General features: G+C 57.9%; 52 protein-coding genes and 1 pseudogene (2 of these 53 cut by a window edge). 24 read left to right on the top strand and 29 right to left on the bottom strand.

Translation table 11 applies throughout. The features are described from left to right. On the top strand, positions 1-315 hold the 3' portion of the coding sequence (locus DMX11_RS07945; protein WP_110743988.1) for a winged helix DNA-binding protein. The gene continues 219 nt to the left of window position 1, outside the view; only the last 315 of its 534 coding nucleotides appear in the window; the start codon falls outside the window, past its left edge; its stop codon occupies positions 313-315. Positions 316-823: 508 nt separating this feature from the next. Beyond that, entirely contained in the window at positions 824-2,143 is a 1,320-nt protein-coding gene (locus DMX11_RS07940) for an MFS transporter (protein ID WP_110743987.1), read from the top strand. Positions 2,144-2,798: 655 nt separating this feature from the next. On the opposite strand, the gene DMX11_RS07935 is transcribed toward DMX11_RS07940, so the two are convergent. The 9 genes from DMX11_RS07935 to pxpB form a co-directional block, all read right to left on the bottom strand. After that, positions 2,799-3,584, bottom strand: a complete 786-nt coding sequence (locus tag DMX11_RS07935; RefSeq protein ID WP_110743986.1) for a putative hydro-lyase — start codon at positions 3,582-3,584, stop codon at positions 2,799-2,801. Between the two features lie 59 nt (positions 3,585-3,643). Continuing rightward, positions 3,644-4,960 carry an MFS transporter gene (locus DMX11_RS07930; protein WP_110743985.1) on the bottom strand — a complete coding sequence of 439 codons (1,317 nt, stop codon included), beginning with the start codon at positions 4,958-4,960 and terminating at the stop codon, positions 3,644-3,646. Between the two features lie 80 nt (positions 4,961-5,040). Beyond that, positions 5,041-6,270, bottom strand: a complete 1,230-nt coding sequence (locus tag DMX11_RS07925) for an OprD family porin (RefSeq protein WP_110744090.1) — start codon at positions 6,268-6,270, stop codon at positions 5,041-5,043. Positions 6,271-6,531: 261 nt separating this feature from the next. Continuing rightward, positions 6,532-7,314, bottom strand: coding sequence for a LamB/YcsF family protein (locus DMX11_RS07920; protein ID WP_110743984.1), 783 nt, complete (start codon positions 7,312-7,314; stop codon positions 6,532-6,534). Between the two features lie 69 nt (positions 7,315-7,383). Further along, on the bottom strand, positions 7,384-7,791 hold the full coding sequence (locus DMX11_RS07915; RefSeq protein WP_110743983.1) for a hypothetical protein: 408 nt from the start codon (positions 7,789-7,791) through the stop codon (positions 7,384-7,386). Position 7,792: 1 nt separating this feature from the next. Next, a complete protein-coding gene (gene accC, locus DMX11_RS07910; RefSeq protein WP_110743982.1) occupies positions 7,793-9,145 on the bottom strand; it encodes an acetyl-CoA carboxylase biotin carboxylase subunit in 1,353 nt (450 codons plus the stop codon). Then, entirely contained in the window at positions 9,138-9,575 is a 438-nt protein-coding gene (locus tag DMX11_RS26115; protein WP_218278947.1) for a biotin/lipoyl-containing protein, read from the bottom strand. The genes accC and DMX11_RS26115 overlap by 8 nt, the downstream gene beginning before the upstream one ends. A gap of 48 nt (positions 9,576-9,623) precedes the next feature. Then, positions 9,624-10,568 (bottom strand): biotin-dependent carboxyltransferase family protein, encoded by a 945-nt coding sequence (locus DMX11_RS07900; RefSeq protein ID WP_110743981.1) that lies wholly within the window; start codon positions 10,566-10,568, stop codon positions 9,624-9,626. Next, a complete protein-coding gene (gene pxpB / locus DMX11_RS07895) occupies positions 10,565-11,272 on the bottom strand; it encodes a 5-oxoprolinase subunit PxpB (RefSeq protein WP_110743980.1) in 708 nt (235 codons plus the stop codon). Before pxpB ends, DMX11_RS07900 begins: the two co-directional genes overlap by 4 nt. Positions 11,273-11,879: 607 nt before the next feature. Between pxpB and DMX11_RS26195 the strand changes: the two are divergent. The 10 genes and pseudogenes from DMX11_RS26195 to DMX11_RS07845 form a co-directional block, all read left to right on the top strand. Further along, positions 11,880-12,121, top strand: a pseudogene (locus tag DMX11_RS26195) (chemotaxis protein); the annotation flags it as partial. Positions 12,122-12,267: 146 nt separating this feature from the next. After that, positions 12,268-13,752: an aldehyde dehydrogenase gene (locus DMX11_RS07885; RefSeq protein ID WP_110743979.1), complete on the top strand. Its 1,485-nt coding sequence runs from the start codon at positions 12,268-12,270 to the stop codon at positions 13,750-13,752. Positions 13,753-13,764: 12 nt separating this feature from the next. Beyond that, entirely contained in the window at positions 13,765-14,988 is a 1,224-nt protein-coding gene (locus DMX11_RS07880) for an NAD(P)/FAD-dependent oxidoreductase (RefSeq protein ID WP_110743978.1), read from the top strand. A 30-nt stretch (positions 14,989-15,018) separates the two neighbouring features. Beyond that, positions 15,019-16,419 (top strand): aldehyde dehydrogenase family protein, encoded by a 1,401-nt coding sequence (locus DMX11_RS07875; protein WP_110743977.1) that lies wholly within the window; start codon positions 15,019-15,021, stop codon positions 16,417-16,419. A 5-nt stretch (positions 16,420-16,424) separates the two neighbouring features. Next, complete coding sequence (gene gabT, locus DMX11_RS07870) at positions 16,425-17,702, top strand: 4-aminobutyrate--2-oxoglutarate transaminase (protein ID WP_256590528.1); 1,278 nt, start codon at positions 16,425-16,427, stop codon at positions 17,700-17,702. Positions 17,703-17,728: 26 nt separating this feature from the next. Further along, entirely contained in the window at positions 17,729-18,049 is a 321-nt protein-coding gene (locus DMX11_RS07865) for a 2Fe-2S iron-sulfur cluster-binding protein (protein ID WP_110743976.1), read from the top strand. Between the two features lie 30 nt (positions 18,050-18,079). Next, on the top strand, positions 18,080-19,030 hold the full coding sequence (speB, locus tag DMX11_RS07860) for an agmatinase (RefSeq protein WP_110743975.1): 951 nt from the start codon (positions 18,080-18,082) through the stop codon (positions 19,028-19,030). Between the two features lie 28 nt (positions 19,031-19,058). Further along, on the top strand, positions 19,059-20,288 hold the full coding sequence (locus DMX11_RS07855; protein ID WP_110743974.1) for a cytochrome P450: 1,230 nt from the start codon (positions 19,059-19,061) through the stop codon (positions 20,286-20,288). Positions 20,289-20,299: 11 nt separating this feature from the next. Beyond that, positions 20,300-21,103 carry a coniferyl-alcohol dehydrogenase gene (locus DMX11_RS07850; RefSeq protein WP_110743973.1) on the top strand — a complete coding sequence of 268 codons (804 nt, stop codon included), beginning with the start codon at positions 20,300-20,302 and terminating at the stop codon, positions 21,101-21,103. 53 nt (positions 21,104-21,156) lie between these two features. Further along, positions 21,157-22,536, top strand: a complete 1,380-nt coding sequence (locus DMX11_RS07845) for an aspartate aminotransferase family protein (protein WP_110743972.1) — start codon at positions 21,157-21,159, stop codon at positions 22,534-22,536. 45 nt (positions 22,537-22,581) lie between these two features. On the opposite strand, the gene DMX11_RS07840 is transcribed toward DMX11_RS07845, so the two are convergent. The 4 genes from DMX11_RS07840 to DMX11_RS07825 form a co-directional block, all read right to left on the bottom strand. Then, the gene (locus DMX11_RS07840; RefSeq protein ID WP_110743971.1) at positions 22,582-23,169 is read right to left on the bottom strand and encodes a TetR/AcrR family transcriptional regulator; all 588 of its coding nucleotides are present in this window, start codon (positions 23,167-23,169) and stop codon (positions 22,582-22,584) included. A 105-nt stretch (positions 23,170-23,274) separates the two neighbouring features. Beyond that, positions 23,275-24,285, bottom strand: coding sequence for an AraC family transcriptional regulator (locus DMX11_RS07835; protein ID WP_110743970.1), 1,011 nt, complete (start codon positions 24,283-24,285; stop codon positions 23,275-23,277). 356 nt (positions 24,286-24,641) lie between these two features. Further along, the gene (locus DMX11_RS07830) at positions 24,642-25,373 is read right to left on the bottom strand and encodes a TorF family putative porin (protein ID WP_110743969.1); all 732 of its coding nucleotides are present in this window, start codon (positions 25,371-25,373) and stop codon (positions 24,642-24,644) included. Between the two features lie 390 nt (positions 25,374-25,763). Continuing rightward, on the bottom strand, positions 25,764-26,669 hold the full coding sequence (locus tag DMX11_RS07825; protein WP_110743968.1) for a LysR family transcriptional regulator: 906 nt from the start codon (positions 26,667-26,669) through the stop codon (positions 25,764-25,766). Positions 26,670-26,892: 223 nt separating this feature from the next. Between DMX11_RS07825 and DMX11_RS07820 the strand changes: the two genes are divergently transcribed. From DMX11_RS07820 to DMX11_RS07810, 3 genes are all read left to right on the top strand, one after another. Then, positions 26,893-28,098, top strand: a complete 1,206-nt coding sequence (locus tag DMX11_RS07820; protein WP_110743967.1) for a CaiB/BaiF CoA-transferase family protein — start codon at positions 26,893-26,895, stop codon at positions 28,096-28,098. Beyond that, positions 28,095-28,922, top strand: coding sequence for a CoA ester lyase (locus DMX11_RS07815; RefSeq protein WP_110743966.1), 828 nt, complete (start codon positions 28,095-28,097; stop codon positions 28,920-28,922). Before DMX11_RS07820 ends, DMX11_RS07815 begins: the two co-directional genes overlap by 4 nt. Positions 28,923-29,100: 178 nt before the next feature. After that, the gene (locus DMX11_RS07810) at positions 29,101-30,705 is read left to right on the top strand and encodes an IclR family transcriptional regulator C-terminal domain-containing protein (RefSeq protein ID WP_110743965.1); all 1,605 of its coding nucleotides are present in this window, start codon (positions 29,101-29,103) and stop codon (positions 30,703-30,705) included. Position 30,706: 1 nt separating this feature from the next. On the opposite strand, the gene DMX11_RS07805 is transcribed toward DMX11_RS07810, so the two are convergent. The 9 genes from DMX11_RS07805 to DMX11_RS07765 form a co-directional block, all read right to left on the bottom strand. After that, a complete protein-coding gene (locus DMX11_RS07805; protein WP_110743964.1) occupies positions 30,707-31,981 on the bottom strand; it encodes an OprD family porin in 1,275 nt (424 codons plus the stop codon). A 62-nt stretch (positions 31,982-32,043) separates the two neighbouring features. After that, positions 32,044-32,913 (bottom strand): aldose 1-epimerase, encoded by an 870-nt coding sequence (locus tag DMX11_RS07800; RefSeq protein ID WP_110743963.1) that lies wholly within the window; start codon positions 32,911-32,913, stop codon positions 32,044-32,046. Positions 32,914-33,004: 91 nt separating this feature from the next. Continuing rightward, positions 33,005-34,096 (bottom strand): mandelate racemase/muconate lactonizing enzyme family protein, encoded by a 1,092-nt coding sequence (locus DMX11_RS07795; RefSeq protein WP_110743962.1) that lies wholly within the window; start codon positions 34,094-34,096, stop codon positions 33,005-33,007. Next, the gene (locus DMX11_RS07790; protein ID WP_110743961.1) at positions 34,093-34,905 is read right to left on the bottom strand and encodes an NAD(P)-dependent oxidoreductase; all 813 of its coding nucleotides are present in this window, start codon (positions 34,903-34,905) and stop codon (positions 34,093-34,095) included. Before DMX11_RS07790 ends, DMX11_RS07795 begins: the two co-directional genes overlap by 4 nt. 60 nt (positions 34,906-34,965) lie before the next feature. After that, complete coding sequence (locus DMX11_RS07785; RefSeq protein WP_110743960.1) at positions 34,966-36,255, bottom strand: MFS transporter; 1,290 nt, start codon at positions 36,253-36,255, stop codon at positions 34,966-34,968. Positions 36,256-36,307: 52 nt separating this feature from the next. After that, a complete protein-coding gene (locus DMX11_RS07780) occupies positions 36,308-36,601 on the bottom strand; it encodes a Dabb family protein (RefSeq protein ID WP_110743959.1) in 294 nt (97 codons plus the stop codon). A 16-nt stretch (positions 36,602-36,617) separates the two neighbouring features. Then, entirely contained in the window at positions 36,618-38,015 is a 1,398-nt protein-coding gene (locus DMX11_RS07775; protein WP_110743958.1) for an aldehyde dehydrogenase (NADP(+)), read from the bottom strand. Positions 38,016-38,017: 2 nt separating this feature from the next. After that, positions 38,018-38,470: a nuclear transport factor 2 family protein gene (locus DMX11_RS07770; RefSeq protein WP_110743957.1), complete on the bottom strand. Its 453-nt coding sequence runs from the start codon at positions 38,468-38,470 to the stop codon at positions 38,018-38,020. A 4-nt stretch (positions 38,471-38,474) separates the two neighbouring features. Beyond that, positions 38,475-39,278: a ribonuclease activity regulator RraA gene (locus tag DMX11_RS07765; protein ID WP_110743956.1), complete on the bottom strand. Its 804-nt coding sequence runs from the start codon at positions 39,276-39,278 to the stop codon at positions 38,475-38,477. Positions 39,279-39,495: 217 nt separating this feature from the next. Here DMX11_RS07765 and DMX11_RS07760 point away from each other — a divergent pair, with 217 nt between their 5' ends. The 6 genes from DMX11_RS07760 (at position 39,496) to DMX11_RS07735 (ending at position 47,621) form a co-directional block, all read left to right on the top strand. After that, positions 39,496-40,416, top strand: a complete 921-nt coding sequence (locus DMX11_RS07760) for an alpha/beta hydrolase (protein WP_110743955.1) — start codon at positions 39,496-39,498, stop codon at positions 40,414-40,416. A gap of 134 nt (positions 40,417-40,550) precedes the next feature. Then, positions 40,551-41,576: an NAD(P)-dependent oxidoreductase gene (locus DMX11_RS07755; RefSeq protein WP_158286162.1), complete on the top strand. Its 1,026-nt coding sequence runs from the start codon at positions 40,551-40,553 to the stop codon at positions 41,574-41,576. 67 nt (positions 41,577-41,643) lie between these two features. After that, the gene (locus DMX11_RS07750; RefSeq protein WP_110743953.1) at positions 41,644-42,945 is read left to right on the top strand and encodes an MFS transporter; all 1,302 of its coding nucleotides are present in this window, start codon (positions 41,644-41,646) and stop codon (positions 42,943-42,945) included. Positions 42,946-43,608: 663 nt separating this feature from the next. Beyond that, on the top strand, positions 43,609-44,958 hold the full coding sequence (locus DMX11_RS07745; RefSeq protein WP_110743952.1) for an aromatic acid/H+ symport family MFS transporter: 1,350 nt from the start codon (positions 43,609-43,611) through the stop codon (positions 44,956-44,958). Between the two features lie 21 nt (positions 44,959-44,979). Continuing rightward, positions 44,980-46,242: a gallate dioxygenase gene (locus tag DMX11_RS07740; RefSeq protein ID WP_020189931.1), complete on the top strand. Its 1,263-nt coding sequence runs from the start codon at positions 44,980-44,982 to the stop codon at positions 46,240-46,242. 131 nt (positions 46,243-46,373) lie between these two features. Beyond that, positions 46,374-47,621: an OprD family porin gene (locus DMX11_RS07735; RefSeq protein ID WP_110743951.1), complete on the top strand. Its 1,248-nt coding sequence runs from the start codon at positions 46,374-46,376 to the stop codon at positions 47,619-47,621. 15 nt (positions 47,622-47,636) lie between these two features. Here DMX11_RS07735 and DMX11_RS07730 read toward each other — a convergent pair whose 3' ends face one another. After that, positions 47,637-48,830 (bottom strand): LysR family transcriptional regulator, encoded by a 1,194-nt coding sequence (locus tag DMX11_RS07730; protein WP_110743950.1) that lies wholly within the window; start codon positions 48,828-48,830, stop codon positions 47,637-47,639. 117 nt (positions 48,831-48,947) lie between these two features. Here DMX11_RS07730 and galB point away from each other — a divergent pair, with 117 nt between their 5' ends. The 3 genes from galB to DMX11_RS07715 are packed head-to-tail and all read left to right on the top strand — an operon-like array spanning position 48,948 to position 51,525. Then, positions 48,948-49,724: a 4-oxalmesaconate hydratase gene (gene galB / locus DMX11_RS07725; RefSeq protein ID WP_103518093.1), complete on the top strand. Its 777-nt coding sequence runs from the start codon at positions 48,948-48,950 to the stop codon at positions 49,722-49,724. Then, positions 49,721-50,437 (top strand): 4-carboxy-4-hydroxy-2-oxoadipate aldolase/oxaloacetate decarboxylase, encoded by a 717-nt coding sequence (locus DMX11_RS07720; protein ID WP_110743949.1) that lies wholly within the window; start codon positions 49,721-49,723, stop codon positions 50,435-50,437. The genes galB and DMX11_RS07720 overlap by 4 nt, the downstream gene beginning before the upstream one ends. Positions 50,438-50,439: 2 nt before the next feature. Then, on the top strand, positions 50,440-51,525 hold the full coding sequence (locus DMX11_RS07715) for a 4-oxalomesaconate tautomerase (RefSeq protein WP_110743948.1): 1,086 nt from the start codon (positions 50,440-50,442) through the stop codon (positions 51,523-51,525). 23 nt (positions 51,526-51,548) lie between these two features. On the opposite strand, the gene DMX11_RS07710 is transcribed toward DMX11_RS07715, so the two are convergent. The 6 genes from DMX11_RS07710 to DMX11_RS07680 all read right to left on the bottom strand — a co-directional run. Further along, positions 51,549-52,007: a DUF3429 domain-containing protein gene (locus DMX11_RS07710; protein WP_110743947.1), complete on the bottom strand. Its 459-nt coding sequence runs from the start codon at positions 52,005-52,007 to the stop codon at positions 51,549-51,551. A 35-nt stretch (positions 52,008-52,042) separates the two neighbouring features. Further along, on the bottom strand, positions 52,043-52,603 hold the full coding sequence (gene folE / locus DMX11_RS07705) for a GTP cyclohydrolase I FolE (RefSeq protein WP_110743946.1): 561 nt from the start codon (positions 52,601-52,603) through the stop codon (positions 52,043-52,045). Positions 52,604-53,144: 541 nt separating this feature from the next. Then, positions 53,145-53,861 carry a hypothetical protein gene (locus DMX11_RS07695; protein WP_110743944.1) on the bottom strand — a complete coding sequence of 239 codons (717 nt, stop codon included), beginning with the start codon at positions 53,859-53,861 and terminating at the stop codon, positions 53,145-53,147. Positions 53,862-54,237: 376 nt separating this feature from the next. Further along, a complete protein-coding gene (locus DMX11_RS07690) occupies positions 54,238-55,482 on the bottom strand; it encodes an OprD family porin (RefSeq protein WP_110743943.1) in 1,245 nt (414 codons plus the stop codon). A gap of 156 nt (positions 55,483-55,638) precedes the next feature. After that, entirely contained in the window at positions 55,639-57,171 is a 1,533-nt protein-coding gene (locus tag DMX11_RS07685; protein ID WP_110743942.1) for a UxaA family hydrolase, read from the bottom strand. A 64-nt stretch (positions 57,172-57,235) separates the two neighbouring features. Further along, positions 57,236-57,671 carry the 3' end of a mandelate racemase/muconate lactonizing enzyme family protein gene (locus tag DMX11_RS07680; protein ID WP_110743941.1) on the bottom strand. Its footprint extends 752 nt past the window's final position, so 436 of the gene's 1,188 nt are visible here — the last part of the coding sequence; the start codon falls outside the window, past its right edge; it ends in the stop codon at positions 57,236-57,238.

Raw genomic sequence — 57,671 nt, 5'->3', positions numbered from 1 at the left:
CGAGGCAAGCAAAAAAAACTGGCAGACATTTGCTTCACTCTGAATTTCGGCGACACCCATATCGTGTCTTACTCCCTCCGGAAGCTGTCTGGAAGCCAACTGATCACCTCGAAAAAAATCGGCAAGGAAGTTTTTTACAGTCCGACGAAAAAAGGGCTGGATTTAGTGGAGCGTTATGTTGTCGTACGCAACAAATGCCTAGTTCCCAGCATTGATCAGAACGTAGTGGAAAAGCTAAGCGCTACAGCTCGCACCCTGCGCGAGATGTCTGGTACATATGATCAAGCAGCCAGGGCGGCTTCTTCACTCGTGTAACCCTCACTGACGCCTCGACCGTGCGGCCTTTCTACCCGCACGGCGCACTACGAAAACGCAGTCATCCTCTCAAATGTTTCGTTATGAAGCAGCCTTGATGCAATATCTAGGATTTCAGTAGCCCACCATCCCGCACGTGGCTCACATCCATGGCAAAAGCCTGGTTCCTACAATCGTAAATTACTCACTAAATCATCACGTTAAGTCATGGGTGAGCTTTTAGAGAACTTTATGCATACGAAACACCGACGAATCGTAAACGTTGGCGTGTTCCGTGCATTGCTGGTTTGACCAAAGAGAAATAACAGAAAACGCTGACACCCAAAGCCCCTTCGACGCGGCTTTATGATCAAGGCCTTGACTAAGAGCCTGATATCAAGCGTTGCTTGGGCCATGAAGCAGTGCGCAGATCCAGGTCTCTTGGAACTGCTACGTTGATCGGTCCCCTCTCTCTTCTGCCCAGTGGTCATTAACCAAATCCTCCGTCACATCCGGTGAGGCAACAGCCATGACAAAAGAACCGTCGGCCTTACAACTCTTAATCGATGACCAGCCTGAGACTGGACAGTCACCTTGGAAAGTATCCATTGTTGCAGGCATGGGTTCAGCCGTAGAATATTATGATTTTGCAATATATGGCCTGCTGGCCAGCACGCTCGCTAAAGTTTTCTTTCCTGGACTAAGCCCTCTTGAGGCACTTCTTTCAACCTTGGCAGTGTTCGCCAGTGCTTTCGTAATGCGTCCATTGGGCGGTGTGTTTTTCGGACGTCTGGGTGATCGTCGAGGACGAACCGTCACCCTGATCGCAACTGTAGTGGGTATCGGGATTGTGAGTGGGATCGTGGGTATTCTTCCCACTCACGAACAGGCCGGGGTATTAGCACCTGTCATGCTAGTTGCCTGCCGCCTGGCGCAGGGTTTCTTCGCTGGCGGTGAAGTGAGTGGCGCAGCTACGTACATCTCTGAATGCACGCCCGCTGACAAACGAGGCTTCTTCGGAGCATTCAACCCCGCCGGTGTCGCCATCGGGTTAGCTTCTGCGGCTGCCATGGCGGGCACTCTCAGCCTCCTGTTGACACCGGAGGAAATGGTTGAGTGGGGATGGCGCATTCCATTTCTCTCCTGCATACCTTTCATCGTGCTGACATTATGGGCTCGAATGAAGTTGGAAGATTCCCCGAAGTTTAAAACACTGGTTGAATCGAACCATGTGGTGAAAGCCCCTGTTCGCGAGGTACTGCGCCATTACCGTAAACCTCTGATACTCGCTACTGCCATCGCTTTCGCTCAAAACAGCTGCGCCTACCTCGGTATCGTCTATTTGAATATCCATATGACGAGGACTCTGGGTTATGAGCCTGGGAAGGTTTTCTGGCTTATGGCGGCTTGCCAGCTTGCAGCAGGACTGGCTATGCCCTCCTTCGGGCAGCTGTCAGACCGAATCGGTCGTAAGCACCTGATGATCATAGGCTACGCGAGCTACATCGTGATCATTCCAACCTCCATGCATCTCATGGGCCTTGCAAGCTTCGCTCTCGCAAGCGTGGCCTGCATGCTTGCATTCGTTCCGTTCGCGATCACTCAAGCCCAAGGCTATACCGTATACAGCGAGCTGTTTCCCACTCGCGTTCGGTACACAGGTATTGCCCTGAGCTTCAACATGGGGGCAATATTAGGTGGCGCTACGACTCCTTATATCTGCACATGGCTAGTGAGTAATACTGGCTTGAATCTGTCTCCGGCGTTTTGGGTGGCATTTGCGGCAACGGTCTCGATCATCGCACTTTCCAAAATCAAAGATGTCGCCCGGCAAGAGCTCGTGAACTAGGCATTAGCGAGTAACAGACGATGAAAACGCAGCGTATGCGCCGGTAAACGCGCCTTTCAAGTGGTAGGTGAATACGCGATCAGGCCTTTTGGCATCAATCGAGCGGGGCGCTACGTTTAGAGTAAGCGTCCACTGTTCACACCCCAGGTCGCTCAGGAATGTCTGCTCCCCAATGCATCTATCGCGAGCGTTGCCCAGCGTCATGGCATCAACACCAAACGCGTTGTAATGACTGCCATCGCGCCCATCCATGCGGTAGCAACTACGAAGTTCAGGTAATTTGGCCGGCACCAACGAGACAGCATGTCATCTTATCGAGGTTACATCTGGGCTCACCTAGTCGTAGCTAAAAGCAAAATACCATGTGAGGGGTCGTCCGATCCCTGTTTTCGAGGAGAGCCCAACAGTCAGCCTCGCCGCGAAATATCGATAAGCCCAGGCGCCTGTTAGCCAGAGAGGATGTCCGAATAGTCGGGCACCCTCGCAGAGGGTCTACGTGAGTGGCTAGATGACATTGCCGGTATCAGCCGCTTACAGCGGCTGATACCGGCTACTGCACACCTGCAATTGGCTCACCCAGAGTGTTCCAGCGTGATTGCCAACTATTCCCTTGCAGCTAAATCTTTACCACGACACTTCATCCCTAGCGCCCAAATTACAGGGCGTGAACGTTGCTCTGCAGATCACTGAGGGTGATGTCAGTCACCAACATGTGGCCCGGAGCATGACCGATGTACAAGGGGATGCCGGATGCTTTCAGCGCCTCCTGTGGAGTCACGCCGCACGCCCAGAACAAGGGTATCTCGTTGTCAGCCACGCCGACACCTTTACCCCAATCAGGCTGCTCCACATCGTCGATACCTATCTCTAGAGGGTTGCCCATGTGGATGGGCGCACCGTGTACCTGAGGGAAATTACCAGTGATCTGGATCGCTGCGATGGCCTGTTTGGCCACAAAGGGCCTCATTGATACAACAAGATGCCCACCGAATGGCCCTACCGGAACGTTCCTGACGTTGGTCACGAACGCAGGGACTACATGCCCGCGCTCGATATGACGCAAGCGCATGCCCTCGGCGATGAGGAGATCTTCGAAGGAATGCGAGCAGCCGAGTGCAAACGCCACGTGATCGTCCTGCCAGTATTCCGTGAGGTCATCAACCTGCTCGGCCTGGACCCCTTCGCGATAGATGTTGTACTTAGGAACATCGGTCGCAACGTTCACATCGCGGCCTAGCCCTCGAAACACTGGATCACCCGGAGCGGTGACATCCAGCAGCGGGCAAGACTGCGAGTTCAACGCACAGAACTTCTTGAAATCGTCTGCGTAACGGCTGGGCATGATGATGACATTGACTTGGGTGTAACCGGGGCAGTGACCCGAGGTCGGACTACGAAACTTGTTCTTGCGGATTTGCTGTCGAAGCTCGAAGGGAGTCATGGCGTTCTCCTTAAGGTACTGCCCGTGCCTGCTAGCCCAGCAGGCACGGGCATAGAAAGTTAACGTGGGTTAGCAATGGCTTTTGGCAAGCTCAGCGCGATCATTGCGGCGAGGAGTAGCACGCCAGCGATTGCGAATACCGCAAGGTCGGTGTTGCCAGTGGTCTCTTTCACATACCCCATGAGGTAAGGCGAAACGAAGCCAGCCAGTGCACCGATTGCATTGATCATCGCGATACCGCCGGCAGAGACCCCACCCGTCAAGAATGCCGGGGGGAGCGTCCAAAACAGCGCTGAGGCCGAGAAAGATGCGGCAGCTGCTGCGCAAAGTGCGAGAAGAACCAGGTAGGGGGAGCCTGCCGAGAACACACTGGCGCAGAGCGCGACGGAGGCCAGAATGAAGGCAATGCTCAGGTGCCATCGACGCTCACGACGCTTGTCAGAGCTGCGGGTAGTCAGGATCATTGCCACCATGGCGCAGCCGTAGGGTATGGCGGTAACGGCCCCAATGGCACTCAAACTCGCAAAGCCAGCTCCCTTGATCAAGCTAGGGAGCCAGAAGGCCAAAGCGTACTGACCGAGCGCTTGAGAGAAGACAAGAAGAATGAGCAGCCACACGAACTTGTTGCTGAGCATCTGGCCAAGCGTGGAAGCGCTCGTGGATGCCTTGGCTTTCTCCTCTGCAGCGAGGTCATGTTGGATAATGCTGCGCTCTTCATCACTCAGCCACTGAGCGTCCTTCGGCTTATCGTCCAGGTAGAGGTAAGCAGCAATCCCCAACAGCAGGGCTGGAAGGGCCTCGATCAGGAACAGCCATTTCCAGCCAGCCAAACCCATCTTGAGGTGCATCCCATCCATGATCCAGCCCGACACTGGCGAGCCAATCAGACCAGCAACCGGGATGGCGCACATGAACAGGCCGATAGCGCGGGCGCGAACATGTGAAGGGAACCAGTAGGTGAGGTAGAGAATGACCCCAGGATAGAAGCCAGCTTCTGCAGCCCCTAGCAGGAAGCGCATTACGTAGAACTGTGTGGGCGTGTTGACGAAAGCGAATCCTCCAGAGATCAGCCCCCAGAGCACCATGATCCGGCACAGTGTGGCACGAACACCAACCCGATGGAGGTACAGGTTGCTTGGAACCTCAAACAGAAAGTAGCCGATGAAGAAAACACCGGCACCGAGGCCATACACAGCCTCACTAAACTGCAGATCGCTCAACATTTGCAGCTTCGCGAACCCGACATTCACTCGGTCTAAATAGGCCGCCACATAGCAAACCATCAGAAATGGAATGAAACGAATTGCAACTTTTCGATAAACGGCCCGATTCGAATCAACGGCCTCAACAACACCGCTTGTGATGATTTTATTCATTTATTGTGCCCTACATAGGTAGTCATGCATCCCGTGTTGCGACCGTACTTATCAGCCGACTGAACGGGGAGCCTGAATCATCAAAGAACAGAAAAGGCGTACTGAACAATCAGCCTATTTTCGTCCAAGTCATTTCCAAAACTTGAGCGAACTGTTGCATTCCTCCACCGAACAGACAAATTCTTCAAAACACCCGACTGGAACACATAGAAAATGTCCGTGTTTCGTTCCCACTCAGTCCCCGTACTGCCGGAGGACAGCTTCACATCTGAACCTTTAACATAACGGGCCATGAGCCCGAGACCGGGGATACCCAACCCTGCGAAATCGAGGTCGTAACGAACCTGCCATGAGCGTTCATTGATATTGGCAAAATCACTAATCTGAATAAAGTTAACCAGATAGGGGTCAGTACCGGCGACGTAGGGATACGGATCGTCCCCCATCATCTTCTGTAAACCAAGACCAAAGGAGTGAATACCCGACTTATAAGTACCCATGACCCCAACCGACGTGTTATCAAGCGCTCGGAAGTTACCATCCTCTTCGCTTTTCGCTAGCCGCACGTCCGTCTTGAAACTGTCGCTAGGCGAGAGATTGACCAAGCTGCTGGCGTTGGCAACATACTGGCGGAATACCCCGTCCAACGAGCCGTAATGCAGGCCGATAGAGGTGTCTGGAAGTACCTTGTAATCGCCACCATAGAACGTGTAATCGTCACCCTCCCCGCCAACACGGTTGCCCGTAAGCCTCGTCCAATGACCCGATTGGCTGGCCATCGTCTCCGTGATGCGTGCTGCCTGCAGAGAGAGATTTTCGATTTCTGAGACCTCAATCATACTGCCCTTGAACATCTGCGGAAGTAGTCGGCCATCCGGGGACAGCAGCATCTGGTTGCGGAACAGGAGGCTACCCACCTTCAAGGTACTGTTGGACACCTTGGCTTTAAGAGTGAGCCCGAGCTTTGAATATTCATCCTGCGATGCGCCGTCAGAACCGGTCGGAAACAGCGCAGTTCCCGAGCGATCCGGGCTTGAGTCGAGCTTGAACCCTGCCATTGCAATAGTATCGAGGCCGAACCCGACCACACCCTCTGTGTAGCCGGAGTTTGCACGAAGGATGAAGCCTTGGCCCCACTCCTCAGCCTTGCTTTGCCCACTCGCCAGGCTGCCACCTGGCTGGCGGAAGTCACGGCTAAAATAAAGATTACGCGCCTCAAGCGTAACCTTACTGTCGCTCACAAATTCTGCATGAGCGGAATTTCCAGCCACCGCCAAGCCAGCTGAAAAAAACATCAAAGTTCTGGTCATTAACCTCTGTTGTTGCATAGCAGCTTCACCCCTGAATTGTTGTGTTATAGGCAGTAAAGAATGTGACAACTAAAGAACCCACCAAAAGCCCGCACATCATCCGTGCCAGCAACTGAAGAATCGCTGGAGTGGGTAAGTCGCTCAGTAGAATTCCATTTACGCACAATGACGTATAAGCCATCGCAAGCTGCTGCGGCCGACAGACCTAAACCCTATTTATTATTTTCAACCCCACCCGCTCAGCGCTTCAGTTAAAATTGTTCAAACTGACGCCAGACATTGACTGTAAGGTGCGATCTGAATCCCTGAAGACTCGAGCGTCTTTCGCAGCGTGCGTGCCATTGCAACGGCTCCATGTGTATCTCCATGCACACAGATCGTGTCTATATCGACTGGAATGCGTTTGCCTGACTCAGTGATGATTGCACCTTCCTGCACCATCGCAAGCACGCGATTGGCAGCTCGCTCCCCGTCATGGATTACGGCTCCAGGCTGACCACGCGGAACCAAGCGACCATTGTCCTGGTATGCTCGATCTGCGTAGATCTCGCGAGCAATATTCAGTCCAGCAGCTACTGCCATCTGCTCAAGGGTAACTCCGGCCATCACCGATAGAATGAGCTCGTCATTTACTTCTTGGATGGTCTCGATCAAAGCAGACGCCGCCACTTCGTTGTCAGCGACAAGGTGACCCAAGGCGCCGTGTGCTTTCACAAATGTAAGCGTATGCCCTACGGACTTGGCAATTGCCCAGGCAGCGCCGATCTGATAGGCAAGCATCTGCTTGATCTCACTCTTGGAGAAAGACTGTTGACGTCGGCCGAATCCCCACAGGTCTGGATAACCCGGATGAGCACCCACTGCTACGCCCCTGGCTTTAGCTTGGGTGCAGATATCAGCCATGATGGTAAAGTCTCCAGCATGGAAGCCGCAGGCCATGTTCGCCGATGTTGCAATGTCCAGCATCTCATCATCTTGAGCAATGGTGTATGGGCCAAATCCCTCACCCATATCGCAGTTAATATCGACCGTCTTAATCATCATCAATATCTCTAATTACGTATCTAGTCGCGCTTCACCGCGGGATCACCTTCCGGTGCATAGCCTTTGTCGCTAGGGCGTTACCAATGCCAGCACATCTCCATAGCCAACGACCTGCTGGTTGGCAGCCGCGTAACTCGATAGGGTGCCAGCGCAGGGGGCATAAACCGCAAGCAGCTCACTGCCGGACACCACGTAACCAACGACCTGCTCTGTAGTGACCCACTCACCAGCGACTGCAAGCGCAGTGGGCGTGTACGGGTGAACGTGATAGAACACGCCGATATCCGGTGCCAGTACCTGACGCTCCGAGGAAAGGGCTTTAGTTGGGCCCTCCACCGGCGTTGACGGCGCAACTGGCGACGATTTACCAGTCAAATACTTCAGCGCTATGCGGGTGGTCGAGTCTTCGTACTCAAAAGTGACCAGACCGGTAGCGTCCAAGCGCTCAATGAGCTGACAGACTTCTTGAATATTCATTTCACTTATCCCCTCGAGCTTCCAGGAAATGCTCCAGGTAATGAATGTTCGCGCCACCGTCGCCGAACGGCTGGCTCTCAAGCACCTGAGCATGAAGCGCGATATTGGTATCCACGCCTTCAACAACGGTCTCGGCAATCGCCACCTTCAGCCGAGCAATTGCCTGCTCACGGTTAGCACCGTGGGCAATCACCTTTGCAATGAGAGAGTCGTAGTGGCTGGGAATTTTGTATCCACAGTAGAGGTGCGAATCGACTCGGATACCTGGCCCACCTGCCGCTATCCACTTGGTGACCACACCAGAAGAAGGTCTGAATGACCTAGCATCTTCAGCGTTAATTCGGCACTCGATTGCGTGTCCGGTGAGTGTGACCTGGTCTTGGGTGATCGACAGGGGTAGCCCCATAGCGATGCGAATCTGTTCGGCAACGATGTCGACGCCAGTCACAAGTTCGGTGACAGGGTGTTCAACCTGCACGCGCGTGTTCATCTCGATAAAGAAGAATTCACCGTTCTCGTATAGGAACTCGAACGTGCCGGCACCGGCATAGCCAATCGCTTTGCACGCGTTCACGCAAAGCTCACCCATTTCAGCAATACGTGCTCGATCTACACCCGGGGCAGGACTTTCTTCGATGAGCTTTTGGTGGCGTCGTTGAGTGGAGCAATCACGTTCTCCTAGCCAGACTGCATTGCCGTGTCGGTCAGCCAGTATCTGGATCTCCACATGGCGAGGTGTTTGGAGAAAACGCTCCATGTACACGACTGGATTGCCAAAGGCTGCCTTGGCCTCCTCTCGGGTCAGGGTGACGGAACGCAGCAGTTCAGACTGCTCGTAGACAACACGCATCCCTCTTCCGCCACCGCCACCGGCTGCCTTGATGATCAGCGGATAGCCGACTTTCTGACCGCACGCAAAGATCTCGGCGTCTCCATCTGGAACCGCCCCATCTGAGCCTGGGACACACGGAACACCGGCCTCTATCATCGCCTGCTTGGCGCGAACCTTGTCCCCCATTCTCGAGATGGCATCCGACGGTGGGCCGATGAACGTCAGTCCAGCTTCCTCGACAGCCTTGGCGAAACTCGCACTTTCGGAGAGAAAGCCGTACCCAGGGTGAATGGCCTGCGCCCCGGTCAGCTCGGCTGCAAGGAGCAACTTCTCGTGGAGTAGGTAGCTTTTCGGGGCAGGAGCCGGGCCAATGCTGATTGACGCATCGCAGAGCTGTACATGCCGTAGGTCACGGTCTGCATCTGAGTGGGCAGCCACGGTATGAAGTCCCAGCGTTTTGCAGGCGCGCCATACTCGCAAGGCGATCTCACCCCGGTTGGCGATCAGTACTTTGTCAAACATATGCCACCCTTTTAACCCGGTAAATCGGTGCACCCCGTTCGATGTCGTCGCCATCCTTCACCAGGATTTCAAGGATCTCGCAATCGAACTCAGCCTCAATGGGATTGAACAACTTCATGGCCTCGATCATGGCGAGCGTCTGGCCTTCAACGACCTGTTTGCCCAGCGCCGCGAACACTTCCTCCGTAGGCGACGGCTTTAGGTATATAACTCCTCCCATAGATGCCACTACGTAAATCTGATCCGCTGACGGCATCGCCTGGACATGAGCCATGGGCGCGATCTCACTGCTTGGCACAGCCGAAGAGGAAGCCTCGGCAGCCAACTCACGAGTGAGCTGGATACGTACATCGTCTTGCTTGAAATCCAGGCTGAGCAAAGATGACCGCTCAAAGGTGCCGATCAGCTTTTCGATATCTGCACTGTTCACGTTGTTCTCACTGTTTTTTAATGTTCTGCACAGTCGTGATTCGGGTTTTCAACCCATCGCTGACGCAATCAGCCCGGCGACCTCTGAACGAGCTGATAGGGCCTCATCAACCCCGACCAACTCGAACCTGACCCTGTCGCCAGGCATGAGCTGGCCAAGGCGCCATAGATCTGCGTCGATGACGTTCGCCAACTTTGGATAGCCACCGCAGGTATTCGCATCGACCAACTGAATGATCGGTTGCCCATTGCTTGGGATTTGCACGGTGCCGGGTACAATCCCATGGGATAGGAGTTCATTCGCTCTGGAGCGGACAATCTCTGGCCCAGCCAATCGGTAGCCCTGTCGGTTGGAACTGCGCTCAACCTGGAACAGGGAGCCGAAGAATCTGTCCCGACTCTTGGTGTTGAAATCATCCCATTCCGCAGAGGGCAGAACCCTCGCCGAGGCTTCACCAGCGCTCAACCTTTTCCAATAGTCAGCGAGCTCGTGGCGGAAGTATCCATTTCGCACAGGCCTTAAGTTTTCATCAGAATGGATGTCTACCCAATCAGTCTTCTGCAACGCACGAGAGTGGTAACCTCCAAATTCCGCTTTCAGGTCAGTTGAAAACGACCCCAACACTTCAGGCACTTTGATGCCGCCTCGGATAGCCAAGTAAACACAACGACCAACTCTGGGCGCACCAACAGTGAGTACCTCGTTGGCCTCGACCCGAACCGCCGTCCAAGAAGCCAGCTCCTTGGTTCCGAGCTTGTTACTTGAAACAGCCCCTGTCAGTACCACCGTGGTTGGCCCAGAGAAACGAACCTTGAAAGGAAAACTATTGATCTCAACACCCGCCGCCGTTGAGAGGTTGCCGACCATGGCGTTGCCGAGCGCGAAGCTCAAACCATCCATGGGGCCGCTGCGGCTAACACCGCAATCAAGGAACCCAAATCGGCCCCGGTCAACCACGAAATTCAATGCCCCATTGGAAAGAATCTCGATCATTTCAGGACTGCCTTTGGCACGAAGACTATTTGATCGCCTGGGCTGAAAAACACCGGTGGCATTAATCGGCTATCGAAGCATTCCACCTCCGCGTGGCCGATCACGTGCCACCCACACGGGCCAGTGAAAGGCAGGATCGAAGCTTGCTCACCTGCGATGATGACGCTTCCCTTCGCCAACTTCGTCCTCGGTGATTGCCGGCGAGGGACCTCGAGCGCCTTGGGCAAACCTACCAAGTAGGCGAAGCCAGGCATTGAGCCGATAGCAGCAACGGTGTAACTAGCGCTGCAATGCAGATCAATAACGCGTGACTTGGACAGACCGGACACCTGGCTGATGTAATCGAGATCGAGGCCAACGTCCCCCCCATAGCAGACCTCAATGCTAATACGCCGGCCTTTCAACTCCTTCGGGCGAACCTCGCTCCATCGCTCAAGCAAAGTGGAGCGGGCACGGGACGGATGGATCTGGGAAGGGTCGAACACAACCAGAAGATTGTTCACCCCTAAGACGGTTTCCTTCAGGCCAGGGAATCGATCTTGGCTCCCTAGTGCAGCCCGGAGGGCCAAGAGGCGTTGCTGCCTTTGTAGACAGAACGGGCCGCCGGCAACATCAACCAGTAGCGCATCGATTCCCGCATGGGAAATCTTCACGGCCTCATCAGCAACGCCCGGCCCATTCATCAAGGTTTTCAGCTCAGTCATGGTGCTTCCAACGGAGGTGGCTCACATGCCGGCACATACCGACACGAGACCAACTGCAGAAAGCAGGCCAACGATTACGATTTGTTGACGTTTCGAATGCATTTAGCTCTGCAAAACGTAAGTCAAAGCCTGATTATTACTTTAAAATCAATTGTTTAACTCCGTAATCCGACCAGGGTATTCGAGGCTTAGACAAGCCCTTCAGTACAAGCCTCATGCAGCACTTGCGACCTTTCGCTGCTACCGAAAGAAACGGGGATTGCATCAAAAAGAAGCACCACCGTAACCCCTCGCTTTAAAAAGGTGCGATCTGGATGGGTTGAAGGTTTACCGAAAGAACAGGACCGATTTGGGTTCCGGAGTGGGAAATCAGGGCAAGGGAGTTGCAGGATGATGGCCAACTTTCAGAGGCCACCTTCCTTAGTCAGGCGTGACGCCGGTGTTGGCCGAAAGGGAATATTTATGCCCCTTTCAGCCATAGTGTACGGCCTAATCATGCGTCAAAATCGCGTACTCGCTCGCACGATCAATAGCGCAACCTCTAATAACAACCTGGTGTGCCCGTGCAAATATCTATCAAGAATAAAATCGTGATGCTCACCGGGCGGCCCTTTCCGCCCTCACCCGTATCAGCGATGCAGTGCGACTCATCAACGACATGAACCTGCAGATCGCAACAGCCGCCGAGGAGCAAAGCTCGGTTGCCGAGGGGATCAATCGCAACGTTGCCAATGTCCGGCAGGTTACGGAGTCCTAGGGGAATCAAGCGTATGAGTCTGCTCAGATCAGCCAGTCACTGAACGCCTTGGCACCCATCAGCAAATGCTGATAGCGCTATTCAAGGTGTGACAGACCGTCGCGCTGACCAAAGGTCTTTTTTTAACACAACTGTCGTGCTATAAAGTTGTCAAAACGCTCCTCCCCTACCTGCGCCCTGCGTAACCAGATAGGACATCAAGGGGGAGCAACTACAAAAAACCGGAGGTACTGAGTCGATGAATCGCTCTATTGAGTTTTGGCAAACCAAAGTTGCTGGCCTGAAACCTGAAGGGAGGGCCTTCATCGATGGGAAGTACGTCGACTCGATCTCAGGTAAAACCTTTCCTTGTATAAACCCTGCAACCGGGAAAGAAATTGCTCAGATCGCCGAGTGCGAACGGGCAGATGTCGATCTGGCCGTTTCGGTTGCCAAGCGCCGCTTCGATAGCGGTGTCTGGGCTAAACGCTCCCCTACCGAACGCAAAACCGTTTTGCTGAAACTGGCTGCGCTCATCCAGGACAACATGGAGGAGCTTTCCCTGCTCGAGTCTCTCGACATGGGCAAGCCAGTCGAGGTGTCTTACGCCTACGAAATGCCGGAGCTGGGCGGTTATGTGCAATGGGTCGCTGAAGCCGTCGATAAGCTTTACGACGAGGTAGCGCCGACTGCGCTGGGTGACCTCGCACTGATTCGTCGCGAGGCGCTCGGGGTCGTTGCCTGCGTTGTACCGTGGAACTTCCCGCTGGACATGGCCATTTGGAAATGTGTCCCTGCTCTGGCAATGGGCAACTCGGTAGTTCTCAAGCCCGCTGAGCAATCTTCCCTTACCGCCATCAAGCTGGCAGAACTGGTTAAAGCTGCTGGGGTGCCAGACGGCGTGTTTAACGTAGTGACTGGGTTTGGTGAGACCGTAGGTGCGCCGCTCGGCCTGCACATGGACGTCGCCTGCTTGGCTTTCACCGGTTCGACCGAGGTGGGCAAACACTTCCTCAGGTATTCCGCAGAATCCAACATGAAACTGGTTTGGCTGGAGTGCGGTGGCAAGAGCCCTAACATCGTCTTCGCCGACACTGAGAACCTCGACCAAGCAGCCAAACTCGCTGCCCGCGTTTTCTATAACCAAGGAGAAGTCTGCTCCTCCCCCACCCGTTTGCTCGTTGAGGAGGGTATCCACGACGATTTCGTTGCCCAGGTCATCAAGTACGCCAAGGACTACGAGCCGACCGACCCGCTGGATCCTAATGCCTTGATGGGCGCTATGGTTGAGGACATCCACACCCAGCGCGTCATGCGTTATGTTGAAACGGGCAAGACTGAAGCAACCTTGGCCTACGGTGGCGAACAGGTTGTGATCAACGGAAGCTCCAACTTCATCCGCCCCACCATTTTCACGGGCGTGAACAACGAAATGCGCATCGCCAAGGAAGAAATCTTTGGCCCAGTCCTGAGCATCATCAAATTCAAGACCGAAGCGGAAGCCATCGAGATCGCGAACGACTCGATATACGGCCTGATGGCCTCTGTATTTACCTCCAACCTCTCGCGCGCCCACCGTGTCTCTGAAGCTTTGAAAGCTGGGACGGTCACCGTCAATACCGTAGACATGGTCTCTCCGCTTGTACCGTTCGGCGGGGTGAAGCAGTCGGGCAACGGCCGCGATAATTCCCTGCATGCGTTCGACAAATACTCGTCTCTGAAAACCACTTGGATCAAGTATTGAGCGGGGTGCGCCATGAGTTTCGATAAAGTTGTCATTATCGGTGCCGGCCAAGCCGGCTTCCAGGTCGCAGCCTCACTGCGCCAAGGTGGTTACGAGGGTTCTGTGACGATCGTCGGTGACGAGAACAACATCCCTTACCAGCGCCCACCACTGTCGAAGTCATACCTGAAAAACCTGGCTGACGAGACCTCAATACAGCTGCGCCCCGCCAACTTCTACGCGGACAATCGCATCGAAATGATCAAGGGAGACAAAGTTGAGCGAATAGACCGGGCGGCCAAGGTCGTTGTAACAGCCAGTGGCAAAGTGTTGGCTTACGACAAATTGGCCATTACCACCGGTACCCGACCGCGTCCGTTGGATCTCCCTGGGGCCAAACTGCCAGGCGTTCACGCCCTGCGCTCCTTCCTGCAAGCAGCTGACCTGCGCGATGACATTCAAACCAAGCAGAACATCGTCATCATCGGCGGCGGGTTCATCGGGCTGGAAGTGGCAGCATGTGCAGCGGGTCTTGGCAAGACTGTAACCGTCCTCGAATACGCGCCTCGCCTGATGGGGCGGGCCGTTTCCACCGTGAGCTCCGACTTCTTCAAGGCTTATCACGAAAGCATTGGCGTTCGGGTCATTACCGATGCCCGTATTGAGCGGATCAAAGGGGTTGAGCGAGCCAAGGGCGTATCACTCCACAATGGTGAACAGATTCCATGTGACCTGATCTTGGTCGGTGTAGGCGCTCTTCCCAACGTCGAGCTTGCAGAACATGCAGGCCTAACTTGCGATAACGGGATTCTGGTAAACGAGTTCGCCGTCACCTCAGACGCCGACATCGTCTCAGCAGGCGACTGCACCAATCACCCCAATCCTTTTGCCAATGGCAGGTTCCGGCTGGAGTCGGTGCAAAACGCCATTGACCAAGCGAAGGTTGCTGCTGCCAGCATGCTCGGTACCGCCTCCGCCTACAGCGCAGCGCCATGGTTCTGGTCTGATCAGGGGGAAATCAAACTGCAAACCGTCGGTTTGCCCTTGGGCACGGATGAATTGGTTGTGCGTGGGTCGCCGGACGAGAAGAAGTTCAGTGTCTTCCACTATCGCGAAGGCAAGTTGATAGCAGTTGAAAGCATCAACTCTGCAGGTGACCACATGGTGGCCCGCAAGCTGATCACCACAGGCACCAGCCCCTCGCCCGCCCGGGTCTGCGATTCAACGGTTGAGCTGAAGTCGCTACTCGCGGGCTAATGCCCCCTACCCGACACCTGGAAGAGCCTCATGACTCAAACAATCAACATCAATGCGCCTTTCGACGGTGCACTGCTGGCAGAGCTGCCTGTTTCAAGCGATCAACAAATTGAGCAGGCGCTGGCTACTGCCCATGCTCTGTATCGAGATCGTAATGGCTGGTTGAAGAAGGCCCAGCGAATCGAAATTCTCAAGAAAGCTGCCACCATCATCACTGGTCGCCGCGAGGAGCTGGCCTGCCTGGTAGCGCAGGAATGCGGTAAGCCTTTCAAAGATGCCCTGATCGAGGTGGATCGCGGTGTCGATTGCCTGCACATCTGTATTGAGGAGATTCGTACCAAGGCTGGCTCCGTCATCCCAATGGAGTTGAATGCCACCTCGGCCGGTCGTATCGCGTTCACTCAACTTGAGCCCATCGGTGTAGTTGTCGGCGTGAGCGCCTTCAATCATCCGTTCAACCTTGTTGTTCACCAGGCTGCCCCCGCTGTTGCAGTAGGTGCTCCCGTAATCATCAAGCCGGCAGCTAAGACGCCTTTGAGTGGTTACGCTTTCATCGAGATTCTCCACGAAGCTGGCCTGCCAAAAGAATGGGCCCAGATCGTACTGCCGGGTAGCAACGAGCAAGTTGGCAAGCTCGTGGCGGATTCACGTGTTGGGTTCTTCTCGTTCATCGGTTCTGCTGCAGTGGGCTGGATGCTGCGTTCCAAGCTTGCTCCAGGTACTCGCTGCGCACTGGAGCACGGTGGTGTAGCTCCAGTAATTGTTGCCCATGACGCCGACCTGCCAATGGCTATTCCTCGACTTGCACGCGGCGGTTTCTGGCACGCAGGCCAAGCATGCGTTTCAGTTCAACGGGTCTTCGCAGACCGCCGCATTGCACGTGAAGTCGCCGAGCGCCTGGCCGCAGTTGCCGAGCAGATGACTGTTGGTAACCCAGTCCTGGAGACCACCGATATTGGGCCGATCATCTCGCATCAAGAAAACGATCGCATTCATCAGTGGGTTCAAGAAGCCATTGCTCAAGGCGCTGAGCTCATCTGCGGCGGCAAAAAAATCAGCGACAGCTGCTACGCGCCAACCGTCTTGCTCAACCCATCTGACGACTCGAACGTGATGCTCAGGGAAGTCTTCGGTCCAGTCATCTGCGTTTCCAGCTTCGACGATATCGACAAGGCGCTGGCTGAGGCGAACTCGCTCGACTTCTCCTTCCAGGCCGCTGTTTTCACTCAGAACCTCGACACCGCCCTGCACTGCTACAAGCACCTCGATGGCACTGCAGTGATGGTCAATGAAAACACCCTGTTCCGCGTTGACTGGATGCCTTTCGCCGGCGCCCGCCACTCAGGCCACGGCGTAGGTGGCATCCCCTACACCATGCACGAAATGCAGGTTGAAAAAATGATGGTTTGGCGCTCTGACGTCCTGAACTGAGAAGTATGAACATGAACAATAAAGATCTTCTGGCGCGCCGCGACAAGGCTCTTCCGCGCGGGGCAGCAACTGCGCTTCCAGTTTTCGTCAAGAAAGCTGCAGGCAGTGAAATTTGGGACGTAGAAGGCAACCACTACGTTGACTTCGCATCGGGCATTGCCGTTAACAACACCGGCAACCTCCACCCCAAGGTCGTAGAGGCCATCGACGCCCAGTTGAAAGATTATGCACACATCGGTTTCCCAGTGCTTTCTTGTGAGCCCTATGTGCGCCTGTGCGAACGCCTGATCGAACTGGCACCTATCCCTGACGCTAAAGCCACCCTGTTCACCACGGGTGCAGAGGCGACTGAAAACGCAGTGAAGGTCGCGCGTTACTACACCGGGCGCCAAGGCATCGTGACCTTCACGGGCTCTTTCCATGGACGCACTCAGCTCGCGTTGGCCATGACCGGTAAGGTTCAGCCACTGCGTACTGGCGTTACTCCATCTCAGGCAGGGGTGTACCAGGTTCCGTTCCCGATCGAACACCATGGTACGAGCGAAGAGGCAAGCCTGAAGGCACTTGATCATTTGTTCCGCGCAACCATCTCACCGGATCAAGTCGCAGCCATCGTTATTGAGCCAGTGCAAGGTGAAGGGGGCTTCTACCAAGCGTCTCCTGCCTTCATGCAGGCATTGCGCAAGCTGTGCGACGACCACGGCATCTGCTTTGTCGTGGACGAAGTGCAGTCGGGCTTCGGCCGCACTGGCAAGTTCTTCGCCACCGAGCACGCAGGCGTGCAACCCGATTTGATCGCTGTTGGTAAGGCCATGGGCGGCGGGTTACCGCTGTCTGGTCTGATCGGTCGTACCGAGGTGATAGATGCTCCACCGCCAGGTTTTCTGGGCGGCACCTTTGCAGGCAACCCACTGGCATGCGCTGCTGCGAATGCTGTTCTGGATGTGATCGAGACGGAGGGCTTACTGGCTCGCGCCAATGTCGTAGGCCAGAAAATTCAGTCGTTCCTGACCGATCTGAAGGGTACTGCCAACGTCCTGCCGCTGGGTGACGTCCGTGGCTTGGGTGCAATGGTCGCATTCGAAATCGTGACCGAACCGGGTACGCACACTCCTGACGCAGATGCCACCAAGCGTGTTGTAGCCAAAGCCAAAGAGCTCGGTCTGCTTCTTCTGCCCTGCGGCTACTACGGCAACACCATTCGCGTATCTGCACCGCTCACGATCAGCGACGACGTTTTGGAAACGGGACTTTCCCGCCTAGCCAGCGCACTCATGGCCTAACCCCTCAACGAGTCGAGATAAGAAAAATGGTCAAGATCACTTTCGTGCAGCCTGATGGTTCATCTGTTGACGTCGACGCAAAAGTTGGCGGCACCGTGATGGAAGCGGCAGTCAACAACATGGTTAAAGGTATTGATGCCGACTGCGGTGGGGCGTGTGCTTGCGCCACCTGCCACGTCTACATCTCTGACGAGTGGAAAGAAAAGCTCCAGGCCGCTGAAGGAATGGAAAGCGACATGCTCGAGTACGCATACGAGCCAGACGCATCAAGCCGCCTCTCCTGCCAGCTCCGTATTACCCCGGAGATGGAAGGCCTGGTCATTCGTGTTCCTAGTCAGCAGAGCTGACTGGGTTTCCTCTAAACAGGAGATGAAACCATGAGTTTCAATCAACCTCTTGGTGGCAATCAAATGCCCCGCTTCGGCGGCATTCCAACCATGATGCGCCTGCCTGAAGCAAAAAGTGCTGCTGGTCTGGATGCATGTTTCGTCGGTGTTCCACTGGATATTGGCGCCTCCAACCGCTCTGGTACCCGAATGGGGCCACGGAGCATCCGTGCAGAATCCTGCCTGCTGCGCCCTTTCAATCTGGCAACCGGTGCGGCGCCTTTCGAGAGCCTGCAGGTGGCTGATATCGGTGACGTGGCCATCAACACGTTCAACCTTCCTGATGCAGTAAAGCGGATTGAAGAGGCCTACGACGTCATCCTAGAACACGAAGTAGCACCGCTCACGCTGGGTGGCGATCACACGATCACCTATCCAATCCTGCAGTCCATCGCGAAGAAGCATGGGCCTGTGGCGCTGATCCATATCGATGCTCACGCTGACGTAGGCGAGCACATGTTCGGCGAGAAGATCGCTCACGGCACCACGTTCCGTCGTGCCTATGAAGACGGCTTGATCAACCCACATCTGACCTTCCAGATTGGCCTGCGTGGTACAGGCTACTCGCCAGACGATTTCAACTGGTCGCGTAGCAAGGGCTTCACGGTAGTGACCGCTGACGAATGCCAAGGGGTATCACTGGCTCCGTTGATGGAATCAATCAAGGCCAAAATCGGCGATACGAAGGTGTATATCTCCTTCGACATTGATGGACTTGATCCTTCGGTAGCTCCAGGTACCGGTACTCCGGAAATCGGCGGACTTACCGCTTACCAAGGACAGCAAATCATTCGTGGGTGTAAAGGCCTGAATGTCATTGGTGGCGACGTTGTAGAGATCTCGCCGCCTTACGACAGCAGCGGCAATACCTCCCTCCTGGGCGCAAACCTGTTATTCGAAATGCTTTGCGTCCTACCCGGCGTCAACTATCACAACGTCTAATAACAACCAACTTTGTGGGTAAAGACTCATGAGCCGCATCGATGTAGACAGCGTCAACCTGGCGGATATGGAATTTTGGAAGCGCTCAGATCGCGAAGAATCCTTTGCCGCACTTCGCGAGCATAAACCGGTGAGCTGGCACGACTTCCCTGAGGCTTCTGCGGAAGCCGGTTGCAAAGGGTTCTGGTCAGTCGTTCGTTACGACGACATCGTCGCAGTGAGCAGTGACGCTAAGACCTTTATCAGCGGCGAAGGCACCATTGTTGGCGACCAGACCGTAGAAGAGGCTCACCAGGAAGGCTGGTTCCTGAACATGGATGCTACTCGCCATTTCAAGCTCCGCCAGGTGGTTGCTCGTGCGTTCTCGCCCCAGGGTGTAAACAAGATGACTGAGGTTGCCAAGGCGTACGCGACCTCCGTTGTGGCAAGTGTTAAAGAGCGCGGCGAATGCGATTATGCCAAAGACGTCGCTCAAGCATTCCCTGTGGAGGTGGTATGCGACTTCCTCGGTGCTCCGAAGGAAAACCGGCGCCGCCTGCACGAGCTCACTGTAACGGCACTTGCGGGAGATACGCTTGGCGTAAACGCTGTTGAAGCGATTACCGGAGCATTCGCGGAGCTGAATGACTACGGCCGATGCCTGGCAGCCGAGAAGCGCAAAAACCCCGGTGATGACATTCTGTCGATGATCCTGGCGACAGAAGTTGAAGGCAAAAAGCTGGACGATGTAGAAGCGGGTTATTTCTTCCAACTGCTCGTCACCGCTGGCATGGAGACAACCGGCACCGTAGGTGCTCACGCCATGAAGTGCTTCCTGGAATTCCCCGAGCAAATGAAGATCTGGGCAAACGACCCCGTGGGGGTTGCCCCCACCGGCTTCGAAGAGCTGGTACGTTGGGTAAGCCCGGTCATGCACATGCGCCGGACTGCCTCTTGTGATACCGAAATCAATGGCCAGCGAATTGCCCAAGGCGACAAAGTGGTCATGTGGTACAACTCCGCGAACCGTGATTCGAGTAAATTCGAGAACCCCTACGACTTCAATGTGTTGCGCTCCCCCAATCCACATCTCGGCTTCGGCGGCGGAGGTCGGCACACCTGCCTAGGCGCCCACCTTGCTCGACTTGAGTTGCCTTTCTTGCTTGCAGAGACACTGAAAGAGCTCAAGGACATCGAACTGGCCGGGGCGCCTGAGATGATTCCTTCTCGTTTCATCAATGGAATCGCCTCTCTCCCCATTCGCTTCAAAAATGCTTAAGGAATGCCAGCATGTCGTTCACTGACAAACGAATCGTAGTCACCGGCGTTTCCTCTGGCGTAGGCAAGGCGACCGCCCTGGCACTGATGAACGCAGGCGCATCTGTCATTGGTCTGGATGTGAAGCCGGCCCAGGAAAACTGCAGCCAGTTCATCCTCTGCGACCTTTCCAACCCAAACTCCATTGATCAAGCACTCACAGAAATCACTCAACCCATTGATGGTCTGGCAAACATTGCCGGCGTGCCAGGTAGCCTGCCAGCTGACCTGGTGTTCAAGGTGAATTTCCTGGGCTTGCGCTATCTCACCACCCAACTGCTACCGAAACTTGCCGACAAAGCATCGGTCGTAAACGTCGCCTCAACAGCAGGTGCGGGATGGCGCAAGCACAAAGCCGTTAGCGAAAGTTTGCTGACCCTGGGTGAATGGCGTCCATGCCTGGAAGCGTTCCAAGCGCTGAATATGGATGCGGTCACCACCTATGACTTCACTAAAGAGCTCGTCATTCTCTACACCATGCTTGTGGCCAGTAACCAGCGGCACCGAGGGGTGCGAGTGAATTCGGTCAGCCCGGGCGCTGTCTGCACGCCTATCCTGGCCGACTTCTACGACACCATGGGTGATGAGCTGCTGCAGAATCTGAAGGAGCAAGCTGGAGGCCGCGATGCTTACCCCGAGGAAATTGCCGGCGCAATTCTGCTGATGCTCGATCCAAGAGGTTTCTGGATCAACGGGACTGATTTAATCGTCGACGGTGGCGCTGAAGTCCTCATGAACCTGGAAGGCCTGGCTACTCCCCCGCTGCCCTTCAACTGAGCTATTTGTGCGCCGGGGCAGCGCGCTGTCCCGGCGCTTCGCGAGCGCAAACCATGAACGACAATTCCCGCGCATTAGCTGATGCAGATGTGATGAACGTCTTGCATCCCTATACCGACGCCCGCAAACATCAAGAGCTTGGGCCCATGATGATTGCGCGCGGCGAAGGTATCTACGTTTACGACTCGGAAGGCAAGGCCTACATTGAAGCGATGTCTGGACTCTGGAGCGTGGCTTTAGGGTTCAGCAATGAACGCTTGATTCAAGCGGCAGCAGCACAGCTTCGAACACTGCCGTTCTACCATACCTTCAATGGGAAGGGACATGCGCCAAGTACCAAGCTTGCTCGGAAACTGGTTGATCTCGCGCCTGTACCGATGAGTAAAGTGTTCTTCACCAACTCGGGTTCAGAGGCCAACGATACAATCGTCAAGCTCATATGGTACCGCAACAATGCTCTCGGCAAACCGCGGAAGAAAAAGCTGATCAGCAGGTTGAACGCCTACCATGGCGTCACAGTGATGAGTGCCAGTCTGACCGGTCTCCCCAACAACCACCGTGGCTTCGATCTACCGCTCGCCCCGGTGTTGCACGTGAGCTGCCCACACTACTATCGCTACGGCCTGCCATCTGAGACTGAGGAGCAGTATGCCGATCGGCTCGCGCAAGAATTGGAAGAGCTGATTCTCCATGAAGGCGCAGACACCATTGCCGCCTTCTTCGGCGAGCCCCTCATGGGCGCAGGCGGGGTCCTGGTGCCACCCGCTACGTACTGGCAGAAGATTCAAGCAGTTTGCCGCAAGTACGACATTCTTCTGGTAGCTGACGAGGTGATTTGCGGTTTTGGTCGCACGGGCTCAATGTTCGGATGCGAGACCTTCGATATCTACCCTGATGCCATGCTCGTATCGAAGCAGCTCTCGTCCAGTTATCAGCCCATTGCCGCAGTGCTGATCAACGAACGCATCTTCGACCCTATCGCCGATCAGTCCCACCAGATGGGTACTCTGGGACACGGTTTCACCGCAACTGGCCATCCTGTTGCATCTGCTGTCGCGCTGGAAAACATTCGAATTATCCAGGAAGAAAATCTCGTCGCACGGGCTGCAGAAATGGGTGCTCTGATGCATGAAAAACTCGGCTGCTACCTCGATCACCCACTGGTTGGCGAAGTGAGGGGGCAAGGCCTGATTGCTGCTGTGGAGCTCGTTTCGGACAAGGCCACCAAAGCCCGTTTCGATCCACCGGGAAACATCGGGGCCTACCTGGCTCAACGAGCGCAGCATCATGGATTCATCACTCGCAATATCGGTGATGCCATCGCATTCTGCCCGCCTCTGATTACCACCGAAGCCGAGATTCAGAAAATCATCGACCGGTTCGAGTGGGCATTGAGCGACACCGAACGCTGGTACCGCTCCCAATGTGCTTAACGTTTCGAAAGGTTGCGCGCTCTGTCCCGAACAGACAGGGCTGATCTAGAGCAATCGGCTCATCGCGGCGGTCACTAGCCACTGACTGCGATGAGCCGGGAAGCGATCAGGGTCAAGCAGGAAGGAAACAAGCAGACCATCTGTTACAGCAACGATGAAGTCAATCTCCTCTTCCAGTTGCCCTTGAATGTGAAATTCACCAGTGTTTAGACCCTCATCAATGTAGTTGCGAAGATGATTCCTGAAGTTTGCATAGACGTCATGGAATTTCCGACGCAGGTTTTCATCTTGACGCGCAGCAGCCCAGAATGACACCGAGATGACGGCATCATGCTCATCACTGATTTGAGGGGTCAGTTCTTCAATGACAGCTCGAACTTTTTCCTGAGCCGTTTGGTATTCCGCAACTCGGTGCTCTATCCGAGAAAATGCATCCTTCGAAATTTCATCAAAAGCGAAATTAATCAGCTCTTCTTTGCTATTGAAATAATGGGCCAGCGTTCCGCTGCTAAACCCGCCTTCGCGGGCAATACCCCGTATCGTTACATTCGCCAGGCCCTCTTTACCAATAGAGCGGATTACCGCCTTGGTGATTTCGGCTTTCCTTACTTCGTGGTCGACAATTTTTGGCATGGCAGAAATAACCGTACAAGTTCTGTGTATCTAATGGTCGCAAGGATGCCGACTCAGCCATTGAAAATCAATGACTTTGACTGCAAACGCGCTGTCGGATCGCATTCATGCCTTGTACGCACCGGGTGCAAGACCACTCCACCGCTGAAATGCTCGGCGAAACCCTGCGCCGTCGCAAAAACCGAGGCTTTCCGCGATATGATCAGTGGGCAGTTTCCCATCCTTCAACATGATTTTGGCTCGCTCGAAACGAACTTCATCGAGGAGCTGACGATAGCTCGTTTTGAACACCCCCAGCTGCCGCCTGAGTGTCCGGGCAGAGCAGTGCATTTGATGAGCCACCGCCTCCAGAGACGCAGGGGTTTGCAGATCACGTTCCAAGATCAGCTTCACACGTTGGAGCCATTCCCTTTCGGCAGCGTACTCACGGTTTTGCCTTCGGCATGCTTCGATAATTTCCAGGTGGGACACCGCATCGCGCATGGGCATCTTCACGTCTAACAAAGCCGCGTCGAAGATCATCAAGTTGCGAGGCTGATTGAACGTTACCTTGCACTCCAAATGCTCTTGGCACAGGGCCGCATGGCTAGGTGGCACGCAGCCCTCGAAGGTCACTTCATCGAGTACAAACGCCTGTTCCATGATGTCGCTGCAGCTGCGCTTGAATGAGGAGATAGCCAGCTCCGCATAGGAAACCTTCAAATCAGCGGCCCCCGAGTAGCCGCTAAAAATCACGCTTGCCCGCCCCTCTCGCTCATCAAGTGCCAGGTTGAAACCGTTAGCAATGAGCGCTGGAAACTCAGCTGCCACATTCAAAGCATCGCGGAGAGTCGGCGCGGTGAGCAGCGCATAGCCCAGCAAGCCATAGACAGAAACCCGAGCATTCAAACCGATCTCCATCGTGATATTCCTATGAGGGAACATCGCATTGACGTTGCGATAGATCACATACTCATCAACGATTTTGATTTTCCGGGTCAGGTCGTCGAGCATTTCGAGGGTGATCTCGCTCCCCTCAAGCGCGGAAGCGGGATCCCCGCCCGCCGCCCTGACCTGACCAATCAGTTGTCTTGTGTGATGCAGTGACGTCAACGAACAGCTTTTCCAACCACTCATGAGTGCATTCTCAAGAAAACCCGGAAATCTGCAGGGCGACGCCTGGACGCCCACCCACGACCCAAGCGCGCATTACCACTACCCTGCTGCAGTAGCAGCACGGGCAGCGAGCCAATGCATCAGTGTGCAGAGTATTTCCCGAGTTTTCATGGAGATCGGCCTTCTTAGCGTTTTTCTAGGTCGCATGACGCTCAAAGGAGCGGATCATGCGTGATCATCTCCGTCTCTTTTTAACACGGCCGTCGTGCTAACAAAAGCGAAGTGACGAACGGCACCTGCGGTGCCGGTACCGCCGTCGCCACCGAGGCAAAAAAAAGCCAGGCATGAGCCCGGCTGAAATGTGCGGAAAAGGTAAATCAGAAGCTTTTGGTAACGCCAACGACCACCCTTGCGGCGCAAGACTCTTTGTCCCCCTGGAATTGGAGGCATTCGGTTTCCGACAGGTTGGTAGCCACGTAACTCGCCGACCAATCCAACGTGCGCCAATTTTTGCTGACCTTGACCTCCCACTCACGGTAGGAGTCGTTGCCACTGCCGCTAGAGGAAAAGAAGGTAGGGTCTTTGTAATCGGCGAGGCCATACCGAATATCCAGGCCGATGCCATAGGGCAAGTCTTTGACGCCATAGCCGATGGAGGTATACAGATAGGTTTGATCACCGAAGTAATCGTCCGAGTAATAGCTACTGAGCTTAAAGCCAAAGGCAGTTAACACTGCATAGGTCTCGGTCGCATTCAACAGCGTTCCCTTTGGGAAGGTGTACTTGATATATCCCACGTCGATTCCAACCGCATCGGTAAACTGATGGGTGTAGCCAGCGAAATAATCGGCTTCGTAGCGAGCATCGATTCCATTTATATCGACATTGGAACTCCAGACGCCGGCATAGAGCCCACTGGAGTGGGCCAATGTAGCAGTACCCTGAACGGCAGGCTTGCGCTGCGTATAGGAGATACCGCGCATCGAGTATTCAGACAGCGCCCCGACAGAGCCTATCAGTTCAACATGCTCGCTCAGGGATACGGCTTGAGCCTGCGCACCATAAAAAATTCCAGTTCCCACAACGAGGCTCAACAGTGTTTTTTTCATGATCATTCTCTATGTTGTTTTTATGGCAGATACGAGCAATGCATGTGAAAAACTTAGGACACAGCTAGACTTGCCCACCCGCAAACGCGGATTGGACATAGGCACAGGAGAGCAGACGAAGAAGGCGACGATAGCGTCTGACAGACACAGGGCACCTCGTATTATTAGTTCATGCACTTTCGGCAGCAGAGGCTAATCCGCTTTGCTTGAATGTTCCGCTAGGCTTTTTTTTATTGATATAGCCGAGACGGCCAAAAACTAACCACAAGGGCCATAAGGCTTTGAGGCTAGCGGTGAAAAATGGCTTGAAGGATGAAGGCGCCCGAGGCACTCAGGCGAGCGACACCACCGGTGAAGACCCGCTCTGGCTGTGGAGTGCTGACAGCCGGCTTAACCGGCATAGCCAGGCAGGTTGATTGGTTTGATCAAACTGATGAGCGCTTTGACGCAGCCTGGCAAAGCTTCATATTTACGCACCACGATGCTGCGCTCCCTCACGGCCCAGGACTCGTCCAATGGCTTGACTGAGATGTTCATCAAGCGCTGATGACGAAGAGCCGCTGATTCAGGGATCACGCCGATGCCGACGCCAGCTTCTACCATCCTGCACACTGATTCAAAACTGGACACCTGAATTCGCCAAGTCAGGCTATGGCCTACCTGCCTGGCCTGTTCCCTGAGAAATTCATGAAGGGTACTCCCCTCCTGCAAGCCTATCTGGGGATAGCGAATCAGCTCATCGAACTTGATTGCCTCAGGTGCCTCGAGTGGATGACTTTGGGGCAGCACCAGCACCAGACGGTCTGTGCTGAAGTGGATGATTTCGAGGTCTTTCGCCGAGATGGGACCGGCAGTAATTCCCATATCTGTAGACCCATCAAGCACGCCCCTGACGATGTCAGAAGAATGGCGTTCCTGCAGATCAATCGTGACACCTGGATAGCTAGCGAGAAAACCGGCCAATACCTGCGGCAGGCATTCACTCACCGCCGTCGTGTTCGCGAAGATCCTGATATGCCCGGAAACTTCAGCGCCGTATTCATCGAACTCGGTCTTCAAATAACCAAGCTGACGCATGATGAGGCGGGCATGCGTCAGAAGCCTGCGACCACCTTCAGTGAGGCCTACCCCGCGACTATCTCGATAGAGCAGCTGCGTGTTCAGCTCCAACTCAAGGGCCTTGATACGGACGCTTGCCGCTGCAGGAGACATGAAGGAGCGTTTGGCCCCCTGCGTCAGGCTTGGGGCTTCGGCAATCTGGATGAATAGCGCCAAATCTTTGAAATCGATATTCATGAAGGCGCCTCGCCTGGATTTGATTGGCGTTAGGCTACACCGAACGCCTGCTTAATAGAATAACGATTCACAGAACGCTCGGTCGTGTTCATGCTTGCCCTAACACCAGATGGCCATCACCGAACATCAGCGATGGTCACCTCCTCGAACAACATTGTTTCCCGCTCCTGACGATCATTCTTGATCGTCAGGTCGTTAGGCCAGTGGCTTTACGGAGTACGCCGTGACCGATTTCACTCCCGCTCCTCGTCCGCTTGATGGCATCACTGTAGTTAGCTTTGAGCATGCCATCGCAGCGCCCTTCTGCACTCGCCAACTCGCCGACCTGGGTGCTCGCGTTATCAAAATCGAGCGGCCAAACGTGGGTGACTTCGCCCGGGCTTATGACAACCGCGCCAAGGGCCTGTCCTCGCACTTTGTGTGGACGAACCGTTCTAAGGAAAGCCTGGCTCTGGACGCCAAAAAGCCAGGCGCCGACCTAATTGTCGAAGCCCTCTTGGCCAAGGCTGATGTTTTGGTACAAAACCTCGCCCCAGGTGCAGCCGCTCGAATGGGGGTGTCCTTCGAAGCCTTGCATGAGCGCTTCCCTCGGTTGATCGTGTGTGACATCTCGGGTTATGGCGAAGGCGGTCCTTATGAACAGAGGAAAGCCTACGACCTGCTGATTCAGAGCGAGGGCGGTTTCCTGTCCGTGACGGGTGGCGCCGGTGAAGAAGAAATCGCCAAGGCAGGTTGCTCGATTGCCGATATTGCGGCGGGTATGTATGCGTACACGGGTGTGCTGTCTGCCCTGCACCTGCGGAACAAAACTGGCAAAGGGAGCCGCGTAGACGTGAGCATGCTGGAGAGCCTTGTCGAGTGGATGGGCTTCCCGCTCTACTACGCCTACAACGGTGCCACCCCACCAGCTCGTGCCGGCGCCTCCCACGCAACGATCTACCCATATGGCCCATTCCCGACCAGCCCGGAGGAGACCGTGATGCTTGGCCTGCAAAACGAGCGCGAATGGGCGTCGTTCTGCGAGAAGGTCTTGCAGAAGCCAGAGCTGCTTCAGGATGAACGATTCGATACCAATGCCAAGCGCTCCGCGAACCGTGATGCCCTGCGGGCAATCATCATCGAGAAGTTTGCTGAGCTCGGTAATGAGGAGGTCATCGCTCGCCTCGATGCTGCCCCGATCGCAAACGCTCAAGTCAACAACATGCACCAGGTCTGGCAGCACCCACAACTGCGTGCCCGCGAGCGCTGGGTTGAGGTGGACTCCCCTCAAGGCAAACTGCCCGCCCTCCTCCCCCCAGGGGCTAACCGTGCCTACCAACCTCGAATGGACGCTATTCCATCGATTGGCCAACACAACCAATCCATCCTGAAAGAGCTGGGCTACTCCGAATCCCAAATCGCCGAGCTGAAGGAAGTAGGTGCACTGTGACCACTCGTAAATCTCGCCTGATCCGCAGCGCCCTTTTCGTTCCTGGAAGCCGCCCAGAGCGTTTTGCGAAGGCTTTGGCCAGCGGCGCCGACGTCGTCATCGTGGACTTCGAGGACGCTGTTGAGGAAGAACTGAAAGCGCACGCCCGCGACAACCTGGCTGCTTTTCTGAATGAGAATCCAGATGCTTCTGTGGTGGTTCGCGTCAACGCTGCTGACCATCACCTGCACACCGATGACATCCAGTTCTGCGGCCGCCATCAAGGCATTGCAGCAGTCATCTTGCCCAAAGCTGAAACCGCACAACAAGTGCTCGTTGCAGCCGAATGCAAGAAACCTATTTGGCCGTTGATTGAGAGCGCAGCCGGATTGTCCAATTTGAGCGAAATCGCTGAGGTTTGGGCCGTCGAGCGCCTGACCTTCGGGGCGCTTGACCTGGCTCTGGACTTGGGAGTCCGTGCATCCAGCCCAGCCGCCTATCGGGTGCTCGACCAAGTGCGCTACCAAATGCTGGTCAACAGCACACTCCATGAGCTGGAAAAGCCGTTGGATACCGTATTCCCGAACATTGCAGATTCGGCGGGGCTCTCGACATTTGCAAGCGACGCTCGAGATCTCGGCTTCGCAGGAATGTTGGCGATTCATCCATCCCAGGTCGCGGTCATCAATGACGTCTTCACGCCATCTCAAAGCGAAATCAGCTGGGCAAAGCGTGTTATTGAGGCCGCTTCTGGGGCACCAGGCGCATTCCGCCTGGAGGGCAAAATGATTGATGCACCAGTGATTGCCGAAGCCGAACGCATTGTTGCCTTCTACGGGGCATGATGCCTCGCTGGCGCGATCATCGCTCGTGAACTTGGAACTCCAGTTGCCTTGGGATGTGGCGACGCAACGCACCGCCTAATCGCAATCCCGCATTGTGGGAATGATTGATAAACTACCTGGTAGTCGCGCATCAGGCCCCCTCAGGTCGTGGTATCTATCATCAAAAAGAGAGGGTGATATGGAACGAGCCAAGGGTACTGCCGCGCTTGAAAAAGCGTTCGATTTGTTAGAGGCGATCGGTCTGTCAGCTGAGGGGCTTGACCCCCAGCAGCTCAACGCGCGGGTCAATCTGCCCCGGGCCACCTTCTACCGCTTGCTAGGGCTCTTGATTGATCGTGGAATGATCAGGCGCGACTCCACCGGCAAACGCTATCGCCTGGGTTTTCGTTATCTAGAAATGGTGCGCGGCGCCTGGCTTGAGCCCGACCTTGTCGCTGCAGCCAGCTTTGAACTCAGGTCGTTGCGCGACTTGACAGGCGAGACCACCTATTTGGCGATACGTGATGGTGAGCACGTCTTGTCTCTCGAGCGATGCGACGGCGCTCATAGCAACCGTTCTGCTGCAGCTATGGGGCAACGCAAGCCGATGCACTGCACCGGCCAGGGTAAAGCGATCCTGAGTGCAATGGCTGAGGGCGAACGGCGCGATCTGCTGAAACAAATGCAATTGGAGCCACTTACCCCACTCACCATTACTGATCGCGCACGGTTGTTGACCGAGCTCGAGGTCACCCGCACCCGTGGTTATGCAATCGACGATGAGGAAATTGCCATGGGTATTCGGTGCGTAGCTGCACCGATCATTGACGCTTCAGGCCAAGTACGGGGGGCGTTGAGCATCGCCGGTCCTGCTTACAGACTCACACGCAAACGCCTGGACCTTCTTGGGCCAGAAGTCGCAGCCTCAGCGCAACGAGTCGGCAGTCAATTGACGGTTCGACATGTCTGCAACGCGCCGGATGTCTTGCAGCCAATCGATGACCGTTGGGCGTTTCTGGGCGGCTTTCCCCGCTGGAGTGGCCGAGAGAATTGCCTGTATTGGGTCGACCGCCTTGCCCCTGCTGTCTACCGATACGACGCTGAGGGCACGGAAAAAGTGTTCCGTCCCGAACACCCGGTAATCGGTATGGAGCTAACCGCTGATGGTCAATTCATCGCACTGGAAAATGAGTACTTGTTTATCAGAGAGGGCCGGGTTCGCAGTCGTGGGCAATGGGGATTCGGGGTCCCGACCTGCATCTGTAGCGACCCACAGGGGCGGATCTGGGCCGCTATTCGTATGAGCAGTGGCCAATGGAAAGTCGGCGAGGTGCACCGTGACGGGACATTAGCCAGCCATTGGCAATTCAACGAAGCAATAACAGCCTTGTCCTGGGACCCTCACCGCTCCCAACTTTTTGCACTGGCTACCGACTCCGGCACGCTGTTCAGACTCGAGTCAAATGGTCAGGTTCGTCGTTTCGCCACGCTTCCCAAGGGTTCGGGCCTGCTAAGCGGCCTTGCCGTGGATGAACAGGGTAACGTGTGGACCGCGCTGTCTGACGGCTGGAGCATCGTCAAGTTCGACCGTGACGGAAACATCGAGCAGATGCTTGGCGTCCCTGTAGCCTCGCCTACGGACCTATGCTTTGGCGGTAGCGACGGCACAACCTTGTACATCACGTCTTCGCGCCAAGCTGTCAGTCGTCAGGCACTCAAAACAGCACCTTGGTCGGGCACGGTGATGTGCACCCCCGTGGACAGTCGCGGAGCCCCCGCGACTGTCACACGCGGCCCTGCCTGAGTTACTTGAGGGCGAAGGTGTAGCTGAGGATTACCCGGTTCTCATCCCTTCGCCCGGTGACATCCCCTTGGATCTCAACGTTGCGCCAGCGCAAGGCCAAGTCCTTCAAAGGCCCGCTTTGGATGACATAAGTAATGTCCACGTTGCGCTCCCATTCTTTGCCGGACTGGCCATTGACCTCGAAGTCATCACCACGAACGTATCGGGCAAACGCCGAAAGACCGGGCACCCCAAGACCTGCGAAGTCAACGTCATAGCGCGCCTGCCACGAGCGCTCACCGGCTCTGTCGAAGCGCAGGACCTGGATGGCGTTGGAAACACCCGGAAGGTCCGTGTCATGCAGGAAAGGTAAAGCACTATCCCCCGCATTGTACTGATATCCCAGCGTGACTTTTTGATAGCCGTAGGCGGCGCTCAGTAGTCCGGAAGTCATGCGGCTGTCGAGGTCGCCGGCACGTGCGGCGCCGTCCTCTTTACTGTCGAGATAGTTCAGCGTGCCGCTCAGGCGCACGCCCCCAAGGTCCACATACTTCGTGCCGGTATACAGCGTCTGCTGATAGACATCTTCCAGGCGTCCACCCCAAACCCCAACCGACAGACTGGGGTCAGGCAGCCAGGTCCCGCCGAGATAGTTGAACCGATCACCTGTCACGTTTAAATAGTTGCCGGTCTGCATATCACGGCTACCACTGAATTCGCGATAGTTGACTTGCCGCATTTGCCCAAGGCTGAAGCTGAAGTGATCGAGCTCGTTGATATCGAGCATCGCGCCCTCAAAGAATTGTGGCAACAACCGAGAATCGCCAGCATAGACCAGGGGTATCTTCGGAAACAGCCCGCCTACCTTGAGCTCAGTTTTCGACACTTTAAACTTTACAGCCGCCGTCGCTTCGGAATACTCGTCCGCCGAGCGTGGGTCCGCATTGCGCGGGGCGCCGGCACGTTTATACGCGCCGGGTAACAAGGCGCTGCCACTACGATCCGGTGAAGAGTCTAGTTTCAGGCCCAAACCTGCGTAGACATCCACACCGACAGCAACCGGCGTGTCGGTATACCCAGATTGGGCCTTGAAGATGAACCCCTGCGCCCATTCTTCGATTTTTGACTGGGCGGGAGCGGTCGAATCACGTAGATCGTGGTTGTAGTAGAAATTGCGCAAGGTAAGGTTGGCCTTGCTGTCCTCAAAAAAGGCAGCTTGTGCCGACAATGGAATGAGCCCTGATACACAAAGCGCGATGGCGGATACGGACGGAGAGCGTGATTGACTGAATTGCATTTTTATTATTTTCCCTTCGGACGATTCAGTGAGTGCAGCGGGGGTACCGCTGCGGGCAGGAGTCAGCGGGGTGACCAGATAAAGCGCAAGTTCGCATCCAATGTCTGGCCAGGCTGGACAACATGCGTGCCTTGGTCTGCCCACTCGTTGACAGGGCTATTGAAAGCGTCCGCCAAATGCGAGACGGGCTCCAGGCACAGATAAGGAGCATGGTTGGGGGCAAACGCAACGAAATGGGTAAGTGGCTCTTCTGCCTTCATGAGCAACTGGCCTTGGTGATAATCAACCTTGAGCTCGCCATCCCACTGCGAACCGTACAAGGCCAACTCCCGTTCCAAAGCGTCATCGATGATGACCGGCGTGCTCTGCACTACCGAGTTACCGGTGGGCAGGTACTCATCATCGATCTGCCAGGCGCGCCCCACATTGAACTCGACACGCATCCCTGGATGACGATGGAAATAGGGATGCAGCCCAAGGCCTGCGGGCATTGATGTGTCACCCAAGTTGGTAACGGCAAGCCGTACAGAGAGGGTATTGCCGTCCAGGGTGAAACGTTGCTCAAACTTTACTGGCCACGGCCAATGTTCGCCCCCGTAAAGGCAGGCCAGCATGACGCTGTCTGCACTCCGTGCGGCCACCGTCCAGGGCAATGTTTGCCCTACCCCATGCAGGGTATGCGGGAGTGCCGCAGGATGCGGAGGCAGGGAGTAGGATTTCCCCTCATACACCAAGTTCGCCTGACGAACCCGGTTTGAATAAGGCATGAGCGGATAGATCCCCCCCCTTGGCCATGCCAGAGGATCGAAGGTGTCGGCTGCCAGCGGGGTCATGATGTCCACGCCATCCGCCTGCATCAGCGCGACGCGTCCGCCCCACTCGGGAATCAATGACAACGACCAGGTTTTATTGCTGAGTTCTATGCGAGTCATTGGCAGTTCCTTGTTTCACGCATGCAGCGTCCCGCCCGGCGCGTTGGACGCGCCGGTGGGTGTTGTTATAAAAGTCGCGGTTCGGGCGGGCTCAGCTTCGGCGGAACTGCTCGAATACGTTCATGTTCATTTCAAGCCCAAGCCCTGCTGCAGTTGGAACTTGCATCAGTCCATCGTGCAACAATCCTTTGATGTCATAGAGCCAACCATCCGTTTCAACATAGTGATACTCCACCAACGGCACGCCGGGCTGAACAGCGGCCAGGTGAAGACTCGCGAGCAAACCGGGGCCGAAGTACGGACTATGAGGCAGAACCAACGTGTCGTACTGCGCGGCTAAATCAGCGATGCGCATGCACTCGCTAATGCCGCCGACCTTGGTGACCGATGGCTGGATAGAGTCCACTGCGCCTTGTCGAAGGGCTTCTTCGAATTGCACCGCTGTACACCAGTTCTCACCGGCGGAGATGGACACACCCTGTCCGCGCAGACTCGCCAATGCCTGGAAATCTTCTGGCGGGAAGATCGGCTCTTCCAACCATGCCAACTCGAGCTCAGCCAATGTTGGCAACCATTCGCGGGTGGCATTGATTGACCATGAACAGTTGACATCGGTGGCCAGAGGAACGTCATGGCCGATGGCACGACGGCATTGGGCAACTTCTCCGACAACGTTTTCGTGCAACTTGATGTGCTTGAAACCTTCGCTCAGCGCGCGCTCGCACACTTTCGGCGCAATCGAGCCTTCGCCATAACGAACCAGGCTGGCATAAGCGGGGATGGCGGCGCGAGTACCGCCGCCTAGCAGGCGGTGCAGCGGCAGCCCCTCACGCTTGGCCTGCAGATCCCACAAGGCCATGTCCACACCAGACAAGCCGAACATCGTCACGCCGTAACGGCCAAAGATGTGCAAGCGAACTTGGGTGTCCAGATTCCAGGCCGCGATATCGGTGATGGTCTGTTCCACAGCGAGCGGGGTGATCAAACGATCGATCATCGCCTTTACCGAGTCCGCCACGAAATAACCGAATGCTTCGCCCCAGCCAACATTGCCGCGCTCGTCTTCGACCCGCACCAATACGTTTTCCAGCGTGTGCCAGGTCATCGGCGTGATGGTTTTGGCCTTGCCTCCGTCGTGGAACGGTATCTCGACCACAAAGGTCTTGATACTGGCGATTTTCATGACTGCGCTCCAAGCACGCTCACCAGTGGCGCACCGGCATAAGCCCCACCTACATGGTCGCGGCCTGAGGTGTTCGGGTCCATGGCCTCGTAGGGCAGGAAGCCAGGTGCCAGATGGTCTTTGGCATTGTCTTTTGGCTGATAACCAAGGGCCCGGGCGCGAGCGTTGTCGAACAGCGGGTTGGGGCTTTCCGACACACCGTACACGATTTCGTGACGGACTTCGGGGTGCTCCAAGCCAATGCGTACCAACTGGGCAAGGTCTCGGCTACTGGTCCACATCCGCAGACGACGGGCGTCTGAAACCTTGGCGTCGGCGTTACCGATCCGAATGATGAAGGTGGCCAAGTCATATCGCAGGGAGAATGCAGCACAGGCAGCTTCGCCGAAGACTTTGCTCATTGCGTAGTAGCTGTCAGGCGCTGGCAGCGCGTCATCGAAGGTCGCGGCCGCGTCGGTCCTGTACTGCCCCACTACATGGTGGCTGCTGGTGAAGAGGAAGCGCTTCACGCCATGCCGTTGTGCAGCTTCGAGAAGGTACAGCGTTGCATGATAGTTTGGCTCGACCGTGGCTTGGAACGCGATGTCAGTGCCGTGCGCGCACGCCAGATGAAGAATGCCAAACGTGCCCTGCACAGCCCGATCAACCAGCGCGGGGTCGGTAAGGTCACCCACGATTTCGGTTTCTCCGGGCTGCAGATCGTCGACTGGCCGGCGATCGAGTAGCCGCAATTGATAGTGCTCACGTAGCAATGGGCGAAGCGCAGTACCGACGATGCCAGCGGCACCGGTGATCAGTAAGGTTTGCATTTCAGGTACTCCTCGAATTGCGGGGCTGCTGCGCCGACAAAGCGGCGCGGCAGACTTGTTTCACACGCTGGCGGCGGGAGCCGGCTGGACCGCGGCGCGCTCGTTAACGAACAGGGCTACGATCACAGCGCCAACGATGCCCAGCGCACCGGCCAGGGCGAAGCCGCTGGCGAATGTGCCGGTAGATTGAATGATGATCCCGGTAACCGTAGGTGCGACGATCCCGGACAGGTTGGCCAGGCCGTGCATGAAGCCACCAGCGGTACCCACCTGATGATCCGGTACGGCGTCCTGGATCATGGACCAGTAGGCCGGTGCCGACAGCATCAGGAAGCCAACGGCAACGGTCATCACCGCCACTGCTGCACTGATACTTTCAAGTTGCCCAGTCAGCGCTACACAGCTGGCAGCTACCAGCAGGCAACTGACGAGCACCAGCTTGCGCGAATACAGCCGTCGGCCGGTACGCTTGAACACCCAGTCGATCAACAACCCGCCACCGATGAAACCGAACGTACCCACCAGCCATGGCAGTGCCGTCACCATACTCATCGACTTCAGATCGATACCCTTGGCGTCGATCAAGTAGCTGGGGAACCACGTCATGAAGAAGTACAGGATGTAGTTGTAACAGAACAGCGAAAGCCCTGAGATCAGCACCGCGCGCTGGGTGATGACCTGGATGACTGGGGTGCGCGGTGCTTCGCCAGGTGCCTGTACCGGTGCCTCGCGCTCGGCATTGATCAGCGCCAATTCCTCGCTACTGACCTTAGGGTGCTCCGTGGGTGTGGACGCGGCCATGCGCCACCAGGCTATCGCCCAGAGGATGCCGACACAGGCGATTACCACGAACGCAATGCGCCATCCCAGCCAAATGGCCAGAAAACCCACGATTGGGCCCGCCAGCGCGCCGCCCAATGGGCCGCCCGCTTGGGCGATACCAATGGCACGCGCACGCTCGGTGATCGGGAACCAGCTATTGATGGCTTTGTTCGCAGTCGTACTGACGGGGCCTTCGCCGACGCCAAACAAGGCACGAACGATCAGCAACGACCAGAAGTTGAACGCCAGTGCGGTAGAACCGCACAGGACCGACCAGAAGCCCATCGACCACGTCAGCACACGCTTGGGCCCGAAGCGGTCGGCCAGATAGCCGCCGACGAAGCAGAACAGCGCGTAGCCAAAGAAGAAGCTGCTGAAGATCAGCCCCTTCTCCGATGGCGTCAAATGGTAGTCCTGAGTGATGAAAGGCATAGCGATCGACAGAGCAGCACGATCTACATAGTTGATGACCATCGCGAGGAAAAGCATGGTCAAGATTGTCCAGCGGTAGGACTTTTTGTTATTCATCGGTGACTCCGCGCGCCCTCGTGGGGCGCGTCTGTTGTTATCGTTGTTGGTGTCAGACGGTGTAGTCGACCGCCACCCACTCAAAATACTGCTTCAGGTCTTTCACCAGGTCCTGATGGGCCGGGTGAGGCAGGTAACGTTCGACCGAAGCGGAATCATCGAAATCGGACTCCAGGATATAGTCCCAGCAGATCGGCCTGTCGAGCTCATTGGCCGCCACTCGCCAACCTCGGATGAAGTCGATCTGCTGGGGCAAAGCACGCATGCGCTCGACCAGCTCAGCCTCCAGCTGGGGCTGGACCTCAACGTTCGCATGGCGACGAAACATTACGATATGACGCATCATGACTTCGCCCTCTTGACTACATCTGTGCCCAGGTTGGCGCGTCTTGCAGCGCTACGGGACGAAGGAAACGTTCAAGCGCCGCGTAGCCGACCGAAGTGGTCTGCGGGGCTGTAGACGCCGGCCATGGGCCACCGTGTTGTTGTGCCGCACATACAGCCACGCCGGTGGGCACCCCCTTGAACAGCACGCGCCCTGCAACCTGTTCAGCAACACGAACAAGCGAACGGTTGTCGGGGGTATCGTCATCAGCACCCCAGATCGTGGCAGTGAGCGTGCCACCGATGGCCGTCAGCACCTGTTCAACCTGGCGCAGGTCAGACGCAGTGACGATCAGTGCGGCTGGGCCAAACATTTCTTCGCGCAGGTGAACGTTGGCAATGAACGATGCGGCATCGGTTCGGAAGAGCCGCGGAGCAGGTCCAGCGCCCTCGGTACCTTGGAATATTGCTTTGGCATGAGCCGCCACTACGGCGCTGGCATGCTCGAAACCTTCGCGCATGGATGGGGTCAGCATCGCATGGGTGAGCAGTGGCTCCAGCGCCGCACTCAGTTGTTCAATGAACCGCTCACTTGCCTGGCCTTCGAGCAGCACGATAACGCCAGGGCTGGTGCAGAATTGCCCGCAACCAAGGGTGATCGAGCCCGCCAACGTGTTGGCCAAATTCTGGCTGTCAGCCTGCAGAACGGCAGGCAGCGCCACGAGTGGGTTGATTGAGCCCAGCTCACCGAAGAATGGAATTGGACGAGGACGCTCGTTGGCCAGTTTCCACAAGGCGGTACCACCTTGATAGGAGCCGGTGAAGGCAACCGCTGCGATATCAGGATGTTGCACGAGATAGCCGCCCGCACCACGTGAGGCTCCTTCCACCAACGTGATCAAACCTGCCGGTTGACCTTGAGCTGCTACAACACGGCGAGCGAGTTCGTATACGGCGACGGAAAGCTTAGGGTGCCCGGAATGAGCCTTGACCACTACCGGGCAGCCAGCCGCCAGAGCCGAGGCGGTGTCGCCACCTAGCACAGAGAAGGCGAAGGGGAAGTTGCTGGCGGAGAACATCGCCACCGGGCCCAGTGGCCGCTGGACACGAGTCAGTTGAGGGCGCCCGGCTGGCGGTGCACCTGGGACAGCGTCGTCCACCACTTTGGCATGGGCCGCGCCTTTCTCGAGCTGCTCGGCGAAACCGCGCAACTGGAAAGCAGTACGCGCTACTTCACCATTCAGACGACCAGCGCCCAAGTGGCTTTCGTCGTCAGCAATCGCCACGAGATCCGCCTGCTGGTCCTCCAGCGCTTGAGCCAGCCCCCTCAGCAGTTGCGTGCGTACTTCGACGCTGGACTTGGCCCACAGCGGCGCGGCCTGAACGGCCAAGGCGACGGCGTCGTCGATGGCTTGGTAAGCGTTAACCTGTGTCATGTTCAAGCCTCCTTGTTGGCCGGTTCGAGGTGATAGCCACGACCGCTGTAGTCAAAATCGACCAGTTCGTTGATAGTCACCTGCTTGTCTGCAGGCGAGGCGTAGTAGGCGCGGATCTCGCGGATCAGGCCGCTGTCCTTGTCGAAGATGTACCACTCGTCACCGCGCAGTGCGGTGCCCAGCTTGCTCTTCCAATGGGTCCATTCGATCACTGCTTCGTCGCTGTCGTGGCTAACCAGGATTTTCTCGATCGTCCATTGCGAACCCAGATTCTCCACGCACCATTGCCACTTGCGCGCGATGGTGTCAGCGGTGCGCCACGGGATGTCGGGCAGCCCATCGGGGAAGTAATGCACAGCGTCTGGGGTGAAGCAGGACACCAGCTTGTCGTAATCGGCTTCGTTGCAGGCATCGAAGTAACGGCGAATGGTCTGGGCGTGCTTGTGCTCTGCCACGGGCTCAGTCCTTCTTGTCGATGATGGATGGGATGGCCGGACGCCCTGACGCTACCCAGTCCTGATAGGCCGCAACGGCCTCGGGGCTTGGTGGGTAAACACCCCACAGCGGCTCACCAGAGGCGATACGCATGGCCAGGTAGTTTTCGATGTCATCTTGCTCAAGGCATACATCGGCCAACTCTGCGGCCAGATGCGCAGGGACCAGGGTCAGGCCATCAGCATCACCAACGATCACATCACCTGGGTAGACAGCAATGCCTGCACAGCCGATAGGCACTTGCAGGTCAGCTACGTGGTGATAGGAAATACGGGTAGTTGCGGTGATTTCTCGAGCGTAAGCCGGCAACGGCATCTCTGCGATTTCGCTGCCGTCGCGCAGGGCGCCGTCGGTCACGATACCGCGGGCACCGCGGGCGAGCAGGCGGGTGACCAGAATATTGCCAGCAGAAGCTGCGGCCGGGTCGTTGCGGCTGTCGATGACCAGCACATCACCCGGCTGAATCTGCTCAACACCCTGCCACTGCAGATTGTCGCCGTTAGGCTTGGTGGTCATGGTGCCGTAAGTGTCGATGTCTTCGCGTGCCGGGATAAACCGCATGGTGAATGCTCGGCCCGCAAAAGGCTTGGCATTTCGGCTCATGGCTTTCAGACCAACGAACGCTGGCTGACGGAAACCGCGCTTGAACAATTGCGTGGTCAGCGAGCCGCTGGAGCAACGGGAAAGTTTTTCCAGGGTTTCATCGCTTACAGCGACGCTGCGATTGGCACTGTTGTCGTAGTCATCGGCGTATTGGTGGATAGCCATTAATTATTCTCCAGGCTGAATGGGACGGCAGGCTGGTTGAGCCAGCAACTGGAGCCGATGCTAGGTGCTAGCCCTCCTGCGACAAAATGTCATCGTCACTTATCAGCCCTGCTTGTCCCATATAGCGAGAGTTCTGCCTGCAGGGCTTTCGCAAAGCCGCGCCCACGCCTGCTGAGCGAGATAGGCTGCGCAAGCCTTTCAGCCCTGGAACAACGCAATGACTCACTATGAACTCGCCCCCAACCTTGCGGCTTACGTTGCTGCCAGCGCGACCTTTCGAGCGGAGAATGAAACCCTGGAATGCAAACGCGCAGCTTTTGCCAGGGCCTGCCGTCACTTCACCGAGCAGGCGCCCGTCAACGTCACGTTCTTCGATGATGCGGTCGATGCATGCGCGGTGCGTATCTACCTGCCAGTCAGCGAAGCGCCGGCCGGGGGGTGGCCCACACTGCTGTACATCCATGGAGGTGGTTGGAACCTGGGTAGCCATACCACACATGACTGGTTCGCCTTCGCCTTGCTCAAGCGGCTTCAGGTAGCCATCGTCGCTATTGATTACCGCTTGGCTCCGGAGCATCCGTTTCCGGCACCTTTGGATGACGCCCTGACAGTATGGCGCGCTTTGCGGGACGGGAAGTGGCCGGTATTGAGCCAGGAGCGGTTGATGGTTGCTGGTGACAGTGCGGGCGGAACGATTGCCGCAGGCCTGTGCATCGCCCTGCGCGATCATGCGATGGATCAACCGCTGCTGCAGGTGCTGGTATATCCAGTGTTGACCGACTCTGTCCAGTTGCCATCCATGCAGCAGCATGCACACGCCCCGATGCTAACCACTGCGGGGCTGCTTACTTCGCTAGAAGGTTATGTGCCCGAGCCCTCGCACCGGCATCTTCCCCAAGCGCTTCCTCTTAACACCCAAGACCCATCAGGCCTGGCCCCTGCATTCATCGGCGTGGCGGAGTACGACCCACTGTGTGACCAAGGGAAAGAGTATGCAGCACTGCTGCAGGCCGCCGGCATCCCAACTACGTTGCACCTAGGCCAAGGGTTGGTCCACGCCAGCCTGCGAGCCAAGGGAGTGGAGCAGGTAGAACTGTTCTACGACGCCATCGCCGAAGCAGTCCAGCGGGCGATCTAGCGCGACGCTGACTCCAGCATTCTCACAGTGCGGGAGAACCAGGCTGAGCCTGCTGGGAAGTTGATTGTCGTACTGCGGCCTTTTAACGCACCGTGCAGCAAGTCCCAACCAATAACAATTCAGAGGATTTGCTTGTGAAAGTATTCATTACTGGTGCTTCCGGCCGCGTAGGCAGTCAAGTCGCCAAGGCATTGATGGACCGTGGTCACTCCATCAGCACCATTGTTCTGCCAGGTGATCCCAACCTTTCCACGGCTCAAGCCGCGGGTATTGAATGCATCACGGGTGACCTCGCCGACCGCCATTGCGTTGCACAGGCAATGGAAGGAGCTGAAGCAGTCTTCCACTTGGCTGCACTGATCTCGTTCCGCGCCGAGGATCGCGACCGCCTGTGGCAGGCCAACGTTACCGGCAGCTACAACGTGTTCGACTGCGCCGCACGTCAATCTGCCCAGCGCCCTGTGCGGCTGATCTTCGCTTCCAGCGACCAGGTCTACCCAACACGCTTCGCTCGCTACCGTCCTGTGGACGAAAACCACCCGCGCGAGCCTTACAGCTTTTACGGTATGACCAAACTGTTGGGCCAGGACCTGCTGGACTTCTTCGCCCGCACCCATCCGAACCTCAAGGTCAGCACTGCTGTGTTTTCGCACATTGAGGCAGCCGCAGAAGTGATCGATCCCAAGGGCGAATACTCACGTCCCGCCTTCTCCCTACAAGGCCGTATCGACAGCCTGCGCGCGGCAAGCAGTCACAACGCCAACTCCGCCGCCAGCGATGTGCAACGCCTGCTGGAAATTCTCGAACCGCTGGCCGCCGATGACGACCCGCTGCTGATCGCTCGTGACGCGAATGGCAACGCCCACACGCAGGAGCTGACTGACGTACGCGACATCGTAGATGCGTTGCTGCTGATGCTCGACAAGCCCGCCGCCATTGGCGAAACCTTCAATCTGGCGCCCCCTAGCCTGGTAGGCCTGGACACATTCATTCCATACCTGGCCAAAGCTACCGGTCGCCGTTACGTCGAAGCCAAGCTGCCTGCGGAGCTGGGCCAGCCGCACAGCACCGCCGCCAAAGCTCGCGCCCTGCTGGGTTGGGTTCCACGTTACAGCCTGTTCGACATGGTTGACGACGCCATAGCAGCACAGAAGCGCTGATTCGTATCCTCCACCCAAAGCGCGCAGGTTCTCCTCGGCCTGTGCGTTGTTTCTTAGGCGAACCTACATGAATAACAATAAAAGTCAGTACCGTTGGTTCATTGTGACCATGCTGTTCATCGCGATGGTTATCAATTACATGGACCGCGCTGCGCTCTCGGTAGCAATGCCTTTCATCACCAAGAGCTTCGAGCTTACGCCCAGCGAAAAAGGGCTGGTATTCAGCGGCTTCTTCGTCGGCTATGCCGCGTTCAACTTCATCGGCGGCTATCTGGCTGACCGATACGGCCCGAAGCGTGTGTTCCTCTACGCCATGTGCATCTGGTCCGCCCTGTGCGCACTCACCGCCATGGCATTCAGTTTCTGGTCGTTGCTAATCGTCCGCGCCCTGTTCGGTGTCGGTGAGGGGCCGGTCCCCACTACCGCCAACAAGGTGGTCAACAACTGGTTCCCAATCCGCGAGCGCGCGCGGGCCGTAGGTATCAACCAAGCGGGTGGGCCGCTGGGCGGTGCGCTGGCGGGGCCGGTGATTGGCTTCCTTGCTCTTTCGCTCGGTTGGCAGTGGTCGTTTGTGATCGTTGGCGCTATTGGCGTGTTGTGGGCCGTGGCCTGGAAATTCATCGCCACCGATCGCCCAGCAGATCATCCTAAAGTGAGCGCGGCCGAACTTGCTGTAATCCAGGAAGGGCGTGAAACCATCAGCCAGACTGACCAGCCAATTGACAAGCCAAGCCTCGCCTCGGTACTCCTGCGTCCTTCAGTGCTGTGCACCGGTTTCTCTCTGTTCTGCTACAACTACACGCTGTACTTCTTCATGACATGGTTCCCCAGCTACTTGGTTGATACCAAAGGTGTGTCTCTGCAGGACATGAGCTGGATCACCGCCTTCCCGTGGCTGGTTGGTGCTTGCGGCATGGCTGCAGGCGGCTTCCTGATCGACCGTATTTACCAGAAGACCGGCCGTCAGCTGTTCTCCCGCAAGGTCGTGCTGGTCACCTGCCTCACCGTAGCAGCAGCCTGCATTGGCATCAGTGGCCGTTCAGAGTCGACACAGATGGTCGTGCTGTTCATGTCCATCGCGATTGGCTTCTTGATGCTGACGGCATCGGCCTACTGGGCGCTGATTCAGGACACTGTACCGAGTTACTATGTCGGCACTGCCGGAGGCCTTATGCACGGTATGGGCAATTGCGCCGGCCTGTTCGCACCGACACTGACCGGAGTGATCATCCAGGTCACCGGCACCTACAGCGCAGCATTTGTGGTTACCGGTGTACTCGGCGTTGCAGGTGCTTTGGCTGTGTGGTTGTTCGTCAGGGATCAAGCAGTTAAAACCAATCCGTCACCTCGACACCTCAAGGAATGCTAGTAAGGGCTCACGCCCAAAGTACAGAAACGCTGTACCTACCGCACGTCCCGATCGTGGGACGCGGTATCTGTGCTAGTACTCGCACACCGTCTGACAGGTAGCGCGCGGTCCCAGTGACCCGCGCACCTACCCCACCGCAATCCGCCTTGACGAACTGCTCCCGCGCCGCTTGCGCCTGCGCAAGCCTTTCGGGAGCCAGACCATGTCCGCGCCCTCCTGCACGCGGACGAGCGTCTTCTGGTACTGCTCATCCTTAGCCGCCTCCCGCATCGCGTACGAGTGCTTGTTCGGGCACCAGAAAGGCGCCTTCACGCCCCGTCAGCGGATAAGCGCTACCGTCGTCAATTGTTCGGCTGCCTCCGGCCCAGTCAGGCCCCGCATTTTTCAATAAGCCGGACTTGAGCGCGCTAGAGCGCCATCACTCGGGGCTGGGCGATACCACCAGCCTGCTGCTAAGCCGCACAGCTTGATGCCACGAAGCCTGCGATAAAAAAATTGGATATCTCATTAAAGAAATCCCGCAGGCGCTGCCATGGACCATGGCAGTACAGTCCGCCTCACGCCGCAGTCCGGCGGGGTGATTGCTGCTGGGCCGTTACGCGTTCAAAGCCTTAGCGGAACCCAGCGCAATTCACACCAATACAAGAATAAAGGTGACCACGCATGCTTAAGCCTCCTGTCGATGCCCCTATCGATGTCAAAGACTGGATCGATAACCGCCCCATTGCTGCCTACCAGTGGCTGATCCTGTCGCTGTGCTTCCTGATCGTGCTGTTCGATGGCTTCGATGTCGCCGTCATGGGTTTCATCGCGCCTTCGCTGATGCAGGACTGGGGCCTGTCGCGCGCCGCCTTTGGCCCGGTGATGAGTGCCGGCATGGTCGGCCTTGCCATCGGCGCGCTGACCGCCGGCCCGTACGCCGACCGGTTGGGCCGTAAGAAAGTGCTGCTGATTGCGGTCAGCGGTTTCAGCCTGCTGAGCCTGGCCTGCGCCTTCGCCCGCAACCCCTATGAGCTGGCTGTGTTGCGGCTGCTGACCGGCATTGCCTTGGGTGCGGCCATGCCCAACTGCACCACCCTGCTCGCCGAGTACCTGCCTACCCGCAACCGCTCGTTGATGATCACCATCATGTTCACCGGCTTCAACATGGGCTCGGGCCTGGGCGGCTTTTTGTCCGCCTGGCTGATCCCTCATCACGGCTGGAAGTCGGTACTGCTGGCCGGCGGCCTGCTGCCGCTGGCCTTGCTGCCCCTGCTGTGGTGGCTGCTGCCAGAGTCCGCCCGCTTCCTGGCTGCACGCCAGGCACCGGCCAGCCAGATTGCGGCAGCCTTGGCCAAACTCGGCGGCCGCTTCGCTGCCGGCACCCGCTTCATCGTCAGTGAACCGACCACGCAGCACAAGGCTCCAGCCCGGCAGTTGTTCAGCGAGCGCTACCGGTTTGGCACCCTGGCCCTGTGGCTGACCTATTTCATGGGCCTGCTGGTGATCTACCTGACCATGGGCTGGTTACCGACCCTGCTGCGTGATGGCGGGCTGTCCATCGAGCGCGCCGCCACCATCACCGGGCTGTTCCAGATCGGCGGCGCAGTGGGCGCAATCGTGGTCGGCTGGATCATGGACCGACGCAACCCCAACCGGGTCATCGCCATCGCCTACGCCCTCGGCGGCCTGTGCATCGTCTCACTGGGCGCCCTGAGCCTGGAGTCGAGCCTGCTGGTGGTGGGCGTGGCGGCTGCCGGGTTCTGCATGAGCGGTGCGCAGACCGGCCTGAACGCCTTCGCCCCTGGCTACTACCCGACCGAGTTCCGCGCCACAGGTGTAAGCTGGATGCTCGGTATCGGGCGCTTCGGAGCCATTTTCGGCTCCCTCATCGGTGGTGCCGTGCTCAGCCTGGGGCTGGGCCTGCCGCTGCTGTTCACCCTCCTCGGCCTGCCGGCATTCGCCGCCGCCCTGGCGATCCTGGCCAACGGCCACGCCCGGCTGCGCGCGAACCGCGCAGTAACCGCGCCGTAACCTGTAACAGAGGACTTTCGCATGGCTCGTATCATTGGTGGCCTGGCCGTCTCCCACACCCCAACCATCGGCTTCGCAGTCGACCACGACAAACAGGAAGAAGCCGCCTGGGCGCCGATCTTCGAAAGCTTCGAGCCGATCCGCACGTGGCTGCAGCAGCGCCAGCCGGACGTACTCTTCTATATCTTCAACGACCACATCACCTCGTTTTTCTTTGACCATTACAGCGCCTTCACCCTGGGCGTAGACGAGCAATACGGCGTGGCCGATGAAGGGGGCAACCCGCGGGACCTGCCGCCAGTGGGCGGCCACGCAGCGCTGTCGCGGCACATCGGCCAGAGCCTGATGGCCGATGAGTTCGACATGAGCTTTTTCCGCGACAAGCCGCTGGACCACGGCTTCTTCTCGCCCATGTCGGCGCTGCTGCCCTGCGATGAAAGCTGGCCCGTACAGATCGTGCCGCTGCAGGTCGGCGTACTGCAGCTGCCGATACCCACGGCGCGGCGCTGCTACAAACTGGGCCAGGCATTGCGCCGCGCCATCGAGAGCTACCCCGAAGACCTCAAGGTGGCGATCGTCGCCACCGGCGGGGTGTCGCACCAGGTGCATGGCGAGCGTTGCGGCTTCAACAACCCAGAGTGGGACGCGCAGTTTCTTGACCTGCTGGTAAATGACCCGGAGCGCCTTACCGAGATGACACTGGCCGAGTACGCCACGCTCGGCGGCATGGAAGGTGCCGAGGTGATTACCTGGCTGATCATGCGTGGCGCGTTGTCTGCCAACGTTGAGCGCAAGCACCAAAGCTACTACCTGCCGTCGATGACCGGCATCGCCACCCTGCTGCTGGAAAACCGTGACCAGGCACTGCCGGCTCCGGTCAACGAACGTCACCGCCAGCACATGCAGCATCAGCTGGCAGGGGCTGAGCAGCTCGAGGGCACCTACCCCTACACCCTGGAGCGCAGTGCCAAAGGCTACCGCCTGAACAAGTTCTTGCATCGCATGATCGAGCCGCAGTGGCGCCAGCGCTTCCTGAGCGAACCCGAAGCGCTGTACCGCGAGGCAGGCCTGAGCGAAGAGGAAAGCGACCTGCTGCGCCGCCGCGACTGGCGCGGGCTGATCCACTACGGGGTGATCTTCTTCGTGCTGGAGAAGCTTGGCGCCGTACTGGGTGTGTCCAACCTGGACATCTACGCCGCCATGCGCGGGCAGAGCATCGAAGACTTCATGAAGACCCGTAACCAGCAGGTTCGCTACTCGGTGGCCGGCAAAGCACCCAACTGACCGATGCAGCCCGCTTGATCCTGTGACGGCGCGTCCCGCGCCGCCACCCCCACCGCTCCCTGATTCAACCTGCCCAGCGCCGATGCGCCGCTGGCGGGCAGCGCTTTGCCCATCCCTGGAGAATAAAAATAATGAAATGCCGCACCCTGTACCTGCTCGTCCCTACATGCGCCTTGGCAGCCAGCTTGCCACTGCAAGCCCTGGCCGAAGGCTTCGTCGACGATGCCAAGGCAAGCCTGACGTTGCGTAACTTCTATATGAACCGCGACTACACGGGCACGGCAAGCCAAGGCAAAGCCGAGGAATGGACACAAAGTTTCATCCTTGACTTCAAGTCCGGCTACACCCCCGGCGTGGTCGGTTTCGGCGTTGACGTGCTGGGCCTTTACAGCATCAAACTTGATGGCGGCAAGGGCACCGCCGGCACGCAGTTGCTGCCTGTTCATGACGACGGGCGCCCGGCGGACGACTTTGGCCGCACGGCGCTGGCAGGCAAGCTGCGGGTGTCCAAGACGGAACTCAAAGTCGGTGAGTGGTCGCCTACCCTGCCCATCCTGCGCGCCGATGACGGCCGCTCGCTGCCACAAACCTTGCAGGGCGCGCAGGTCACCTCCAACGAGCTGGCCGGCCTGAGCCTGTATGGCGGCCAGTTCCGCCAGAACAGCCCGCGTAACGACGCCAGCATGCAGGACATGAGCCTGTTCACGCGCACAGCCTTCACCTCGGACCGTTTCAACTTCGCCGGCGGCGAATACCGCTTCAACCAGGAGCGCACCCTGGTCGGCGCCTGGTATGCCCAGCTGGAAGACATCTACCAGCAGCGCTACTTCCAGGTGCAGCATCAACAGCCGCTGGGCAACTGGGTACTGGGCGCCAACCTGGGCTACTTCTGGGGCAAGGACGACGGTGGCGCCCAAGCAGGCGAACTGGACAACCGCACCGCTTCGGGCCTGTTCTCGGCGAAGCTGGGTGGCAACACGTTCTTCGTCGGTTTGCAAAAGGTCATGGGCGATGATGAATGGTTCCGGGTCAACGGCACCAGCGGCGGCACGCTGGCCAACGACGCCTTCGGCTCCAGCTACGAGAGCGCCCGCGAGCGCTCCTGGCAAGTGCGCCACGACTTCAACTTCGTGGTGCTTGGCATACCCGGCCTGACCCTGATGAACCGCTATATCCACGGTGACAACGTGCACAACGCCAGCACCCAGGACGGCACCGAGTGGGGCCGCGAAAGCGAGCTGGCCTATGTCGTCCAGTCCGGGCCGTTCAAGGCCCTGAACCTCAAATGGCGAAACTCCAGCCAGCGCCGGGACTGGGGCAGCACCAACAGTTTCGATGAGAACAGGCTGATCGTCAGCTACCCGCTGAGCCTGCTTTAAGGCACCCTCCCGGGCTTACGCCTGCTCAGTGATGACCTGGCGGATACAGGTCATCAGCGCGACTGCTGCCGGTGACTGCAGGCAGCCACTGCGCTGCATGAGGCCGATGGCGCGGGCAGTACCGGGCAGCGCCAGCGGCAGGGGTTGCAGTTCGCCGCTGGCAATCTCGTGAGCCAACTGGTGCGCAGACACCGCCGCCAGCATGTCCGAACGCACCAGCAGGCCACGGATAACCGCCAGATCAGCGCTTTCCACCACCGGCCACGGCGCCGTCAGGCCCGCGGCGGCGAAGCAGTTGTCGAGCAGCTGACGGGCCGGCGAGCCCGCCCGCGGCAACACCCAGCGCGCCTGGTGCACGCCCTTGAGCGTCAGGTGTGTGTGCAACAGCGGGTGCCCTCGACGGGCCAGCAACACCATTTCCTCGTTGATGAGCGGCTCGCCCACCAGATCGCTGGCATAGTCGTGAGGCCGCAAGGCCCCCAGCACAAAGTCCACATCCCCTACCCGCAGCTCGGTTGCCAACAGGTCGAACGGGCTTTCGTTGGTCACCACCCGAACCTGTGGGTGCTGGGCCGTGAAGCGTAAAATGGCGTCCGGTAGAATGCGCGAGCGGCCCAATGGCAACGCGCCGACATGCACCACCCCGCGCAGGGTGCCTTGCATCGCGCTCAGGTCACTGTCCAGCAGGCGCAACTCGTTCAGCGCCCGGCGGATGGGGAACAGAATGTCCCGGCTGGCCACAGTGGGCTGCAGGCCGCGCGACGTGCGCACGAACAAGGGCTGTCCGCAGCCGCCTTCGAGCACTTTCAAGGCAGCACTGACCGCCGGCTGGCTAAGGCCGAAGTGCCGCGCCACGGTTTGCATATGCCGTGTCTCACAAAGTTTCACGAACACCTGCAGGCGCCGCGCCTGAAACAGGTAAAGGGGCTCGCCCTGCGCGGTGCCCAGCAAACTCGGCACGCCGTCCAGTTCCGCCAGCACGCGCTGTGCACGCGGCAGCAGGCACTCGCCATAGTCAGTCAGGCGCATGCCATTGGCATGGCGCTCGAACAGGGGCACGGCAAAGCGCGCCTCCAGCTCGGCGATGGCGCGAGTGACCACGGACTGAGCACGGAACAGCACCTCCGTCGCCCGCGAAACGCTGCCCAGCTCGGCTACCCGGATGAACGCGCGGACTTGCATCAGGTTGGGCAGTTCGACATCGATCATAAGGGCTCCCGGCGCTCGGCTCGTGACTGCGGCGACTATGCCTCTACCCCGCTTGCCCGGCAATAAATAAAACGCATAGCCGTTGTAAATGAATGCATTAGTGCCCTGCACAGGCCAGTGACATCCTGCGCCCACCCCCACTGCAGGAGCCAACGAACCATGAATACCCCACAAAAATCCGCCCTGGTGGTCAGCGCACATTCGGCCGACTTTGTCTGGCGTGCCGGTGGCGCCATTGCGCTGCATGCTGAGCAAGGCTATGCCATGCACGTGGTCTGCCTGTCTTTCGGTGAGCGTGGTGAGTCTGCCAAGCTGTGGCGCAAGGGTGAAATGACTGAAGCCAAGGTCAAGGACGCACGCCGTGAAGAAGCCATGGCGGCGGCCGAAATCCTCGGTGCCAGCGTGGAGTTCTTCGACATCGGCGACTACCCGATGCGCGCCGACAAGGACACCCTGTTCCGCCTGGCCGATGTGTATCGCCGGGTACAACCGGAGTTCGTACTCAGCCACTCCCTCAAAGACCCCTACAACTACGACCACCCACTGGCCATGCACCTGGCACAGGAAGCCCGCATCATCGCCCAGGCTGAAGGCTACAAGCCGGGCGAAAAGATCGTTGGCGCACCGCCGGTGTACGCCTTTGAGCCGCACCAGCCCGAGCAGTGCGAATGGCGCCCGGACACCTTCCTGGACATCACCTCGGTGTGGGACAAAAAGTATGCCGCCATCCAGTGCATGGCCGGCCAGGAACACCTCTGGGAGTACTACACCCGCGTGGCCCTGCAGCGCGGCGTGCAAGCCAAGCGTAACGTGGGCATCACCAGTGCACGCAACATCGTCTACGCCGAAGGCCTGCAGAGCGTGTTCCCACGCGTGACGGAGAACCTGGCATGAGCGGGCTGATCGGCAAGACCGGCATCGTCGTGCGTAATATCCCACGCGTTGAGCCACACATCATCGATGCCCTGGGCCGGCTGGGTGTCGCCACGGTGCATGAGGCCCAAGGTCGCAAGGGGCTGCTCAATACAGCCGTGCGCCCTATCCAGCAAGGTGTGGCGGTGGCCGGCACCGCGGTAACCGTGATGGTGGCCCCAGGCGACAACTGGATGTTCCATGTTGCCGTGGAGCAGTGCCGCCCAGGCGACGTACTGGTGGTGGCGCCCAGCTCGCCGTGCAGCGATGGCTATTTCGGCGACCTGCTGGCAACCTCGCTCCAGGCCCGCGGCGTGCGCGGCCTGGTGATCGATGCGGGCGTGCGCGACAGCCAGACACTGCGCGACATGGGCTTTGCCGTGTGGTCCCGCGCCATCAACGCCCAAGGTACGGTGAAAGAGGTGCTGGGCTCGGTGAACCTACCACTGCTGTGTGCCGGGCAGCTGGTAAATGCCGGTGACATCGTAGTGGCCGATGACGACGGTGTAGTGGTGGTGCGCCATGGCGAAGCCCAGGCGGTACTCGATGCCGCCACCCAGCGCGCCGACCTGGAAGAACGCAAACGCCTGCGCCTGGCCGCCGGCGAGCTTGGCCTGGACATCTACGAGATGCGCCCGCGCCTGGCGGCGAAGGGCCTGCGTTATGTCGACCACCTCACCGACCTGGAAGGCTGAACATGGGCCAGACCCGCATACCCTGCCTGCTGATGCGCGGCGGCACCTCCAAGGGCGCCTATTTTCTGCATGGCGACCTGCCCGCCCCAGGGCCGCTGCGTGACCGGGTGCTGCTGGCGGTGATGGGCTCGCCCGATGCCCGGCAGATTGACGGCATCGGCGGCGCTGACTCGCTCACCAGCAAAGTCGCCATCATCCGCGCTTCGCAGCGCGATGACGCCGACGTGGACTACCTGTTCGCTCAGGTGGTGGTGGACGAGGCGCGGGTGGACTATGGGCAAAACTGCGGCAACATTCTGGCCGGCGTAGGGCCGTTCGCCCTCGAGCGCGGCCTGGTGGCTGCCAGCGGCGCGAGCACACCGGTACGCATCTTCATGGAAAACACTGGGCAGATCGCCATTGCCCAGGTGCCGACCACCGATGGCCAAGTGGAGTATGCCGGCGATACCCGTATTGATGGGGTGCCGGGCCGTGGGGCGGCGCTGGTGGTCACGTTTGCCGACGTGGCCGGCGCCAGCTGCGGAGCCCTGTTGCCCACCGGCAACAGCCGCGACTGTGTCGATGGCCTGGAGGTGACCTGCATCGACAACGGCATGCCCGTGGTGCTGCTGCGTGCCGAGGACCTTGGCGTGACCGGCTACGAGCCGTGCGAAACGCTGGATGCCGACAGCGCACTGAAAACGCGCCTGGAAGCCATCCGCCTGCAACTGGGCCCACGCATGAACCTGGGTGATGTCAGCCAGCGCAATGTGCCAAAAATGTGCCTGCTGTCAGCACCGCGCAACGGCGGCACGGTCAATACGCGCTCATTCATCCCGCACCGCTGCCATGCGTCCATCGGGGTGTTTGGTGCGGTGAGTGTTGCTACGGCCTGCTTGATTGAGGGGTCGGTTGCACAGGGCCTTGCCAGCACGTCCGGCGGTGATCGTCAGCGTTTGGGGGTGGAGCATCCGAGTGGGGAATTTACGGTGGAAATCAGCCTGGAACATGGCGTGATCAAGGGGTGCGGGTTGGTGAGGACGGCGCGTTTGCTGTTTGACGGGGTTGTGTGCATCGGGCGAGATATTTGGGGTGGGCCGCAGAAGTGACTCATCAATGGTCGCTTGGGGTTTCAAAAATGAATGGACACCGCAAGTGCACTGACCAGCAAACAGAGGCTCGCGACAGCCGTTAAATGTACGCGCATCGGCAGATACCACCCAGGCACGGCTTGCGCCAGTTTGCGATCCTGCCAAAGATGGCCGACAAAACCGAAGGTCAACACCAGACACCCCACTGGCACAGGCAGCAACGTGCTAACCCAGCCGACCAGGGCCGGTATAACGCTCCACACCAGTCGATCTTGGCGCTGCTTCGCGGTCAAACCCTGCAAGGTCATGGCGAACCCCCAGTGCAGGGCACCGACGAAGCTCAATATCACCGCGCCATAGCCAACCAGCATCATCGAGAAAAACGCTCGATATTCAGCCGAAAAGAGGATGAGCGCCGTCAAACCAATAAACGGCAGCAGGCCGCCGTAACCCAGGACAGTGAAGCGGCTTGGAGATAAAGCGGTAGCAACGGAACTCATCTGGGCGCCCCTTCGCAACGGTTCAGGACCGGATGTCAGTTGTGTCGTCCAATGAGGTTAAGGAATTCGTGCCGCGTGGAGGGGTCGTCGCGAAACTCACCTAACATCACGGATGTCATCATCACCGAGTTCTGCTTCTCTACCCCGCGCATCATCATGCACATATGCTTGGCTTCGATCACGACCGCTACTCCTGCGGCATCCGTGACCTCCTGCACGGCATACGCAATCTGCCGTGTGAGGTTTTCCTGTATCTGTAAACGACGGGCGAACATATCCACCACACGTGCAACCTTTGAAAGCCCTAGCACGCGCCCTGTTGGCAGGTACGCGACATGCGCCTTGCCAATGAATGGCAACATGTGGTGTTCGCACAAGGAGTAGAGCTCGATGTCCCGCACCACAATCATTTCATCGTTTTCACTCTCGAACAAAGCGCCGTTCACGACCTCGTGAAGATTCTGGGCATACCCGTTGCACAGGTACTGCATGGCTTTGGCCGCACGCTGGGGTGTATCCAGGAGCCCTTCGCGCTGCGGGTTCTCACCAATGCCGACGAGAATTTCATGGTAGTGCTCGGCTAACGTGTGTGACATTTGGACTCCTCACCGCTACAGCGGTGCCCGCCATCGGGATGTGGTAGCCAGGCCAAGTGTGGCCTCAATCGACAGAACAGCCTGTAAAGAACCGAAAACAGGGGACGTATCTCCCGAGCGCACAATGGGCAAGCGCCGTCGAAGCACAGGGTGAAGGGCCATTCGAAATACATGTACAAGACCTCAATCTTGTATAGGTTTTTGTATAAGTTAGCTGAAACCAGGAAATTCGCAATGGGGGGCTAGGGGGTGTTCGCAGGTGGATTTGTGGTGGCGGTGAGATCGAGCGCCGCCCGCGCGGCGCATCGCGAGCTACGCTCGCTCCTACGTTTTTTTCGGGCCAGTTATGCCTGTGAGAGGCGCGCGCGACCGCCTTGTTTCTACGACGCGATATCGCGCCATGCGCCAAGGCGTACGCGCGCAAATCCCCCAGGAATAATTGGACCGAAACAAACGTAGGAGCGAGCGCAGCTCGCGATGCGCCGCGCGGGCGGCGCGCGATCTCACCGCCACCAAACCTCCCATGGCGGCCACCTTCCACTCAAGGCCGCATGAGCGGCTCGATCCCGATCCATTCCTCCACCGGGTGATAGCAGAGCTTCAGCGGCGGAATCTGCACCTTGCGGCCCTGCACATCCAGTGCCCCCAGATGAATCGTCCACTTGGAATCTGCCTCGAACTTGTCCGTCTGAAAGATCACGTAAGCCGAGCCATAGCGCTTGTTGTTGGTCATCCTGGGAATCATCCGGTGCACTTCATCGCTATTGATGTCATACGGCGATGGCCGGGCAGTCTTCTCATTCACCAACGGAAAGTCGTAGGTCTCGTTGATGCCCAGGTACACCTCGGGCCGCGCATTCAGGCGCGAGCCGTCTTCAAAGGTGATGTAAGCCTTACGGCTGTCATACAGCACCGGTATCGGCGGCTCGCCACGCTTGGCATCGGTCGACGGTCGTTGGCGGTCTTTGTTGTAGGCGATCATTTGCACAAAGAATTCCTGCCGCGAGTACTTCTCGCCCGGGTACTGCACGTACAGGCTTTGCTCATAGCGCTTTTCGCCCCATAGGGCGGCATGGTCGTAGAGGTAGGTTTCCAGGTAGAGGGTGGTCTCCCCCTGCGGGCCTGGCACTTTGAACTGGAACTCGGATTCGCAAAGGTCCGCGTAGGCGGCGCGTTCGCGTTTCCACGGGACGCAGGCGGTCAATGAAGCGGCTGCCAGCAGCAGCATGAGAGAGAGTGTGCGTTGCAGGTTATTCATGACCGGCCCTGGTCCAGATGCGAATGGATCAGTTTCGAGGGCGGGTTCGCGCAAGTCCATGCTGACCCTTTGCCATTATCGCGATACAGACAGCGCACCTTGCAACCGCTCTGGAAGTGACCACAACGCCGCAACCGGATTTGCTAAGATCGCGGCCTTTCCGCTGGGTGGACTGCATGTTCACCCGAGCCATCTGCAGCCTGCTGATCGACAGCTCGTCGAAGTAGATCGGGGTGAAGACCGTTCTGATCAGCTAGCTAAAGGCGTCACCGTGTGGCCAGCCTATGGCCCAGGTAAAAAAATGGCCGGCAATATTACTTTGCCGACCGTACCGCCAATCACTAGCGGTCATTCCTCGTACATAGACTCAGCAAACTCAAAACAATGGCAAGGTGTAACTCACAATCAGCCGGTTCTCATCGATGTCGCGTTGATAATTGGAGCGCAGCGCTGCATTGCGCCATAGCACATTGACATTCTTCAGTAACCCAGACTGGAACGTGTAGCCAAGGTCCGTGTCACGCTCCCACTCGCGCCCTTCCCCGGCGAACGTCGCCGGGTTGGCGTGATCGGCATGGTTGTAGCGGGTCGAGAATGTCAGACCTGGAATACCAAGGACGATAAAGTCGTAGGCGTAGCGCAACTGCCAGGTACGCTCGCCCGTTTCCATGAAGTCGGCTGCCATCATGTAGTTGGTCAGATAAGCGTCGGTGCCGATCAGGTAAGGCATGGCCGTGGTGCCGGATAGGCCCTGGTAGGCGGCGCCAAAGGTATGCCCGGCCTGGCTGTAGCTGAGCAGCAAATTGAGTGCGCGGTTGTCGACCCGACCGGCCATGGCCTGGCCCTTGTCATCACTGATGAAGTAGCGCGCATCGAAGACCAGCTTGCCGGGGCCCAACGCGGTGCTGCCGAACAGGCCGAGATAGTGCTGGCCGTAAACCTCGTCCAGTTCGCCGTATTGATAGCTGAGGCTCAGGTTGGGGTTGACCACGTAGTCCACGCCGCCCATGCGAAAGTCATCGGCCTCAGGCGTGCCGCGGAAGCGGCCGTTCTTATTGACCAGGCTCATGGCCTCACTGTGCGAGTAATCGCGCTTGGTGGTGCGATTGATCTGGGCGTAGGTCAGGGTAAGGCTGTCCAGCTCTTTCGAGGTAAGCACACCCCCTTGGAAGGTTTGCGGCAGAATACGGCCGGTGCTGGAGGCGATGGTCGGGTACTTGAGCAACTGGGTGCCGATCTTCAGTTCGGTGTTGGACAGGCGCGCCTTGCCGGTTACGCCGAACTTGCTGTATTGGTCCGGGGCCTGGCCATCGTCGGCGACCGGCAACAGGCCGGTGCCGCTGCGCCCTGGGGAGGAGTCGAGCTTCAGGCCGAGCATGCCGATGGCATCGACGCCAAAACCGACGGCGCCAAGGGTGTAGCCAGAACGGAAATCCAGAATGAAGCCTTGGGCCCATTCCTCTCGTTTGGAGATGCCCGTACCTTCACGGAAGTCACGGTTGAGGTAGAAGTTCTGGGACCTCAAGGAGGCCTGGCTATCGTCCAGGAAGCCCCCGGCGTAGGCCGGGAGGGTAAAGCAGAGCAGTGAGGCAACAGGCAGGATGTTGTTGTTTTTATGCATGACTGGTCCGTTCGGCCGAGCTGAGCGTGCTGGCCTTTATCATTGTGTTGACTCAGAGGGCCGCTTCGCGGGCAAGCCCGCCCCCACAAGACAGCTGTGTAGCCTTGGAGACCAAGGACAGCCCTGCAGGAGCGGATTCAGGCGCGAAGGGCCGGGTCAGGCGAGCACGCCTATCTGCCACGGGCAGAATTCATCCTCGCCTAGGCCATTCAGCTCGCTCTTGGTCGCCTCCCCCGAAGCATGGGCGAGCAAACGCTCGAAGATTTCCTGGCCCATCTGGGCAATGGTCTTTTCGCCGTCGATGATCTGCCCGCAGTTGATGTCCATGTCGTCGCTCATGCGCTGGTACATGGGCGAATTGCTAGCCAGCTTGAAGGTCGGTGCCGGCACTGAACCGAAGCACGAACCACGGCCGGTGGTGAAGGCGATCAGGTTGGCGCCGCCGGCGATCTGGCCGGTGGCCGAGACCGGGTCGTAGCCGGGGGTGTCCATGAATACCAGGCCGTGGGTTTTCACCGAATGGGCATACTCGTACACATCCATCAGCGGCGCATTACCACCCTTCTTCGCGCCACCCAGGGATTTTTCCAGCACGTTGGCCAGGCCACCGGCGTTGTTGCCGGGGCTGACGCGGCCATTGATCTGGGTATCGCGACCGCGGTTGTACTCCAGCCACCATTCAATGCGCTCGATCAGCTTGTGGCCCACCGCCGGGGTGACGGCGCGGGCGGTCAGCGTGTGCTCGACGCCGAAAATTTCCGAGGTTTCCGAAAGGATCGCGGTGCCGCCATGGCGCACCAGGATATCCACCGCCGCGCCCAGCGCCGGGTTGGCCGAGAGGCCGGAGAAGCCGTCGGAGCCACCACACTGCATGCCGATCATCAAGTGCTCGGCGGACACCGGCTGGCGCCGCACCTGATCGGCCTGGGGCAGCATGCCTTCGATCAGCGCGATGCCCTGATCGGTGGCGCTCTTCACCCCACCGACATCCTGGATCACCAACTTCTTCAGCATGTCGCCTTCCGCGAGCCCTTCCTGCTCGAAGAAGCCGTGGATGTTGTTGCGCTCGCAGCCCAGGGCGATAACCACCGCGCCCACAGTATTGGGGTGCTTGATGTAGCCACCGATGGTGCGACGCAGCAGGTCCATCGGTTCGCCGGTCATCTCCATGCCGCAGCCTATTTCATGTACGTAAGGCACCACGCCGTCGATGTTGGGGAAGCCTGCCAGGCGGTGCTTGTCGAAGTGGTTGGCGATCTTGCGCGCCACGGTGGCGCCGCAGTTGCCGACCACGAACACCCCCAGGTAGTTACGGGTGGCTACCCGACCGTCCTCCCGGACGATGCCGAGGAAGGTCGCACGCTGCTCTGGCGGGAGCATGTCGGTAGGGACATAGTCCAGGCCGTAGCGATAGTCGCGGTCGACCTCCCCAAAGGCGATGTTGTGGCTGTGCATCCAGGTACCCGGCAGCAGGTCCTCGGCGGCATAGCCGATCACTGTGTTGTACTTGAGTACCGGCTCGCCCTTGGCGATCAGCCGGGCAGCGACCTTGTGCCCCAGCGGTACGGGCTGCCGAGTAGTCACGCCTTCACCGGGGATGGCGGTGCCGGCGGGGATTTCGACGCGTGCGACAACGACGTTGTCAGCGGCATCGAGGCGAATGACGGGGCTCATTTCACGGTGACTCATGGTGTTTTCCTATGGGTATGTCATACACCGCGATGGCGACAGAAGCGCCACCGCCGCGGCTTGCTCACGGGCGTTTGCCGAACTCGACGCTGTTCTGGGTCCAGGCCTGGGCCTGTTCACTGAGCGAGAAACCCAGGCCCGGGCGGTTGGGCACCCACATGCGCCCTTCACGCAACTCCAGGCGCTCATTGAACATCGGCTCAAGCCATTCGAAATGCTCCAGCCATGGCTCTTCCGGGTAGGCCGCCGCCAGGTGCAAGTGAATCTCCATGGCGAAGTGCGGCGCCAGCTTCAGGCCCTTGAAACTGGCCAGGTTCATGATTTGCAGGAACGGCGTGATACCGCCGACCCGTGGCGCATCGGGCTGGACAAAATCGCAGCCGTTGGCGGTGATCAGGTGGGCGTGTTCGTTGAAGCTGGTGAGCATCTCGCCGGTGGCAATGGCGGTATCCAGCGACGCGGCCAGGGCGGCGTGGCCTTCCACGTCGGCGCTGTCCAGT

This window comes from Pseudomonas sp. LB-090624 (assembly GCF_003205205.1).
Taxonomy (GTDB): domain Bacteria; phylum Pseudomonadota; class Gammaproteobacteria; order Pseudomonadales; family Pseudomonadaceae; genus Aquipseudomonas.
This window is presented reverse-complemented; position numbering and strand designations above follow the sequence as displayed.

What these genes read in the sequence shown, in the direction of transcription:
- DMX11_RS07940 (WP_110743987.1), top strand. Translation starts at nt 824, where the DNA reads ATGACAAAAGAACCGTCGGCCTTACAACTCTTAATCGATGACCAGCCT.
- DMX11_RS07935 (WP_110743986.1), bottom strand. Translation starts at nt 3,584, where the DNA reads ATGACTCCCTTCGAGCTTCGACAGCAAATCCGCAAGAACAAGTTTCGT.
- DMX11_RS07930 (WP_110743985.1), bottom strand. Translation starts at nt 4,960, where the DNA reads ATGAATAAAATCATCACAAGCGGTGTTGTTGAGGCCGTTGATTCGAAT.
- DMX11_RS07925 (WP_110744090.1), bottom strand. Translation starts at nt 6,270, where the DNA reads ATGACCAGAACTTTGATGTTTTTTTCAGCTGGCTTGGCGGTGGCTGGA.
- DMX11_RS07920 (WP_110743984.1), bottom strand. Translation starts at nt 7,314, where the DNA reads ATGATGATTAAGACGGTCGATATTAACTGCGATATGGGTGAGGGATTT.
- DMX11_RS07915 (WP_110743983.1), bottom strand. Translation starts at nt 7,791, where the DNA reads ATGAATATTCAAGAAGTCTGTCAGCTCATTGAGCGCTTGGACGCTACC.
- accC (WP_110743982.1), bottom strand. Translation starts at nt 9,145, where the DNA reads ATGTTTGACAAAGTACTGATCGCCAACCGGGGTGAGATCGCCTTGCGA.
- DMX11_RS07900 (WP_110743981.1), bottom strand. Translation starts at nt 10,568, where the DNA reads ATGATCGAGATTCTTTCCAATGGGGCATTGAATTTCGTGGTTGACCGG.
- pxpB (WP_110743980.1), bottom strand. Translation starts at nt 11,272, where the DNA reads ATGACTGAGCTGAAAACCTTGATGAATGGGCCGGGCGTTGCTGATGAG.
- DMX11_RS07885 (WP_110743979.1), top strand. Translation starts at nt 12,268, where the DNA reads ATGAATCGCTCTATTGAGTTTTGGCAAACCAAAGTTGCTGGCCTGAAA.
- DMX11_RS07880 (WP_110743978.1), top strand. Translation starts at nt 13,765, where the DNA reads ATGAGTTTCGATAAAGTTGTCATTATCGGTGCCGGCCAAGCCGGCTTC.
- DMX11_RS07875 (WP_110743977.1), top strand. Translation starts at nt 15,019, where the DNA reads ATGACTCAAACAATCAACATCAATGCGCCTTTCGACGGTGCACTGCTG.
- gabT (WP_256590528.1), top strand. Translation starts at nt 16,425, where the DNA reads ATGAACATGAACAATAAAGATCTTCTGGCGCGCCGCGACAAGGCTCTT.
- DMX11_RS07865 (WP_110743976.1), top strand. Translation starts at nt 17,729, where the DNA reads ATGGTCAAGATCACTTTCGTGCAGCCTGATGGTTCATCTGTTGACGTC.
- speB (WP_110743975.1), top strand. Translation starts at nt 18,080, where the DNA reads ATGAGTTTCAATCAACCTCTTGGTGGCAATCAAATGCCCCGCTTCGGC.
- DMX11_RS07855 (WP_110743974.1), top strand. Translation starts at nt 19,059, where the DNA reads ATGAGCCGCATCGATGTAGACAGCGTCAACCTGGCGGATATGGAATTT.
- DMX11_RS07850 (WP_110743973.1), top strand. Translation starts at nt 20,300, where the DNA reads ATGTCGTTCACTGACAAACGAATCGTAGTCACCGGCGTTTCCTCTGGC.
- DMX11_RS07845 (WP_110743972.1), top strand. Translation starts at nt 21,157, where the DNA reads ATGAACGACAATTCCCGCGCATTAGCTGATGCAGATGTGATGAACGTC.
- DMX11_RS07840 (WP_110743971.1), bottom strand. Translation starts at nt 23,169, where the DNA reads ATGCCAAAAATTGTCGACCACGAAGTAAGGAAAGCCGAAATCACCAAG.
- DMX11_RS07835 (WP_110743970.1), bottom strand. Translation starts at nt 24,285, where the DNA reads ATGAGTGGTTGGAAAAGCTGTTCGTTGACGTCACTGCATCACACAAGA.
- DMX11_RS07830 (WP_110743969.1), bottom strand. Translation starts at nt 25,373, where the DNA reads ATGAAAAAAACACTGTTGAGCCTCGTTGTGGGAACTGGAATTTTTTAT.
- DMX11_RS07825 (WP_110743968.1), bottom strand. Translation starts at nt 26,669, where the DNA reads ATGAATATCGATTTCAAAGATTTGGCGCTATTCATCCAGATTGCCGAA.
- DMX11_RS07810 (WP_110743965.1), top strand. Translation starts at nt 29,101, where the DNA reads ATGGAACGAGCCAAGGGTACTGCCGCGCTTGAAAAAGCGTTCGATTTG.
- DMX11_RS07805 (WP_110743964.1), bottom strand. Translation starts at nt 31,981, where the DNA reads ATGCAATTCAGTCAATCACGCTCTCCGTCCGTATCCGCCATCGCGCTT.
- DMX11_RS07800 (WP_110743963.1), bottom strand. Translation starts at nt 32,913, where the DNA reads ATGACTCGCATAGAACTCAGCAATAAAACCTGGTCGTTGTCATTGATT.
- DMX11_RS07795 (WP_110743962.1), bottom strand. Translation starts at nt 34,096, where the DNA reads ATGAAAATCGCCAGTATCAAGACCTTTGTGGTCGAGATACCGTTCCAC.
- DMX11_RS07790 (WP_110743961.1), bottom strand. Translation starts at nt 34,905, where the DNA reads ATGCAAACCTTACTGATCACCGGTGCCGCTGGCATCGTCGGTACTGCG.
- DMX11_RS07785 (WP_110743960.1), bottom strand. Translation starts at nt 36,255, where the DNA reads ATGAATAACAAAAAGTCCTACCGCTGGACAATCTTGACCATGCTTTTC.
- DMX11_RS07780 (WP_110743959.1), bottom strand. Translation starts at nt 36,601, where the DNA reads ATGATGCGTCATATCGTAATGTTTCGTCGCCATGCGAACGTTGAGGTC.
- DMX11_RS07775 (WP_110743958.1), bottom strand. Translation starts at nt 38,015, where the DNA reads ATGACACAGGTTAACGCTTACCAAGCCATCGACGACGCCGTCGCCTTG.
- DMX11_RS07765 (WP_110743956.1), bottom strand. Translation starts at nt 39,278, where the DNA reads ATGGCTATCCACCAATACGCCGATGACTACGACAACAGTGCCAATCGC.
- DMX11_RS07760 (WP_110743955.1), top strand. Translation starts at nt 39,496, where the DNA reads ATGACTCACTATGAACTCGCCCCCAACCTTGCGGCTTACGTTGCTGCC.
- DMX11_RS07750 (WP_110743953.1), top strand. Translation starts at nt 41,644, where the DNA reads ATGAATAACAATAAAAGTCAGTACCGTTGGTTCATTGTGACCATGCTG.
- DMX11_RS07745 (WP_110743952.1), top strand. Translation starts at nt 43,609, where the DNA reads ATGCTTAAGCCTCCTGTCGATGCCCCTATCGATGTCAAAGACTGGATC.
- DMX11_RS07740 (WP_020189931.1), top strand. Translation starts at nt 44,980, where the DNA reads ATGGCTCGTATCATTGGTGGCCTGGCCGTCTCCCACACCCCAACCATC.
- DMX11_RS07735 (WP_110743951.1), top strand. Translation starts at nt 46,374, where the DNA reads ATGAAATGCCGCACCCTGTACCTGCTCGTCCCTACATGCGCCTTGGCA.
- DMX11_RS07730 (WP_110743950.1), bottom strand. Translation starts at nt 48,830, where the DNA reads ATGATCGATGTCGAACTGCCCAACCTGATGCAAGTCCGCGCGTTCATC.
- DMX11_RS07720 (WP_110743949.1), top strand. Translation starts at nt 49,721, where the DNA reads ATGAGCGGGCTGATCGGCAAGACCGGCATCGTCGTGCGTAATATCCCA.
- DMX11_RS07715 (WP_110743948.1), top strand. Translation starts at nt 50,440, where the DNA reads ATGGGCCAGACCCGCATACCCTGCCTGCTGATGCGCGGCGGCACCTCC.
- DMX11_RS07710 (WP_110743947.1), bottom strand. Translation starts at nt 52,007, where the DNA reads ATGAGTTCCGTTGCTACCGCTTTATCTCCAAGCCGCTTCACTGTCCTG.
- folE (WP_110743946.1), bottom strand. Translation starts at nt 52,603, where the DNA reads ATGTCACACACGTTAGCCGAGCACTACCATGAAATTCTCGTCGGCATT.
- DMX11_RS07695 (WP_110743944.1), bottom strand. Translation starts at nt 53,861, where the DNA reads ATGAATAACCTGCAACGCACACTCTCTCTCATGCTGCTGCTGGCAGCC.
- DMX11_RS07690 (WP_110743943.1), bottom strand. Translation starts at nt 55,482, where the DNA reads ATGCATAAAAACAACAACATCCTGCCTGTTGCCTCACTGCTCTGCTTT.
- DMX11_RS07685 (WP_110743942.1), bottom strand. Translation starts at nt 57,171, where the DNA reads ATGAGTCACCGTGAAATGAGCCCCGTCATTCGCCTCGATGCCGCTGAC.